The 57,671-nt window shown below is 33.0% G+C and carries 58 protein-coding genes, 1 tRNA gene, 1 riboswitch and 1 other annotated feature (2 of these 61 running past the window's edge); of the genes, 22 read left to right on the top strand and 37 right to left on the bottom strand.

What is annotated here, in order from left to right; all coding sequences use genetic code 11:
• Window positions 1-122, bottom strand: partial view of a LysM peptidoglycan-binding domain-containing M23 family metallopeptidase gene (locus Q2T46_RS08890; protein WP_311062223.1) — the start only. It extends 1,144 nt beyond the left edge of the window; the window shows 122 of its 1,266 coding nt (coding positions 1-122); it begins with the start codon at window positions 120-122; its stop codon lies beyond the left edge, outside the window.
• Between the two features lie 184 nt (window positions 123-306).
• Between Q2T46_RS08890 and Q2T46_RS08885 the strand changes: the two genes are divergently transcribed.
• Both Q2T46_RS08885 and Q2T46_RS08880 read left to right on the top strand, forming a co-directional pair.
• A complete protein-coding gene (locus Q2T46_RS08885; RefSeq protein WP_303263273.1) occupies window positions 307-1,278 on the top strand; it encodes a DnaD domain protein in 972 nt (323 codons plus the stop codon).
• On the top strand, window positions 1,271-2,251 hold the full coding sequence (locus tag Q2T46_RS08880; RefSeq protein WP_303263274.1) for an ATP-binding protein: 981 nt from the start codon (window positions 1,271-1,273) through the stop codon (window positions 2,249-2,251). Before Q2T46_RS08885 ends, Q2T46_RS08880 begins: the two co-directional genes overlap by 8 nt.
• On the opposite strand, the gene Q2T46_RS08875 is transcribed toward Q2T46_RS08880, so the two are convergent.
• Complete coding sequence (locus Q2T46_RS08875) at window positions 2,248-3,690, bottom strand: M1 family metallopeptidase (protein ID WP_303263275.1); 1,443 nt, start codon at window positions 3,688-3,690, stop codon at window positions 2,248-2,250. The two genes, Q2T46_RS08880 and Q2T46_RS08875, sit on opposite strands and share 4 nt — an antisense overlap.
• A 175-nt stretch (window positions 3,691-3,865) precedes the next feature.
• Here Q2T46_RS08875 and ytaF point away from each other — a divergent pair, with 175 nt between their 5' ends.
• The 3 genes from ytaF (at window position 3,866) to Q2T46_RS08860 (ending at window position 7,684) form a co-directional block, all read left to right on the top strand.
• Entirely contained in the window at window positions 3,866-4,480 is a 615-nt protein-coding gene (ytaF, locus tag Q2T46_RS08870) for a sporulation membrane protein YtaF (RefSeq protein ID WP_303263276.1), read from the top strand.
• Window positions 4,481-4,742: 262 nt separating this feature from the next.
• Entirely contained in the window at window positions 4,743-6,413 is a 1,671-nt protein-coding gene (locus Q2T46_RS08865) for a fibronectin type III domain-containing protein (RefSeq protein ID WP_303263277.1), read from the top strand.
• A gap of 94 nt (window positions 6,414-6,507) precedes the next feature.
• Window positions 6,508-6,563 (top strand) — a sequence feature (sodium ion sensor (DUF1646 type); this cis-regulatory element may regulate processes involved in with the transportation of sodium ions).
• Between the two features lie 71 nt (window positions 6,564-6,634).
• The gene (locus Q2T46_RS08860) at window positions 6,635-7,684 is read left to right on the top strand and encodes a DUF1646 family protein (protein WP_303263278.1); all 1,050 of its coding nucleotides are present in this window, start codon (window positions 6,635-6,637) and stop codon (window positions 7,682-7,684) included.
• A gap of 101 nt (window positions 7,685-7,785) precedes the next feature.
• Here Q2T46_RS08860 and Q2T46_RS08855 read toward each other — a convergent pair whose 3' ends face one another.
• From Q2T46_RS08855 to Q2T46_RS08845, 3 genes are all read right to left on the bottom strand, one after another.
• A complete protein-coding gene (locus Q2T46_RS08855) occupies window positions 7,786-8,457 on the bottom strand; it encodes a hypothetical protein (protein ID WP_303263280.1) in 672 nt (223 codons plus the stop codon).
• Between the two features lie 111 nt (window positions 8,458-8,568).
• Window positions 8,569-8,778, bottom strand: coding sequence for a DUF2892 domain-containing protein (locus Q2T46_RS08850; RefSeq protein WP_303263281.1), 210 nt, complete (start codon window positions 8,776-8,778; stop codon window positions 8,569-8,571).
• A 443-nt stretch (window positions 8,779-9,221) separates the two neighbouring features.
• Window positions 9,222-10,025, bottom strand: a complete 804-nt coding sequence (locus Q2T46_RS08845; protein WP_303263282.1) for an Rpn family recombination-promoting nuclease/putative transposase — start codon at window positions 10,023-10,025, stop codon at window positions 9,222-9,224.
• 263 nt (window positions 10,026-10,288) lie between these two features.
• On the opposite strand from Q2T46_RS08845, the gene Q2T46_RS08840 reads away from it, so the two are divergent.
• The 13 genes from Q2T46_RS08840 to Q2T46_RS08780 all read left to right on the top strand — a co-directional run bounded on the left by Q2T46_RS08840 (window position 10,289) and on the right by Q2T46_RS08780 (window position 25,001).
• Window positions 10,289-11,551: a hypothetical protein gene (locus tag Q2T46_RS08840; RefSeq protein ID WP_303263283.1), complete on the top strand. Its 1,263-nt coding sequence runs from the start codon at window positions 10,289-10,291 to the stop codon at window positions 11,549-11,551.
• A gap of 107 nt (window positions 11,552-11,658) precedes the next feature.
• Window positions 11,659-11,859, top strand: coding sequence for a helix-turn-helix domain-containing protein (locus Q2T46_RS08835; protein ID WP_045413510.1), 201 nt, complete (start codon window positions 11,659-11,661; stop codon window positions 11,857-11,859).
• Window positions 11,860-11,894: 35 nt separating this feature from the next.
• Window positions 11,895-12,542: a CHC2 zinc finger domain-containing protein gene (locus Q2T46_RS08830; RefSeq protein WP_303263285.1), complete on the top strand. Its 648-nt coding sequence runs from the start codon at window positions 11,895-11,897 to the stop codon at window positions 12,540-12,542.
• Complete coding sequence (locus tag Q2T46_RS08825) at window positions 12,521-14,416, top strand: DUF927 domain-containing protein (RefSeq protein ID WP_303263286.1); 1,896 nt, start codon at window positions 12,521-12,523, stop codon at window positions 14,414-14,416. The genes Q2T46_RS08830 and Q2T46_RS08825 overlap by 22 nt, the downstream gene beginning before the upstream one ends.
• A gap of 287 nt (window positions 14,417-14,703) precedes the next feature.
• On the top strand, window positions 14,704-14,970 hold the full coding sequence (locus Q2T46_RS08820) for a hypothetical protein (RefSeq protein ID WP_132776276.1): 267 nt from the start codon (window positions 14,704-14,706) through the stop codon (window positions 14,968-14,970).
• Between the two features lie 1,489 nt (window positions 14,971-16,459).
• Window positions 16,460-17,353, top strand: a complete 894-nt coding sequence (locus Q2T46_RS08815; RefSeq protein ID WP_303263290.1) for a site-specific integrase — start codon at window positions 16,460-16,462, stop codon at window positions 17,351-17,353.
• Between the two features lie 956 nt (window positions 17,354-18,309).
• Window positions 18,310-19,362 carry a radical SAM/SPASM domain-containing protein gene (locus Q2T46_RS08810; protein ID WP_303263291.1) on the top strand — a complete coding sequence of 351 codons (1,053 nt, stop codon included), beginning with the start codon at window positions 18,310-18,312 and terminating at the stop codon, window positions 19,360-19,362.
• 3 nt (window positions 19,363-19,365) lie between these two features.
• Window positions 19,366-19,638: a PqqD family peptide modification chaperone gene (locus tag Q2T46_RS08805; protein WP_303265783.1), complete on the top strand. Its 273-nt coding sequence runs from the start codon at window positions 19,366-19,368 to the stop codon at window positions 19,636-19,638.
• The gene (locus Q2T46_RS08800) at window positions 19,631-20,800 is read left to right on the top strand and encodes an MFS transporter (RefSeq protein ID WP_303263293.1); all 1,170 of its coding nucleotides are present in this window, start codon (window positions 19,631-19,633) and stop codon (window positions 20,798-20,800) included. The genes Q2T46_RS08805 and Q2T46_RS08800 overlap by 8 nt, the downstream gene beginning before the upstream one ends.
• A gap of 159 nt (window positions 20,801-20,959) precedes the next feature.
• The gene (locus tag Q2T46_RS08795; protein WP_303263295.1) at window positions 20,960-22,279 is read left to right on the top strand and encodes a tetratricopeptide repeat protein; all 1,320 of its coding nucleotides are present in this window, start codon (window positions 20,960-20,962) and stop codon (window positions 22,277-22,279) included.
• A 29-nt stretch (window positions 22,280-22,308) separates the two neighbouring features.
• On the top strand, window positions 22,309-22,539 hold the full coding sequence (locus Q2T46_RS08790; RefSeq protein WP_303263297.1) for a hypothetical protein: 231 nt from the start codon (window positions 22,309-22,311) through the stop codon (window positions 22,537-22,539).
• Between the two features lie 29 nt (window positions 22,540-22,568).
• Window positions 22,569-23,627: an MFS transporter gene (locus Q2T46_RS08785; protein ID WP_303263299.1), complete on the top strand. Its 1,059-nt coding sequence runs from the start codon at window positions 22,569-22,571 to the stop codon at window positions 23,625-23,627.
• Window positions 23,628-23,783: 156 nt separating this feature from the next.
• Complete coding sequence (locus Q2T46_RS08780; protein WP_303263300.1) at window positions 23,784-25,001, top strand: transposase; 1,218 nt, start codon at window positions 23,784-23,786, stop codon at window positions 24,999-25,001.
• 720 nt (window positions 25,002-25,721) lie between these two features.
• Here Q2T46_RS08780 and Q2T46_RS08775 read toward each other — a convergent pair.
• Window positions 25,722-25,886 (bottom strand): helix-turn-helix domain-containing protein, encoded by a 165-nt coding sequence (locus Q2T46_RS08775; RefSeq protein WP_303263301.1) that lies wholly within the window; start codon window positions 25,884-25,886, stop codon window positions 25,722-25,724.
• 150 nt (window positions 25,887-26,036) lie between these two features.
• On the opposite strand from Q2T46_RS08775, the gene xerC reads away from it, so the two are divergent.
• Window positions 26,037-27,233: a tyrosine recombinase XerC gene (gene xerC / locus Q2T46_RS08770; RefSeq protein ID WP_303263302.1), complete on the top strand. Its 1,197-nt coding sequence runs from the start codon at window positions 26,037-26,039 to the stop codon at window positions 27,231-27,233.
• A 68-nt stretch (window positions 27,234-27,301) separates the two neighbouring features.
• Here xerC and Q2T46_RS08765 read toward each other — a convergent pair.
• From Q2T46_RS08765 to Q2T46_RS08755, 3 genes are all read right to left on the bottom strand, one after another.
• A tRNA-Thr gene (locus tag Q2T46_RS08765) sits at window positions 27,302-27,377 on the bottom strand.
• A gap of 91 nt (window positions 27,378-27,468) precedes the next feature.
• The gene (locus Q2T46_RS08760) at window positions 27,469-28,755 is read right to left on the bottom strand and encodes an adenylosuccinate synthase (protein ID WP_303263303.1); all 1,287 of its coding nucleotides are present in this window, start codon (window positions 28,753-28,755) and stop codon (window positions 27,469-27,471) included.
• A gap of 17 nt (window positions 28,756-28,772) precedes the next feature.
• The gene (locus tag Q2T46_RS08755) at window positions 28,773-30,155 is read right to left on the bottom strand and encodes an NAD(P)/FAD-dependent oxidoreductase (RefSeq protein WP_303263305.1); all 1,383 of its coding nucleotides are present in this window, start codon (window positions 30,153-30,155) and stop codon (window positions 28,773-28,775) included.
• 325 nt (window positions 30,156-30,480) lie between these two features.
• Here Q2T46_RS08755 and Q2T46_RS08750 point away from each other — a divergent pair, with 325 nt between their 5' ends.
• Both Q2T46_RS08750 and Q2T46_RS08745 read left to right on the top strand, forming a co-directional pair.
• Window positions 30,481-31,248 carry a threonine/serine exporter ThrE family protein gene (locus Q2T46_RS08750; RefSeq protein WP_303263307.1) on the top strand — a complete coding sequence of 256 codons (768 nt, stop codon included), beginning with the start codon at window positions 30,481-30,483 and terminating at the stop codon, window positions 31,246-31,248.
• Complete coding sequence (locus Q2T46_RS08745; protein WP_303263308.1) at window positions 31,245-31,661, top strand: threonine/serine exporter family protein; 417 nt, start codon at window positions 31,245-31,247, stop codon at window positions 31,659-31,661. The genes Q2T46_RS08750 and Q2T46_RS08745 overlap by 4 nt, the downstream gene beginning before the upstream one ends.
• Here the strand turns inward: Q2T46_RS08745 and Q2T46_RS08740 are convergent.
• From Q2T46_RS08740 to Q2T46_RS08655, 18 genes are all read right to left on the bottom strand, one after another.
• Window positions 31,648-32,892 (bottom strand): methyl-accepting chemotaxis protein, encoded by a 1,245-nt coding sequence (locus Q2T46_RS08740; protein WP_303263309.1) that lies wholly within the window; start codon window positions 32,890-32,892, stop codon window positions 31,648-31,650. The genes Q2T46_RS08745 and Q2T46_RS08740 overlap by 14 nt on opposite strands.
• A gap of 57 nt (window positions 32,893-32,949) precedes the next feature.
• Window positions 32,950-33,120 carry a XapX domain-containing protein gene (locus tag Q2T46_RS08735; RefSeq protein ID WP_303263310.1) on the bottom strand — a complete coding sequence of 57 codons (171 nt, stop codon included), beginning with the start codon at window positions 33,118-33,120 and terminating at the stop codon, window positions 32,950-32,952.
• 86 nt (window positions 33,121-33,206) lie between these two features.
• A complete protein-coding gene (locus tag Q2T46_RS08730; RefSeq protein ID WP_303263311.1) occupies window positions 33,207-34,574 on the bottom strand; it encodes a HAMP domain-containing sensor histidine kinase in 1,368 nt (455 codons plus the stop codon).
• On the bottom strand, window positions 34,574-35,248 hold the full coding sequence (locus tag Q2T46_RS08725; RefSeq protein WP_303263312.1) for a response regulator transcription factor: 675 nt from the start codon (window positions 35,246-35,248) through the stop codon (window positions 34,574-34,576). The genes Q2T46_RS08730 and Q2T46_RS08725 overlap by 1 nt, the downstream gene beginning before the upstream one ends.
• Window positions 35,249-35,378: 130 nt before the next feature.
• A complete protein-coding gene (locus tag Q2T46_RS08720) occupies window positions 35,379-36,614 on the bottom strand; it encodes an Nramp family divalent metal transporter (RefSeq protein WP_303263313.1) in 1,236 nt (411 codons plus the stop codon).
• Window positions 36,615-36,620: 6 nt separating this feature from the next.
• Window positions 36,621-37,871: a magnesium transporter gene (locus tag Q2T46_RS08715; protein ID WP_303263314.1), complete on the bottom strand. Its 1,251-nt coding sequence runs from the start codon at window positions 37,869-37,871 to the stop codon at window positions 36,621-36,623.
• A 167-nt stretch (window positions 37,872-38,038) separates the two neighbouring features.
• A riboswitch (M-box (ykoK) riboswitch) is annotated at window positions 38,039-38,201 on the bottom strand.
• Between the two features lie 47 nt (window positions 38,202-38,248).
• The gene (locus Q2T46_RS08710) at window positions 38,249-38,926 is read right to left on the bottom strand and encodes a Crp/Fnr family transcriptional regulator (protein ID WP_303263316.1); all 678 of its coding nucleotides are present in this window, start codon (window positions 38,924-38,926) and stop codon (window positions 38,249-38,251) included.
• Between the two features lie 16 nt (window positions 38,927-38,942).
• Window positions 38,943-40,271 carry a replicative DNA helicase gene (gene dnaB / locus Q2T46_RS08705; protein ID WP_303263317.1) on the bottom strand — a complete coding sequence of 443 codons (1,329 nt, stop codon included), beginning with the start codon at window positions 40,269-40,271 and terminating at the stop codon, window positions 38,943-38,945.
• 71 nt (window positions 40,272-40,342) lie between these two features.
• Window positions 40,343-40,786, bottom strand: a complete 444-nt coding sequence (rplI, locus tag Q2T46_RS08700; RefSeq protein WP_303263318.1) for a 50S ribosomal protein L9 — start codon at window positions 40,784-40,786, stop codon at window positions 40,343-40,345.
• Window positions 40,786-42,753, bottom strand: coding sequence for a DHH family phosphoesterase (locus tag Q2T46_RS08695; RefSeq protein ID WP_303263319.1), 1,968 nt, complete (start codon window positions 42,751-42,753; stop codon window positions 40,786-40,788). The genes rplI and Q2T46_RS08695 overlap by 1 nt, the downstream gene beginning before the upstream one ends.
• A gap of 40 nt (window positions 42,754-42,793) precedes the next feature.
• Window positions 42,794-43,690, bottom strand: a complete 897-nt coding sequence (locus Q2T46_RS08690) for a YybS family protein (RefSeq protein WP_303263320.1) — start codon at window positions 43,688-43,690, stop codon at window positions 42,794-42,796.
• A 23-nt stretch (window positions 43,691-43,713) separates the two neighbouring features.
• Window positions 43,714-44,013 (bottom strand): MazG-like family protein, encoded by a 300-nt coding sequence (locus Q2T46_RS08685; RefSeq protein WP_303263321.1) that lies wholly within the window; start codon window positions 44,011-44,013, stop codon window positions 43,714-43,716.
• Window positions 44,014-44,072: 59 nt separating this feature from the next.
• On the bottom strand, window positions 44,073-44,348 hold the full coding sequence (gene rpsR / locus Q2T46_RS08680) for a 30S ribosomal protein S18 (protein WP_303263322.1): 276 nt from the start codon (window positions 44,346-44,348) through the stop codon (window positions 44,073-44,075).
• Between the two features lie 12 nt (window positions 44,349-44,360).
• A complete protein-coding gene (locus tag Q2T46_RS08675) occupies window positions 44,361-44,807 on the bottom strand; it encodes a single-stranded DNA-binding protein (RefSeq protein WP_192403686.1) in 447 nt (148 codons plus the stop codon).
• A 23-nt stretch (window positions 44,808-44,830) separates the two neighbouring features.
• Window positions 44,831-45,118, bottom strand: coding sequence for a 30S ribosomal protein S6 (gene rpsF, locus Q2T46_RS08670; protein ID WP_013299131.1), 288 nt, complete (start codon window positions 45,116-45,118; stop codon window positions 44,831-44,833).
• Window positions 45,119-45,183: 65 nt separating this feature from the next.
• Entirely contained in the window at window positions 45,184-45,390 is a 207-nt protein-coding gene (locus tag Q2T46_RS08665; protein WP_303263324.1) for a DUF951 domain-containing protein, read from the bottom strand.
• Entirely contained in the window at window positions 45,365-46,261 is an 897-nt protein-coding gene (gene mscS / locus Q2T46_RS08660) for a small-conductance mechanosensitive channel MscS (protein ID WP_311062221.1), read from the bottom strand. The genes Q2T46_RS08665 and mscS overlap by 26 nt, the downstream gene beginning before the upstream one ends.
• 14 nt (window positions 46,262-46,275) lie before the next feature.
• A complete protein-coding gene (locus Q2T46_RS08655; protein WP_015312717.1) occupies window positions 46,276-46,812 on the bottom strand; it encodes a CvpA family protein in 537 nt (178 codons plus the stop codon).
• Between the two features lie 136 nt (window positions 46,813-46,948).
• Here Q2T46_RS08655 and yyaC point away from each other — a divergent pair, with 136 nt between their 5' ends.
• A complete protein-coding gene (gene yyaC / locus Q2T46_RS08650) occupies window positions 46,949-47,503 on the top strand; it encodes a spore protease YyaC (RefSeq protein WP_013299135.1) in 555 nt (184 codons plus the stop codon).
• Between the two features lies 1 nt (window position 47,504).
• On the opposite strand, the gene cphA is transcribed toward yyaC, so the two are convergent.
• From cphA to rsmG, 10 genes are all read right to left on the bottom strand, one after another.
• A complete protein-coding gene (gene cphA, locus Q2T46_RS08645) occupies window positions 47,505-50,132 on the bottom strand; it encodes a cyanophycin synthetase (protein ID WP_303263329.1) in 2,628 nt (875 codons plus the stop codon).
• A complete protein-coding gene (locus Q2T46_RS08640) occupies window positions 50,132-50,953 on the bottom strand; it encodes a cyanophycinase (protein ID WP_303263330.1) in 822 nt (273 codons plus the stop codon). The genes cphA and Q2T46_RS08640 overlap by 1 nt, the downstream gene beginning before the upstream one ends.
• Before the next feature lie 195 nt (window positions 50,954-51,148).
• Window positions 51,149-51,652, bottom strand: a complete 504-nt coding sequence (locus Q2T46_RS08635; protein ID WP_303263331.1) for a DUF4446 family protein — start codon at window positions 51,650-51,652, stop codon at window positions 51,149-51,151.
• Between the two features lie 29 nt (window positions 51,653-51,681).
• A complete protein-coding gene (locus Q2T46_RS08630; protein ID WP_303263332.1) occupies window positions 51,682-52,830 on the bottom strand; it encodes an aminotransferase class V-fold PLP-dependent enzyme in 1,149 nt (382 codons plus the stop codon).
• 24 nt (window positions 52,831-52,854) lie between these two features.
• Window positions 52,855-54,153 (bottom strand): [FeFe] hydrogenase H-cluster radical SAM maturase HydE, encoded by a 1,299-nt coding sequence (gene hydE, locus Q2T46_RS08625; RefSeq protein ID WP_303263334.1) that lies wholly within the window; start codon window positions 54,151-54,153, stop codon window positions 52,855-52,857.
• 100 nt (window positions 54,154-54,253) lie between these two features.
• Window positions 54,254-55,105: a ParB/RepB/Spo0J family partition protein gene (locus Q2T46_RS08620; RefSeq protein ID WP_399386977.1), complete on the bottom strand. Its 852-nt coding sequence runs from the start codon at window positions 55,103-55,105 to the stop codon at window positions 54,254-54,256.
• Window positions 55,086-55,865: a ParA family protein gene (locus tag Q2T46_RS08615; protein WP_303263336.1), complete on the bottom strand. Its 780-nt coding sequence runs from the start codon at window positions 55,863-55,865 to the stop codon at window positions 55,086-55,088. Before Q2T46_RS08615 ends, Q2T46_RS08620 begins: the two co-directional genes overlap by 20 nt.
• An 89-nt stretch (window positions 55,866-55,954) precedes the next feature.
• Window positions 55,955-56,758, bottom strand: a complete 804-nt coding sequence (gene noc / locus Q2T46_RS08610) for a nucleoid occlusion protein (protein ID WP_303263337.1) — start codon at window positions 56,756-56,758, stop codon at window positions 55,955-55,957.
• A 122-nt stretch (window positions 56,759-56,880) separates the two neighbouring features.
• A complete protein-coding gene (locus Q2T46_RS08605) occupies window positions 56,881-57,327 on the bottom strand; it encodes an NUDIX domain-containing protein (RefSeq protein ID WP_303263339.1) in 447 nt (148 codons plus the stop codon).
• A 17-nt stretch (window positions 57,328-57,344) separates the two neighbouring features.
• A protein-coding gene (gene rsmG, locus Q2T46_RS08600) for a 16S rRNA (guanine(527)-N(7))-methyltransferase RsmG (RefSeq protein ID WP_303263341.1) crosses the window boundary here: on the bottom strand, window positions 57,345-57,671 show its 3' portion. 396 nt of this gene lie beyond the right edge of the window; the window shows 327 of its 723 coding nt (coding positions 397-723); the start codon falls outside the window, past its right edge; the stop codon is at window positions 57,345-57,347.

The following is a 57,671-nucleotide window of genomic DNA, read 5'->3' as shown; positions in this document are numbered from 1 at the left end:
ATACATTTAAATGCTACGGCAAACAGAATTACTAAAGCGAAAATAAATATGCATCTTCTTTTAATTGCGTTGTTTTTCATAGTGCCGCATCTAAAAGGATTTGATTTACCTTCGTTATCCATCATCTTCTCCTTTCATTTGCGCATAGAGCTGTTCTTACAAAAATGCCTTAATATTATCTGTATTTTTACAAATTTTATACATGCTAAGCTTAAAAAATATATAAATTTGTCGTAATATATATTATATTCTTTTAAATTGATGGTTATGACACATCGTGTTATAATTAAATTTGAGGTGGTGTACATGAGCAGATGTAGTTTTTCTAATGATTTTGATGATATGGGAAGCACCCCCGTTAGCAATTTCTTCATAAATCATTACATGTTGGAAGCACCAGGCGAGTACGTAAAAGTATATCTTTTAGGACTTAAGTACTCATATTACAACCAAAGCTTCTCTATAGAAGAAATGGCCGAAAAACTTTTTATGTCAGAAATCGACATAGATAAAGCTCTGAAATTTTGGGAAAAGTCTGGTGTAATCAGGCTTAGATATTCTGACAATGAATATTACATAGAATATCTTCCACTGGTTAAGAAAGTCGATAATAAGCACACATTGTGTATTGATGATACAGAAGTCAGGCAGATGTTTGAGACGGTTGAAAAGATGATAGGTAGACCACTTTCTCCTACAGAGATGAACACTTATCTTGGCTGGGTTGACGAATACGGATTTTCTCTGGAAATACTTACTATGCTTATAAGTTACTGTGTCTCAAAAAATAAGACATCTCTAAAGTACATGGAAAAGGTAGCCATCGCATGGCATGATGCAGGCCTTAAAACCGCTCTTGATGTTGAAGCATATTTAAAAGCAGAAAGCGAAAAGTGGATAAGGTACAAAAAAATCTTGCGGGCACTGGGCCTTAAGGATGACGACGTAATGGAAGCACATAAAGCCATGATGGACAGATGGATGGATGATCTGGGTTTTGACATTGACGTGATATTAAAAGCATGCAATGAATGTGTCTTAAAGATAAATGAGCCAAGTTTTCCATACATCAATCAAATACTCATTAACTGGTACAATGACGGCATAAGAACCATAAATGATTTTGATAAAGTAAAGAAAAAGCCCTATACTAAAAAAACTGCTCCTAACTATAAGGTTCCCAAGAATTATTTTAATGGATACTCACAAAGAACTTACGATGTAGACGAACTTGAGAAAAAACTATTAGCTCATTCAAGAGGTGAATTTGGTGAATAACTTGGTTCAAGAGGTTTTAAGGGAATATGAGATGCTGAGGGACAAGTCATTAAAAGAAGCCCTTATGAGGCGGCAAGAAGTGTACAAAAAAATTCCCCAGATATCAAATATAGATGAAGAGATAAAAGACATAGGCATAGAAATATCTAAATCCATATTTCTAAAGCCTCAAAAACATAAGGATCTTTTAGAAAACTTAAGAAGTAGGCTCAACACTTTAAAAAAGAAAAAAGCCGATTTATTAAGGTCAAATGGGTATCCTGAAACGTACATGGAACAAAAATTTGAATGTAATATCTGCAAAGATACAGGCTATGTCAATAACAAAAGATGCAAATGTTTTGAGCAAAAACTTATAAACTTATACTACAGGCAGTCCAGCATAGAAGATATTACAAAAATTGAAAATTTCAGTAATTTTGACTATTATCTATACTCTGATAAACCTTATAAAGGTAAGATGTCTCCGCGGGAAAACATGAAAAGTATAGTCGATGTTGCAAAAGATTTTATAGATAATTTTGATAATGAGAAGGAAAGTTTGTTTTTTTATGGTGACTCAGGACTTGGTAAGACGTTTCTCTCAAACTGTATAGCAAAAGAACTACTGGACAGAGGCAAAGTAGTCTTATACAGAACAGCCCCTGATTTAATAGAAGGCTTAAGGCTTAATAAGTTAAATTCTGACAATGATTCATATTTTGAATACACAGATTTGTTGAGAGAATGTGACTTACTTATAATAGATGACCTGGGGACTGAACCTATAACTCCTTTCAGCCTCCAGGAGATCTTCAGCATTGTAAATGCAAGGCTTTTAGCAAATAAAAAATTCATAATATCAACTAATCTACCGCTTTCTGAAGTTATGAATATATATCCTGAAAGATTGTGCTCAAGGATACTTGGCAATTTCAAACTTTTAAATTTTTACGGTGAAGACATAAGGATTAAAAGAAAAACTATAAATTAATCAAGCCATTCGGCAAAGAATCCTCCTGTATCCTTTCCAGTTACACTGTCCACTACGTCTATTAGGTTCTGCGTAGTGGCATTTTTATATTTATACTGGCTGTAATACTTATTTAGGACTTCTTTAAACTTCTCATCACCAATAATCCCCCTTAGTTCACTAAATACCATAGCACCTTTGTTGTAGACGATATTTGTATAATCATTCCAGTCTTTAAATTGTCCTAATGTCTTCACCATAGCATCATCTTTATTTGCCTTTGAAAACTTGTAAAATTCTCCTGAAATGATTGACTTAAACACCGCATCTGCTGTCGCTTTTCCGTAATACCTTTCGATATACATAATTGTTGTATATTCCGTAAGGCCTTCGTCAAGCCATGCTTCCTTTACTTCATTGTTTCCAACAGCTCCATACCACCACTGATGCGCAGTTTCATGCGCTATAACATACTCCAGATTAAACAGGTTATCCTTTGAATAAAGATCTTTTGAAATAAAAACTAAATTTGGGTATTCCATGCCGCCCATGTAAAAATCTGATTCAGCAACACTGTACTGCTTATACGGGTATTTGCCTATGTAGCTGTTATAAAATCTTATGGCATCTGATGCGTATTTCAATGCTTTCAATCCTACGTCTTCATCAAAATAATATGATTTAACTTTTATACCGTCAACGTATTCTTCAGCGACTTTAAACTTGGGACTCAACACAAGCGCAAAATCTCTTACATTAGGTGCATCTATCGTTAAAACATAATCATTTCCGTGGCTTTTCTCAGACTTTATCACACCTGTGGATGCCACCACTATATCATTTGGAACTGTAAGCCTTACGCTGTAATTTGAGACATCGCTATAAAATGGGTCTCCAAGTGTATAGTATGGATCATTGTTCCATCCATTTTGGTCGTACACTGATAATATTGGATAGAAATTTGTCACCTGAACGGTGTTTTTGCCGTAACCAAACCTGCCTTGAGATGGAGGAATCTGTACTTTAAAGTCAATAGTAAATTTAATCCTATCGCCTTTGTCTAATTTCTTAGGAAGAAGTATTTTTAAAATTTCACCTGTCTTTTTATCAATGCTGTATGTAGCCGGTACATCTTTATCAAATGTTATCTTGTTTATCTCAATATATCCAGGCTTAAATCCATTTGGATACGCCAATCCTATCTCTTCTTTCGTAAATGGAACATTATCTTTATCTTTAAATGCATTAGGATACAAATGAAGGTATATCTTATTTAATTTCACATCATCTGTATTTATAAAGTCCACTGTCTCCGTCCCAATTATCGTCTTATTTTCATCAATGTATTTGATGTCCATATTGTACGATGTAAGATTGCTACTTTTAAGCGGTGCAAAGTAAATTAAAAGAGCAATGACAATAACTAGGATCACCGACCAGATATACTTTTTACCTCTCATTAAACCAGCTCCCCCATATTTTTGTTCACTATATATTAATACAAATAATTAAATATTAGAACAAAATTTAAAACAAATATGTATAGAAAGTGTTGTTTTTAAACATCCTAAAACACATATTCAAAGGGCAAAACATATATTGAATATGAATCAAAACATCAAAGGGGGCTAAAGCATGCACTTCTTATATGCACTATTTATAGCATTAGCAAACAATGTAGACAATATAAGTGTCAGAATAGCTTACAGCATAAGAGGAATAAAGATTACAGCAATAAAAAACTTATGGATATCATTGATAACTTTTCTCATCTCATCCATTGCTGCTATATCTGGAAACTTAATATCAGGGATATTTAGTAAACAACTAAGTTCATTATTAAGCATGGTATTGCTTGCTTCAATCGGTCTGTGGATAATGCTTGAACCATATTTCAAGAAAAATAATACAGAAACTGATGAGATTCACAAGGATGGAAATAAAAATATATATATCATATTAAAAAGACCCGAAAAAGCAGATATTGATAATTCAAAGGATATAGATTTTAAAGAGGCTACAATGCTTGGAATCGCCCTCTCAATAAACAACATAGGTGGCGGTATCAGCGCCGGCATGATAGGGCTCAACTCATTTTTCATTGGATTCTTTTCAGCGTTGATTAGCTTTATAGCCTTGTGGATTGGAAACTATGTAACTGACTTTTTAAACAGGTGGAACTTCAATAGAAAAGCCACAGTTATAGCAGGCTTGATATTAATACTTATAGGTCTTAAACAGATTATCTAAGTTTGATGATTGCTTATCGATCTATGGTTCTTTTTAAACCTCACTTTGCTTCATTGCAAAGTATATTACAAATAGGGTAAATTTCTTTTACTCAAAGTTTCTTAAATGATAAAAAGGCATTCTTTCCCATGGATGCCTTTTATAATTATTTTTAACAATTACATAATATGCATTTAACATTCTTTACATGCCTATAACGTTAATTTAACAAAAAAGTATTATTATGTATCTGTACATAAAATTAAAGGAGAGGTGTCGGATCATGAAGAAGTTTTTATCATTCTTAACTGCATTAGCTTTGGGAGTCAGCATTTTCATATCACCAACTTCCATTTTCGCTGATTCAAAAACCGCCGGTGCAACTAATCTACCCGATCATATTACGCTTACATGGACACAAGACCCTACGACAACTCAGACAATTACTTGGAGGACAGATACGACGGTAAATTCAGGACAAGTTCAGTATGGAAAAGACCCATCATTAAAAGACGCAAAGACGATTGATGCGACAGTGCAAAAATTTTCATCAGATTTAGGCGATATGAACATTCACTCAGCAACTTTGACTGATTTAGAACCAGGAACTAAATACTACTACAGAGTCGGATATGGCAACAACTTTAGCAGCATATACAGTTTCACAACAGAAGCAAAAGATACAAATTCATTTAAATTTTTAATATTCGGTGACAGTCAAAGCGGTATCGCAACAGATCCGCAGTATGGTCCATGGAAGACCACAATTCAAAACGCATTTAATGCAAACAAAGATGCAAAATTTTTTATAAACGTGGGAGATTTGGTAGAAATTGGTCAAATGTATGCCCATTGGAATAACTGGTTTGATGCTGCAAAAAGTGTAATAGACACAATACCGGAGATGCCTGTTGAAGGAAACCACGAGACATACCAGTCAGCAAATTATAATTCAGCTAAACCAAAAGATTTTGTAAGTCTATTTCCAGTTCCGCAAAACGGTCCTGATGGTTTAAAAGGACAAGTTTACTCTTTTGATTACGGTAATGCTCATATAGTGATGCTTGACAGCCAAGAAGATGAAGAAGAAGGTGTTTCAGGTGATATCCTAGAATCACAAAAAGCATGGCTTGATAAAGATTTAAGCAGCACCAATAAAACATGGAAGATAGTTTTCTTTCATAAAACGCCTTACTACAATAAAGCAACTCGATCAAATGAACAGATAAAGGCAGTATTCCAACCTATAATTGACAAATACCATGTAGATGTAGTCTTCAATGGACATGACCACGGTTACTCACGAACATATCCAATCAAGAATGGCCAATATGTAAAAAGCCCTGCAGATGGAACTGTTTATATTGTGACAGGAAGAAGCGGCAATAAGTACTATCCTGATCTCTCACAGAAAGTATGGGATGCCTTTTTCTACGACCCACAAGACCAGCCAAACTACATTGTTGCTACCATTAATGGAAATACACTTACAATAAAAGCAGTAAAACAGGACGGAACACCTATCGACACGTATTCAATAACAAAAAACCCTGATGGAACGGAAACAGATTCACCTGTAACTGTCGTTCCAACAAAATACAATGCAACAATGCTAACTATATATGGCAATATGCTTCAGCAGCCATTTATGTCATCAAATCCAAAGCAAATAAATGGCAAATGGTATGTACCTGCAAGAGCGTTTATGCAATATTTAGGCAGCAATGTAGACTGGAATGCAAACGGCACAATCAATATAACATATGGGAAAACACAAGCAAATATAGCTATAGATAGCACTACAGCGCAATTAAACGGTAAAAATTTGACAATTCCAGATGCGGTAGTATCAGATAATGGTTTAACATGGATATCAGCAGACGACTTAAAAGCACTTTTTGGTTTTAACTATAAATACGATTCAAATACAAACATGCTTATGTTTGTAAAATAACTTATGATCTGAAAATCCAAATTTTATCGCTTATAAGTTGATTAATTAATATTTTTGTGATAGAATTTTTATTAGTTTAATAATTGATTTTTACGGTTGAGCAAGTTTTATAGCTTGCTTCAAGATTTCTGGCTTCCAGGGTGGGAAGCTCATCATTTGTGATGAGTTTTCTGCCTTTTTATTTTTTTAATGTACTTATAAAATAGAGAAAGGTGATTAATATGGTTAATGCTATCTTGTTTGCAATATTAATAGTAATATTGGCAGTACCTTTTTTTATAAAGTTTGTGGAAGACAATATTGAGTACTTCCTTTTTGTCATGGGAATTTTGGCAGTTACTGTATCTGGTACAATGTCATGGGAACTTGTATCACATATATTAAAAAATCATCTTTTGTACCTTATAACGGCTGCAGTCTTCATAAGCGGTCTTTTATTTGAGCTTTTTAAAGACAAAATCAAGAAAGCAGTAAAATCAGCGCTAAATCACATATCCTTAAAAATTTTTGTATTTGTACTAATCGTTGTTTTGGGACTTACATCTAGCATCATTACTGCAATAGTGGCTTCATTAGTGCTAGTTGAAATAGTTCACACATTGCCAATACGCCATAAAGACAAAATAGTTATAACTGTCATCGCGTGCTTTTCAATCGGTTTGGGAGCTGCTTTAACACCTATAGGAGAACCACTGTCAACTTTGGTAATTTCAACTTTAAAAGCAGACTTTTTCTACCTCTTAAGAACAATTGGCATCTACATTATTCCAAGTATCATTGTAATGGGGATTTTAGGAGCTTTTTACGTTAATAAATCAACAAATGATTTAAGCATTAAACAGGATGAAGAGTACTTTGAAGAAGAAAAAGAAATAAGAAAAATAGAAAGCTTTCGCTATATATTGATACGCTCTATTAAAATCTTCATTTTCTTACTGGCTTTAGAACTTTTAAGCGCAGGATTTAAGCCTCTTGTTGATAATTATATAATGCATATGGATGTTCGTATTTTATACTGGATAAATATGATTTCAGCAGTTTTAGATAATGCAACATTGGCTGCAGCAGAAATAAGTCCGGCAATGGATCCAGAGCATATCCGTGCAATTCTCATGGGACTTTTAATAAGCGGTGGCATGTTGATCCCCGGAAATATACCTAATATAATATCAGCAGGCAAGTTAGAAATAAAAAGCCGCGAATGGGCAAAAATAGGAATTCCTCTTTCCATGATAACTTTAATAGTATGTTATTTTATAGTTTTTATATAATTGAGATTACAAGCACATATGGATGCACATTAACTAATAAAATATTAAGGTATGCAAATTTATGGGCATACCTTAAACTTGCTGAATTTATCATATTATCATTAAGCATCTTTTTCACCAATGTTTATAACATTTAACTCTTTTAATTGAGGAAATTCAAATATATCCAGCGGTATTTCCTGTAAAAGTTTTATACTTCCATCGAAATCGTCACGAAGATTTAGGTGATGCTCAGCTAAAATGCTTTCAAGGGACATATTTTCCCACTCAGCCCATCTTACAAACCTTGAACGCTCTCTGATATACTGATTTTTAACTTCTTCGTCATCGACATTATTTATTACCTCATCGCAAATAAAAAAATTGCAGACATAATTGCGATAAACTGGCGGCAAAGTACACCCATATCCACTTTTAACAAACGGACAAGCTCTAAAAAATATTGTCTTATCTCTAATATCATCTTCTTCTGGTGCATTTTTCAAATACTCTTCATACCCATCTTTGTCAAAATACCCTTTCGCATGTATATAGTAATTATATACAACTGTTCCAGGATTATCGATTATCCTCTTTAATACTTGCAAACCTTCGGCCGATTTAACCATCCTGTGTATATCTATTAGTTCAAACTTTGGAAAATATGAACAACAGCCCCGCATTTTTATGCTGCAGTAGCTTACACCCATTTTACTAGTACAATGATAACATGATGTACATATATAACGAGCATAACCTAAAGACTCATATTGTTCCAAATAGATTTTATCCATTGTCTCACCTTTCGCTTTTGAATTATTATAATCTATTATAAAAAATAGAGGGTGAGGACTTACACTCACTCTCATATAAAAAACATTCTTTTAATATTTTAATTAATTGCTTTACTTTTCAGACTTATTATCTTTTTTAACTGTACTAATCCCGAAAATTTTATACAAAGGACAGTAGCCAAATGCAGCTGTAAGAATAGGTATTAGTCCAAGAAGTCCCCAATATCTGGCATTGCCTTTTAAGAAAAACAACAAGCATAACAAAATTATTCCAATTACGTATCTTATGATTTTGTCTACTGTGCCTATATTGGATTTCACACTAACACCTCCTTCAATTGAATTTAGATGATTTTTTATCATCCTAATTATAATTATAATCCAAATATTAGAAAAAACAAATAAAATTTTTGTCTTCTTTACAAAAAATGGGATATATAAAGACATGCATAAATAAACAATAGAGAAATGTTATAATAATTTCAAACGCAAAAAAAGTATCGACTCTTTATCGATACTCTGAAATCCTCTAAAATATGGAGCTGGCGAAAGGAATCGAACCTTCAACCTGCTGATTACAAGTCCCTCCAATGGTACCTTATCCTATATTTTTCAAAATAGCAAAAGTTTCTCTGAGACTTGATATATAAGGCTTTTAAGTGCTTTGTTAAAAAATTGAAATTGCTTAAAATAACTTAAGATTTTTTTAGTTCGCGTACATTTCGCATACATAAAAATGTATTTATTTCAAAAATCAATTTATCCTAATTCATCAATTTTTTTATCTCATCTTTTGACAACTCTGTAATTTCTGCTATTCTGTCAATATCCATACCTTCTTTTAACAACTTTTTAGCAATTGCAATTTTTTCTTCTTTTGCGCCCTTTTCTATTATCATTTTATACGTCTCAGATTCTTCAATTCTAAACATTTTTACCACCTCCAAAAAAACTTTCTCAATAACTTCTTTTTTAAAAACTATACCCGACAATATCTCTGCCTTAAACGCTATGTCTTTCTTTTTGTTTATATCTAATGGAATACCCTTTATAGCCTCAACACATCTTTCCAGATATTTTTCCCCTTCTTCTTTCCTTCTATTTTGGTCCATCAATGGAAGAAGTGAATATAAATCATAATAATCTGTATTTACAACATCAGTATATTTTATGTCACCGACATTTATTATTCTGTATTTATAGTCTAATGTGTTTTGTTCTCCAAAGTCGTAGTTTAAGCTATTTGCCATTTTCACATTGTCTTTGCCTATATAGACGACTATCTGATATGGTAGGAGATTGTGCTTTTCCATTATCTCAAGTGAATATCGCAGCATCCTGTAAGGCATTTTTCCGTCATTTTCTGATTGAAATTCTATGTGCACAGCGACATTTCCTTTGTCTGTTGTACATTTGAATATCATGTCGCTGTCTCTGCGTTCTACTCTTGCAAATTCTATATTTAGTTCATCGATTTTTGTGTATTGGAGACCTAAAAAATAACTCATTATGTCATCAACCATATCAGAAAAAATATTTTTCATCGTTATATCGTATTTCTGGCTCATACTTTTTCCTTCCATTTCTCTTCATCTTACCTTTATTATATCATATGGCTATTAAAAATACAGATCATTTTCATTTGCATATTCTTGTTTATCTTTCTTTCCTAATTGAAATTTCATACATATTTGATTTTACAAATATTTTTAGTTTATATATCCATTTACAAAAGTCTATATATTGTGTTTAGGAAAAATCAGATATCATTATATGGTATCATATATATATGATTATATACCAAAAACAAGTAAAAATGAGGTGAATTAGAATGGTAAAATCACTGTATACAACAAATAAAGCCAATAGCTATTATTCTTTTTATCAATACAATTTGATATTAAAATTTTTATATGCTATTGAAACCTTTGCACCTGAAGTAATAAATGATCTGCAATTAATACTAGATATCTACAAAAAAGATAGTGAAACACTTGATTTAGTTATTCCTGAAATTCATGATTTTAGAACAACTAACAGATATGAGTACCCAAAACTTGTAGATTTTTGGAAAACTTTCAAAACAAATATAAGTAGTATAAACTCGAAAAAAGCAACGCAACAAGATATAGAAAAAATTAAAAACTTTGAATATGCTTTAGAAACATGGAGAAACAAATATAATTTAAACAATGAAAATGGTTTTTACGAAGGATTGGCATTGATTGCAATAGTAATAACTGCAAAATATATGCTTAATGATAGTTTATATTATGAAAATGGATTCTTTTATGAGAAAAAAACTGATAAATTAATTTATTATTTACCTATGGCAGGCCGTATAGATATCCCTGAAATAGAAGATGCACCGGTCGAAATAAAAGAAAAAAGAAAAGATAAAAATTATATAAGTTTATCACTTTTTCTTGATGTCGATTCCGATCTTATTCGAAATGTAAAAAAAGATAAACACTGTCCTTATTTTGTTTTTGTGTTTACACCATTTTGTCCTTATAATCCCTATGAAAATAACTTAGACTACGAAAATGCTGAGGAGTTTGAAGATCTACTCTTCTCTGATTATATTAAATCTTGCATTTTAGATCCTTCCAATAGAAATAATTGGGTATTAAATTTAGATAGAAAATATATAAAAAATAAAGTATTGAAGAGAAAAGTATCTAAATTTCCTAAACTTTCAATAGCAGACATAAAAACATTGTCCACAGATGATGAAATTGAATTAATGCCTTGGTATGAACATAGTATTTTATATTGGAATCCTACCTTAGAAACGTGGGAAGATTTTAACAAAAGAATTGATGCTTTATTTAGCCGTTATAAGGAACTTTATAAAAAAAGAACAGAAGAATTTTTAAAACAAAATAATTTTGTCAAAGGTAAAGAAAAGCAAGAAGATGAACATTTTGAGTGGTTTGTTAGATACCAAATACAAGGTTGGTCGAAAGAAAAAATAGCTAAAGAATATTATGTTACAAGGCAAAATGTTAGTAATGCAATTAAAGAAATTGCTGATTTAGTAGGTTTAAAACCAAGACCAGCAAGTAAAGGAGGAAGACCTAAAAAGCGGTAAATTTTATAAAACATATAGAGTTTACCCGTAAATTGCAAATGTTTTAAGAATTTGCGTTTTTTAAACACCTTTTATGTTTTATTATAAGCATAGGAGGTGTTTATTTTATGGATAAAAAATTATTAAGACTTCCTGAAGTAGCAGAAATATTAGATTTAAAAGAAGACAGAGTATATGCTTTAGCCAGAGAAGGCATTTTGCCTGTAGTTCATGTAGGAAGACAATTAAGAGTTGATCCTGATAAACTGTTAGAATGGATTGACAATGGCGGAAAAGCTTTCGACGGCGGCTGGAAAAAATCGAGTTAAAATAGCCTTTATGTTAATTAAGGAAGGGATCTGCAATGGACAAAAATACCATAGAAAAATCTATGGCAAATAAAAAAAATAAATTGAACACCAGCTATAATATAAGCAATAATTTTGAATATGTCAAATCTAATATTTCCCTATTACAGGCTATAGAACTTTACGGTTTTATGCCTGTAAAAAAGGGATCACATTACTTCATAGTATGTCCATTTCATGCAGATAAGAATCCTTCCTTAGCAATCTATGAAGATGTCTATCATTGCTTTGGGTGCCAAACCCATGGCGATGTTATAGACTTTGTGGCAAGGTATTTTAACTTAACACCGTCAGAGGCATTAGAAAAGCTTGCACAGGATTTCGGCATAGATCTACCCAGTAAAAAGCAAAAAAAGAAATTTAAAAGGCAAGCTCTTAAAACGCAAAAAGATGACAAGCTATATAAAGAATATATTCGCAAATACAATGAAGTATATGACTACTTGTGTAACCTTAATCAGTTATACACAAAAATAAAGCAAGCTGTTGAAAAACCTGATGACATAAATATACCTGAATTTGTTGAAGCATGTCATATGCATGACTTAATACAGTACTGGATAGATTTACTCCTTGAAGGCAACATCGAAGACAAAATACATGTGATAAAGGAGGTGTTAGATTGGAAAATAAAGATGAAATAATTAAAGCAATAAAAGAGGCACATGCTGAGCCTTTATTCAATGAAGAAAGTGAACAAGAATATCATTCTCCATATGAAATAATCGAAAATATGATTTACCACGTTAAGATAACAAAAGATGGAGTTGTATACATGCCACTGTGTAATTTTGAAGCACACATTATTGAAGAAATCATTAAAGACGACGGTTTAGAAACAAAGACATACTTTAGAATTAAAGGTACAACCAAAAATGGCATTCCATTAAAAGATGTAATTGTACAATCAGATAAATTTGCAGGTTTAAACTGGGTCACTGCAAGCTGGGGAAATCGAGCCATAATATACGCAGGAAGCAGCGTAAAAGATCACTTAAGAACTGCAATACAAGTCTTAAGTGGCGATAATGTAAAAAGAAGAACGATATACACGCATTTAGGCTGGAGAAAAATAAACAATAAATGGATCTATCTATACAATGGTGGTGCAATAAGTCAATATGGAGAAGAAAACAACATAGAAGTAGAATTAGAAAGCTGTCTTAGAGATTATAGACTTGAATTACCGAAAGATGATGATGAATTAAAAGATTGTATCTCGAAATCATTGGAATTTTTAAATTTAGCTAAGCCGGAAATAACTTTCCCGTTTTTAGCCGGAATATATTTAGCACCATTAGGAGAAATGTTAAACATCGATATGAGTTTGTTTATAGCAGGCCCAACTGGTAGTCAAAAAAGTGAAATAACTGCCTTAGCGCAGTCACATTATGGTCGTAATTTCAACGGAAAGAATTTACCTACCAATTGGGAAAGCACAGAAAACTTCCTCGAAAAACTATCATTCCTGGCAAAAGATGCAGTACTTACTATAGACGATTTTGCACCGCATGGAAGTATTGGAGATATACAAAAATTAAACAAAAAGGCAGATTTTATCTTCCGAAATCAAGGTAATGGCTCAGGTAAGGGTCGAATGAACAGTGATATATCTTTAAGACCTTCATACAAATCAAAGACATTATTAATTTCCAGCGGTGAAGATGTACCAACTGGGCAGAGTCTAGTTGCAAGGCTTGTCGTTATAGAGATTAACCATGGTGATATTGATCTTGAAAAACTAAGCATCTTACAAGAATATGCAAGAAATGGCGTATTTGCAAAGGCCATGGGCGGTTATATCAAGTGGTTAAGCACAAGAATTGACTTGTACAAAAAAACATTGCCCAAAAAGAAAAACGCATTAAGAGACTCAATACGCAAAAGCAATATTGTATGCCACGATAGAACACCAGACAATATTTCGCATTTATTGGTAGGTTTAGAGGTATTCCTCATATTTGCTAAAGAAAAAGGAGTATTATCGGAAGATGAGGCAAAAGACATCTACGGAAATGGATTCAATGCATTACTGAAAATTGGTGAGCTGCAATCTCAATTTCTAAAATCAGAAGACTTAATCGATAGATTTTATTCTCTTTTAATTGCAGCTATAACAGCAGGAATGGCACATGTAAACAAAGCTGAAGATAATGGAATGCCAGAAAATCCAGAACAATGGGGCTGGGTTAAAGATGAAAAAGGTGTTTGGAAGGAAAAAGGCACTTTAATAGGTTGGATCTCAAAAGACTACCTTTTATTAGAAGGCGATATTGCTTACATGGCCATTTCTGAAATGGCTAAAAAACAAAATACTACACTGCCTGTAACACAAAGAACTTTATGGAAGAGAATGCAGCAGCGAGGAATGCTTATAACCGAAGAAGGCAGAAATACAGTAAGAGAATATATAAACGGAAAACAAAAAAGAGTCATAAAAATTTATCTAAATAAGGTATATTCCATAACTGGACTTACTGGACTTAGTGGTCTAGATACAGTTAAAAAGCGGCTTTAATCAAGTCCAGAAATTATATAAACCGGTCATATAACTGGACTTATATAATTAAGACCAGTTTTAAGACCACATTAAGGCAAAAGTGGACTTAAAAAACAGCTTAAAAACCAACAATTTCAAGCATTTAAGTCCAGTAAGTCCACTAAGTCCACTTTTGCAATAAGACCATAGTAGAAATTAAAATATAATGCTCAACATGTAAAATTAAAAAATATTATCATTCTCTATTCACTAAACAATAGCTAAATATGGTAAATCGTATCGCTGAAAGGAGGTGAAGAAATATTATGAATTACCACAACGAAGAAATGACTCGTGATGATTTTGATTCTTTAGCCGGACTTTTAATACAAAAAAATCGTGCTTTAATGAAAATTATTGATAATAACCAAGATGCCAAATATTATAAAAAAATTATCGACATAATCGACTCTTATATATACGAGATAATTGGCATTGAAGAAGAAAATATAAACAAATTAGTCGACGCCATTTTAGAATTACTTGTAAAAATTCAAAAAGAAGACGAAACAATGCAAAATGACGATAAATAAAATCTTTAGTTACTATTAATGATACCCTATGCTTTAAATCGCATAGGGTATTTAAATATTTATATTGAATTTTCTGAATATTTGTTATATAATAATATCGAATTATAAAGAAAACAAGCATAAAAATAAAATGCGCTATGCATCATTCTCTTTCCTCTGCGGTTGAAATATCCGGGCCTTCAGAAAGCATTTTGCGAGTATCAAAGGATTAACTTTCTGCCGCTAAAGTTGATTCCTTTGCATCTATCCGGATATTTCATAAAAGAGAATGGCAATGGAAGGTTGCTTGATTTTCTTGAAACTGCTTATATAAGCATAAATGACCTCATGTATTTACTGCAGCGGCAAAGCCCTATGGCTCACGGGCTTGGATAAGAGCAGGCGGAATTTTAAAGCATCAGTTATCCGGCATGATAAAATACACCACAGCAATCTCATAAGCTATATCGCAAAAATCACTGCCGAAGCAATCTCTATCATGCTATGCGGATAATGCATTAGAGAAGATAAAGCGGCTTACCGGCTTTATCTACGACATAATCTCAACTGGTAATGATGTTTTAACAAATGCTAATCTTACTTTATAGATATATAACTTACTCACGCAGCGACAATAGGAGAATATAAACGGCGAAGCTGGTTATATTCCTCAGTTAAGACATGCTTTTTAATCAAAAGACAATCGATATACTGGAAAAACTTAGGATGTGGATCGGACACCATGTCTGTTTGATGTTATAAAAGATAGAAAAACTGGTATAGAAAAACAGGATGCCGCGTCCTGTTTTCCAAATACACAACTGGAAAACTTTCGGAGGTGGAAGGGCGCCCGGCGTCTATCCACGTGAACCTGACGCAACGACATTTTATCGCCACGTTATACTGGAAAAATTTCAGAAATGGAAAGTTGCAAAAGTTGCAACTTTCCAAATACAGATAATGGAAATGTAAAAAATTTTCTCTAGAAGTATATTCCCATAACTGGACTTACTGGACTTAGTGGTCTAAACCCCGGCGAATAGCGGTTTCCATCAAGTCCATAAATTATATAAACTGGTCTTATAAGTCTTAAAACTGGACTTATAAGACCAATTTTAAGACCACATTAAGGCAAAAGTGGACTTAAAAAACAGGCTAAAAATCAACAATTTCAAGCATTTAAGTCCATTAAGTCCACTAAGTCCACTTCTGCAACAAGATTATAAAAGAAATCAATATACCGGAAAAATTTCGGTAATGGAAAGTGCTCAATTTGACCACTTTCCAAATACAGATAATGGAAATGTTTTTTCTTGATAACATTAGATTTCATTGATATTACGATATTTGAACGACGACAATCTTTTAAAATGATAACATAACCCTAATAATAAATAAAACTTGTTAACATTTTTAATTTAGAATTCAATTTAAGTACTGTTATATAGGCTTTCATCATTGTTATCAATACAAATATTTTCTGAACTTTAAATAGACAGGAGTGATTTTAATGAGCAGACAAGGAAGCATTTTTTATAGATTGCTTAACAGTTTAAAAGAACAGCAGTCATTTGGAAAAAGTAAATACGCTGTTAAAAAGAAGGCTAGAGAAGAAGCAATAAAGAATGGACTTCATGGACAAGATGTATTTAATGCTATGAATGAAGCAGTTTTTAATGCTGGTATCTTCTCTGTGCAGACTTATGCAACTTATCGTAATGAAGTTAAAAGATTTGCTGATTGGTGCAAATCTAAAGGTGTAAAGAACAAAGACTTTGACAAAACAAAGGATATGGTATCAGATTATTTAAGCGAAAAAATCTCATTGGGTCAATCAGCATGGTCTATAAAGGTTGCAAGAGCAGCTCTTAGAAAAGCATATAAAGATAATAGCCTCGCTAATGATATTAAAATGCCCGAAAGAAAACTAAAAGATATAACAAGATCAAGACTTGAAAGACCTGATGATAAAAAAATTAATTTGGATAACTATAAGGATTTAATAGATTTCTGTAAATCATCTGGCTTAAGAAGGCGTGAAGTATCAGCTATCACTGCAAATGATATTTATAAAAAAGATGATAGGCTATATGTCCATGTCAAAAACGGTAAAGGTGGTAAAACAAGAGAAGTTCCTATACTCAAAAATTATCAACCTAAAATTGAAAGCATATTAGAAAAAGCTAAAGATAGAGGAAATGAAAGGCTATTTACAAGGATTCCAGAGCATCTTGATATACACAGTATGAGACGTGAATACGCTCAAGACAGGTTTATAGAAATCAGAGGAAGAAAGTACAAAAAGCGTACAAGAGATAAAAGAGATAGAGAAGCTGTAAGAGAAGTAAGCAAAAACTTAGGTCACAACCGTGAAAATGTAACAGTATCACATTATTTGTCATAAAATAAATAAAGGTGGCGTGATCAACCACCTTTATTTTTAGGTAGAACCTATTCCCCTTTTGCTTTTGATATAGGTACTCACCTTTTAGCTTTAAAAACTAATCCTCTTTTTATTTTCGATTTCTACCTTCAATTATATTATGACACATAAAAAGTAAAATGTCAATAGAATTTTAAAAATATTTTGTCTATTTTATTAAATATATTTTCCTTTGCTTCAAGCTTCTGAAAAAATAGCACGTCTGCGAGGAATGAGCAGAGGTGCATCATAAGTTCGGATTTTTGATTTGAACAAAGCGAAAATGAAAAATCCGTACCATATTTTCAAATCTAATTTCTACTGTTCAACGTGGTAGAGTTGGAAATTATTAATTGAATTCTTTATTAAATAGTGCAATAAAAATAAAAAAAAATATTGCATTTAAATTTCGATATGATATAATAAAATAAATAATATGAAAAATTTGGTTTAAGGGGGAAACTAAAATGAATAAAAAAATGAAAATATTAATTATATCTACGTTAATGTTTGCGGTTTTGACACTTGTAATTAACGTAATTCCACTTGAAGATCCACCTGCCTTAACTTTGAATAGTTCGAGTGTTTGTAATGTCGTTTAATATGATAATGGTTTAACAATTTGACAATACTATTATAGTTGCAATACTAACACAGTTCATTTGATTTTTAGGTTATATTCTAAATTTAATTAATTTTTGAAATAATATTTACCATTAATGGTATATTCATATAAAATCGCGCGATTAAACTCAATGGAAGGAGGAAATTTTATGAAAAAATCACCTATTATTAGGCAAATGGTTGTTGGCTGTGACAATGTCCACTAAAATTTTTTGAGTTATATAACAAGCCTCAAACAATATGTAATTGAGGCTTGTTATATATATAAATTTAAACAGATTAACAGATTATATATTTTAGATAGAGGTGTTTTAATGAATAGAATTTTAAAAGCTCCTGAAATGGTAACTTGGGAAATAACAAGTAAATGCAACTTGAAATGCAAACATTGTTCTAATTCTTTAGGAACTGATAACATTTCTGATTTAACTTTAGAAAAATGCAAATTAATTATTAATAAATTATTTGAAGCTGGTGTGTTTAAAATTAGTATCGAAGGTGGTGAACCTTTTGTCAGAAATGATATTTTTCAAATTATATCATATTTAAATGAAAAAGGTTATATCCCTCGCATAACAACAAATGCTACGTTGATTACTGATAATATAGCCAAAGAGTTGTCCAAATATAATATTGGATTAGTGCAAATTAGTTTAGATGGACCAAATAAAATAGTTTATTCAGGAATAAGGAGATCAAGAGAAGCTTTTACAAAGGCTTTAAATGGGATTAATAACTTAAAAAAGTATAATATTAAAATATCGATTGCTATGGTGTTAATGAGAGAGAATATTGATTATATTTTAGATTTGTTAAACTTAGCAAAATCACTAAATGTTGATGCAGTAAGGTTTATTGATTTTATACCTGTTGGTAGAGGTAATAGATCTTTTTGCCCTACTTCACAACAGCTAAAAAAAGCTTACGAACTTATATTAGATTACGAAAGTAAAAATGGTGATTTAATGATTATAAAACCACAAAAGCTACTTTCAGTTTTATTAAAAAATGATAAAGAAAACAATAAAATTAGCTTATTACAATATATTAACCATGAAAATAAAGCAATATGTGAAGCTGGGAACGTGATTGCTCATATAAAATCTAATGGCGATGTTACCCCTTGTGTTTATTTTAGAGAGAAAAGCTTTATATGCGGCAATATTCTATGTCAAGATTTTTCAGATATTTGGATAAATTCAAATATGATGAACCAATTTAGGAAATTAGAATCCATTCAAGGTAAATGTAACAAATGTAAAATTTTTAATATGTGTATGGGCGGATGCAGAGCATATGCATATTATACTACAGGCTTTTTAAATGGATTTGATAATCGGTGTTGGAATATTGAGGAGGAGAATTAATTGATGTATAAAAAGAATAATTACGTTTTTATTAGAAAAGAAAATGATGAAGAGTATTTATTATATAATTCAAAAAGAAATGAAACGTTGTTAATGAATGACATTGGATATATTATTTTCGAGTTTGCATTAAAATATGAAAATTTAGACGAAATCATTTATAATGTTTGTAAAGTTACAGGAGACGATATAGATTCTGCAGAAGATACAATTAAAAATTTTATTGATAAACTTATTGGTAAAGAAATAATTATAAAGGTGGAAAAAGATGAGTAGAAATATTTTTCTTTTCATATCATCACAGGTAATTTCTGATATAGGGGATTGGATAGATAGAATTGCTGTTTTAACATTAGTATACAACATTAATAACTCATCTATAGATATGTCGTTTTTGTCTATTATGATGCTATTGCCCTCATTAATCTTTGGAGTATTTGCTGGAAAAATAGTTGATATTTATAATAAGAAGAAAATTCTAATTTTAGGAGATTTTTTTAGAGCTATCTTAGTTTTTTTAATACCTTTTTTTAAAGAATATGTTTTTATTATAATTTTTATTGTATCTAGTATTTCTATATTCTATGATACAGCTAAAAGTAGCATATTGCCGGAAATAGTTAAAAAAGACAGATTAAGACAAGTCAATAGTTTAAGCAGTTCATATAGTTCATTAATGATGGTATTAGGGCCTTCAATTAGTGGTTTTATTATTTCAAAATTTGATATTAAATATTGCTTTTATATTGATTCTTTGACTTTTCTATTATCTATGGTAATGATTTTCTTGATAAAATTATATAAAGATGAGTCCCAAAATGATGTAGAATTGGATCGAACAGAAAAGATTTCATTTATCGAAGGATTAAAGTATATAAAAGATAATTGTATAATTTTCAATACATTATCAATAAATATGATAGTTGGATTAGCCGCTGGCATGTTAAATGGATTACTAATCATGTATGTTTATAAATTTTTAAAAACAGATTCGCAGGGATATGGTGCAATTCTTACTTTTAAAGGGTTAGCAATGATACTGACTTCACTTGTTTTATATAAATATCTAAAAAATGTGTCAGTTGATGTTATTTTTAAGTTAGGATTGATAGGGTTAGGAATTTCTACTACTGTATTTCCATTAAATACATTCTTTGTTTTAGCAATTTTGATACAATTTTTTAATGGAATATTCAATGCATTATATTCCATTTCAAGGACTACAATTATACAGGAAAATTGTGATAATCAATACCTTGGGAGGACATTTAGCATGAATACAATGTTAATAAATATAACATCGATTATTTCATTAGCATTTGGGGGTATTGCAGCAAAATTTTTGGGCGTAAGGGCAGTACTGTTAATAGGTGGTTTTATAGTATTAATTAGCGGATTTGTAGCACGAAATAAAATACATTTAGAGTTAACATCTTGAAAAAGCAAAAGACTATCTATATATTCTAATGAAATAAAAAACGTAAATTCATTGAATGTTTTATCTTTTATACCAATAGTCTTTAGAAATCATTTATTGTATAATAGATATTAATTTAAGACTTAAGACAGTATATAAAAAAGAAAGTGGGAAATTTATATGGAATTTTCAACTCAAGGTGAAAGGCTAAAGAAAATCAGGGAAATGCTTAAGATGAAACAGAGAGAACTACAGGATAAAAATATTACAAGAGGCTTTATAAGCATGATTGAAAGTGGTAGAAGCACTATGAGCAAAGAAACAGCTTCTGCCATTGCGGAGAAATTTAATAAAAGAGCCAAAGAGATTGGCATAAATCTAAACATAGATGGTGAATACCTTTTAATGACGCCTGCTGAAGAAGCCGAATATTATTGTATCCAAAAATTAAAAGAGATTAACAATGAAGATGATTTAAGCAAAATAAATGAATTGCTTGAAATTGCAGAAAAATATGGGAGAAAACGAGTAAATGCACTTATTGACATTAAAATTGGCGACATAATGTATAATGCAAATAAATATATAGATGCAATACTAAACTACAACAAAGCTCTTGAACTATTGATGATGTATGGATTCAAGGAACAAATACCATACGTTTATAACATGTTAGGCGTTTGCAAGATGAATATAACCGATTATGCAGAAGCAATATTTTACTTTGATAAAGCCATGAGTTTTGCTGATGAAATAAACGATAAAAGCATAAGAAATAAAGCAATTTATAACACTTCATTATGTTATAAACACATTGGCAAATATGATGTCGCAATAGAATATGTTGAGAAATTTCTTAAAGATTGTAATAAATCCCATGAACTTATTAACTATATTTATGCAAGTTCTATAAAAGCTAATTGCTTTAGGGCGATGGGGTTTCTTGAAAAATCTTTAGACGTATATAAAAATTTACTAAACGATGTTAATGATGAAAATTCAATAGCAGGATTTATTTACAGCAATATTGGCAAAATTTATGCCGATCTAAATGATTATGAAAAGTCTTTAGAGTATTTTGATAAAGCAGAGAAAGTAAGGCGCAGCAAAGATAAAAAATCATTGTCCCATACACTTATTGAAAAAGCCAATGTGTTATTTAAAATGGGGGACACCAAAGAATCTATAAGTCTCATGGAAGAAAGCATTTCCATAGCTAATAAAAACAATGACATAGAATACATCATAATGGGAAATTACAGATTGGCTGATATTTATAAGCAATTAAACGATAGAGAAAAAGCAATAAACACATACAACAAAATATTGGAAGTTGCCAAAAATGTAGGCAGCATAAAAGAATTGCTAAAAGTCCATATAAAGCTATCAAAATTGTATTTAGAAGATGATAATGTAGACAAGTGTAGAAATCATTTGAGTGAGGCTGATAAAATTGCAGGATCAATGAGACTGTATTCGAATATTTTTATAAAGCGTTGACTTTATGGTATCATAAGAAAAGAGGTAATATGTTAAATTTAAAGATAAAAATAAATAAGCAATTTGTCTTTGTTTGGTTTGCTGAATTAATATCTATTCTTGGAAGTGGTTTAACAGACTTTGGACTAAGTGTATGGATATATGAGAAAACAGGCAAAGCTACGCCATTGGCTATTTCTATTCTTTTTTCAGTATTGCCTGCAATATTTCTTTCGCAGATTGCAGGTTTTGTTGCTGATAAGTTTAATACAAAAAAGTAGTTATATTCTTTAATACAGGAGCTGCTATTGTGTCTTTCGCTTTTATTTTCCTTTTAAGAAATAACTATTTTAACTTATTTGTTACTTACATCATTATTTTGTTGATTGCAGCATTTAATCTGTTTGAGAGTGCTGCTGTGCAATCATCAATCGTCTACATTGTAGACAAAGAAAATCCGAAAACAGCAAATGGCACGAATCAAGTAAGTGATTCATTAAATAATTTATTGACACCTGTAATTGCAGGCATTCTATATACATTTATAGGATTACAAGGAATCATTATAATTGATCTGGTGACATATGTCATCTCCATGGCTATTTGGATGTTCTTCCCTGCAAGAATATTTAATAAGGAATTTGAAAATGAAAAGATGAGAGAAAACAGATGGAGCTGGAATCAATTTATTAATAATTTGAATGATGGTTTTAAGTTTATTTTTGCAAGAAAAGGGCTTACATTATTGGTATTTCTCTTTGCAATTGCTAATTTCCTGAATAATCTTGCTGTTGTACTCATTACTCCTTTAATGCTTTCAATTGGAAACAGCACTCAGTTAGGTATTGTTCAGACATTTGGCGGAATTGGCATGTTTATTGGTAGTTTTATTGCCACATTACATAAAAGCGATACTTCCTACACAAAAACGATAAAGAGTTGTATTCTTAGTGCGTCAGTTTTCTTACTTTTAATAGGAATTAGGGCATCGTTTATTACCGTATCGCTTTACAGAATGCTATTTTTGCTATTTATTCCGATTTCAAATGTGGCTGCTGGGACACTTTGGCAGTTAAAAACGCCTAAGGAACTGCAAGGACGTGTTTATACAGCAAGATCCATGATTATTCGTTGCATTATGCCTGTGGCATATCTTATTGTAGGTCCTATTACAGATGTTGGATTCAAAAACATTCTTACTGTAGACAATAGATTCATTGATTTTATTAAGAATCTATTAGGTGTAAGTGCGCTGAATTATCGATTGGTATTTATTCTATCCGGAATCACATTGTTTATTGTTACATACTCATTTTTTAAAAATAAATCTCTATCGGATATAGACAAATTGCCAGATTATGCAAAATAAATCATCTTGTTGAATTAAATTTGATGATATGAGCGAATTTCATATTTTAAATAGCTTGATATTCTTAACTTTTTAAAAGATAAAAAAAGGAAGTTCACCCCAAATGTCGAATATATAAGTAGCAACCCAATTTTAACAAAAGAGGTGAACCTACTTATGTATATTCGACAAGAATGCTTATTTTCCTTCGACGAATTAATAAAATTTCAACCAGAGACAAAACTTGAAATGTTTTTTTCACAACTTGATTTCTCAAATGTCGTGCTTTCACTATCAAGATCTGAATATAAAAGAGGACCTAAAGGATATGATCCACTGCCTTTGCTTTATGCCTTAGTTGCTATGCAACTTGAGAAAATTCCCAATATAGCAAAGCTTGTAGATAGATTAAAATCAGACCCTGTATTTAGATATAACTGTGGCTTTAGTGTATTTGGTCCTACTCCATCTGCATCAACCTTTAGCAGATTTTTAAACCTAATATCAAAGTCGGAAGCTCTTGAGGAAGACTTTAAGCAATTAATACTTAAAGCTAAAGACCTCAACATAATTGATAGCACTAATATAGCTATTGATTCAACTAAATTGAACGCTTTTGAAAAACCAAAACCTAAATCCAAACTAAAGGATGATGGTAAATCTCCTAACTGGGGAAAGAAAAAAGATACTGATGGCAATGATATAAAATGGTTTGGATGGAAGCTACATATAATAGCCGACTGCAAAAGTGAACTTCCACTTGCCATAGAAATTACTCCTGCAAGCGTAAATGATAGTATTTTAGCAATACCCTTATTAAAGAAGCTAAAAGAGTTCTACGGCAATACATTTGATGTAAAACACTGTATTATGGATTCAGGCTATGATATAAAAGAAAATTACGATTATATTATGAACGAATTTCATGCACAACCAATCATAGCCTACAACAAAAGAGGAAGTTTTGCTCCACCAGAAGGATTAAATGAAAGGCTTCACCCAATTTGTTCTATGGGATATGAACTTGTATATTGGGGTAAGGACGGTGATTATCTAAAATTCAGATGTCCACATGTATTAGGAAAGATAGATTGTCCTCATGGTTCTTCTTGGTGCAGCAATTCAAACTATGGGTATTGCCTTAAAATCAATTACAAGAAAAATAACAGATATTTTAGCTTTCCAATAAGGAGTTCTGATGAGTGGCAAGAGATATATAACCTTAGAACTTCTATTGAAAGATGTAACAGCCGATTAAAAGACTATTTAAATACTGACAATCTGCGCTCAGCGGGTATTAAGAAAGCTAAAACCTTTGCTTTATTAAACTGTATTACACTTGTTGCAGGTACTATTGCTGTTAATGTTACTAAATCATTGCCAAAAGTAGCTTAATTAACTACCTGTGTTTAACCAGCTGTATAACCATGGGATGAAAATTATTTTATAAACTATTTTTGTTAAATTTTCAAAGTTCATAAGTTATCCACAGGCATTAATATGCTTAGCTTTGCTATTGCCTTTTTTGGTTCAAAAATTAAAAGCTTAATTGTGCAATTTCCTCATATAAAACTAATGATAGACCTTTTGGATAAAATACTATAAAAGACTGTTATGAAACTTGCCAATGATTTCTTAATTACATGCTAATGTAGAATTCAAAGAGTTGTGCGAAATAAAATATAAAAGTAGTAAACATATCAAAACAGTCCAAGATGTTGAGATGATTTCCTCATGTCAAACCTCTTTTACGAAAAATACTTCAAATAAATTAGACATAATACCAAGAATTGTTTGTTAAGAAATTCAAATAGTTGAAAAATAGATGATTAAGTAAAAGAAATAATTAAAAATACACCTATAGTAGATAGCAAAACAGACTTACTTGAACAGTAAGGATAAGCTACAATGTAGAACAAATCACAGAAAAAATATTGTAAACAGGTTGATAATAATATGATCCAATTTAAACTCGCAATAAAAAAGGGTATGTGTTTTATGGCATATACCCTTAAATATGTTATTTTACTGATGTACCCGAACAGATTCAAATATAGTCTTAGAGGCAATATGCCTGTCAAGATCATTGGCATAATATTTGGCATGGTATTTTTTTTAGCTTTTATTTTCAACAAATCTTTTTAATTCTGTTTCAGATATCCGCCATAAATCGCCTACTTTGATAGCTTTTAATTTTCCTTCACGTATCCACTTATAAACAGTCCTTATATTTATCTGCAATTTCTCCGCAACTTGCTGCGGTGTATAGTAATTATCCATAGTATCACCACCTATCACCATATTAGCATAGATTATATTACATTTCAATCTAATATTTGACAACTGAAATAAAATGATATATATTGTAATTAAGTTATATATAATGTATTATATGCTATTAAAAAAGAATTTTTTAAGGAGGTTTGGTATATGAGGCAGCGTGGAAGTATTAGAGAAATGGGCGAAGGAAGGTTTCGCATAGCAATATATTTAGGTGTTGATGCTAATGGAAAACGCAAATATTATTATGAAACAATACATTGCAGCAACAAGAAAGAGGCGCAAAAATATTTGACACAAAAATTGAACGAAATTGACAATGGTACTTTCATCAAACCTGCAAATATGACATTAAGAGAATACCTTGACGAATGGGAAGAAAACACTTTAAAATCACGTGTAAGACCCAAAACATACAAAAGCTATAAACAACTTATAGAACTCTATATTAAACCTCATTTAGGAAATTTTAAAATTAAAGATATAAACCCTTTACTAATAAAAAATATGTACGCAGCTATGATAACCAAAGGTCTTTCGCCAAGAACTGTCAGATATACACATACAGTTTTAAAAAATGCATTAAATCAGGCCATTAAATGGCAGATAATAAAAACTAATCCTTGTGACAATGTTGATCTACCAAAACAAGCACGGAAAGAAATGAAAGTATTAACACCAGAGCAAGCCAAAAAGTTTTTAGAAGCTTGTGCTTATAATAGATTTGGTGTATTGTTTGAACTACTTTTAACATCAGGAATGAGACCAGAAGAAGCACTTGGCCTTAAATGGGAAGATGTAGATTTCAAAAATAATCGTATCCACATCAAAAGAGTCTTAACAAGGACAAAAGAAGGATGGAATCTTGAAGAACCAAAAACATCAAAAAGTAGAAGAACCATACCTCTCCCAAAAGAAGTAATGAAAAGCCTCAAAGAACATAAGAGAAATCAGGCTGAAGAAAAACTCAGAGCAAAAGAAACTTTAAATTATGATAAAGACAAGGAAAAATTTAAAGTAGAAGAATTGAAAGAAAAATTACATGATACACAAATATATGTAGATTATGGATTTGTATTTGCCGCGCAAAACGGTAGTCCACTAGAAGAAAGAAATGTATCACGATATTTTAAAGATCTTCTCAAAAAAGAAAATTTGCCTGATATAAGATTATATGACTTAAGGCATACATGTGCTACCCTATTATTAGCAGCAGGTGAAAATCCAAAAGTAGTTAGTGAAAGATTAGGTCATGCTAGTATTACACTAACACTTGATACCTATTCTCATGTACTACCAGACATGCAGAAACAGGCAACAGATAAACTTGAAGAAATGTTATTTTAATTTCGCATACATTTCGCATACAAAAAGGGTATCGATAAAATCTCGATGCCCTGAAATCCTCTAAAATATGGAGCTGGCGAAAGGAATCGAACCTTCAACCTGCTGATTACAAGTCAGCTGCTCTGCCGATTGAGCTACGCCAGCATCTTTTTATCGCCCTGACAGTTATATATTATACCGGGTAAGTTTCACTCTGTCAACACTTTTTTGAGAAATTTTTATAGGGAACTGATGGCTATTTCATCAGTTCCTCTCTGATTATTGTCTTTTCTCTTCCTGGACCTACAGATATTATTGAAGCATTTATTCCTGTCAGTTCTTCTATTCTTTCTACATATTTCTTGGCGTTTTGAGGCAAATCTTCAAATTTTTTAACATTAGTTATGTCTTCGGTCCATCCATCTAATTCCTCATAGACAGGCTCACACATAGCAAGGTCTTTTAAACTAGCCGGAAAATTATTTATTATTTTCCCATTATATCTATATCCTGTACATATTTTAATCTTTTTAAGTCCTGTCAGTGTATCAAGTTTAGTCAGTGCAAATGTTCTTATGCCGGATACTCTTACAGCGTAATTGACTATGACAATGTCAAGCCAACCACATCTTCTGGGCCTTCCTGTCGTTGTGCCGTACTCATGTCCTTTCTCCCTTAAAAAATCTCCTTCTTCATTAAAGAGCTCTGTGGGAAATGGCCCCTTTCCGACTCTTGTCGTATACGCTTTAACAACTCCTACCACATCATTAATCATTGTAGGGCCTATACCCGCACCCACAGTTACACCACCTGATATTGGATGTGATGCTGTAACATAAGGATAAGTCCCTAAATCGATATCAAGTAGAGTTCCCTGTGCGCCTTCAAATAATACCTTCTTCTCTTCTTTTATTAAATCATACAATAATGAAGTAGTGTCTACGATGTATGGTTTAAGTATTTTGGCGTATTCAAGATATTCTTCATATATCTCTTCAAAGCTCATTTCAGGCAAGCCGTATATCTTTGTGAATATCTCATTCTTCTTTTTGACATTTATCATCAGTTTTTCCCTAAATACTTCTTCATCTACAAGGTCGCAAGCCCTTATTCCAATCCTTTCTGATTTATCCATATAGCATGGTCCAATGCCTCTCTTTGTTGTGCCTATATCGTTCTCGCCTTTAGACAACTCTTCCAATTCATCAAGTCTAACATGATATGGAAGAACTATATGTGCCCTATCGCTTATTTTTAAATTTTCTACGCTAACCCCCTGGCTTTTCAATGTATTTATCTCCTCAATCAGTGAAGCAGGATCTAGTACAACGCCATTTCCAATTATGCAGATTTTATCAGGATATAAAATCCCAGATGGTATTAAATGCAATTTATATTGAATACCATCTTTCTCAACGGTATGTCCCGCATTGTTACCACCTTGATATCTTACGACAACATCGGCCTTTTCAGCAAGATAATCAGTTATCTTTCCCTTTCCTTCATCGCCCCATTGTGAGCCTACTATGACAAGTGTTGACATTATTTTTGCTCCTTTCTTTACTTAACTCTATTTAAAATTTCTCTCGCAACAACGACACCTGACACAGATGCTTGTGCTAGCCCCCTTGTAATACCTGCACCATCGCCGGCTGCAAAGAGATTTTCGATTTGCGTTTCAAACTTATTTGTAAGTTTTACTCTAGATGAATAGAACTTAACTTCTACCCCATACAAAAGGGTGTGCTTGGAATAAATGCCAGGTGATACTTTGTCAAGAGCCTCAAGCATTTCAACGATGGATTGGAGAAATCTATAAGGTAGTACAAGGCTTAAATCACCTGGTGTGGCATCTTTAAGAGTAGGCTCTACAAGGCCACGTTTAAGCCTCTCTGGAGTTGACCTTCTACCTGACAAAAGATCCCCAAGCCTCTGCACAATTACGCCGTCCCCCAGCATATTTGCCAGTGATGCAATGTACTTTCCATACGCAATTGGCTCTTTAAACGGCTCTGTAAATTCTTTGCTTACAAGTATTGCAAAATTTGTGTTATCTGTCTTTATATCTTTGTAACTGTGTCCGTTAACCGTCTTAAGGCCTTCGTTATTTTCAACGACTACTTTACCATAAGGATTCATACAAAAAGTCCTGACTCTGTCATCAAATGATTTTGAATAATAAATGAATTTCGACTCATAAACAACGTCTGTTATGTCTTCCATGACGACAGCAGGAATCTCTACTCTGACACCAACATCGACCGCATTATTTTTCGTCTCAAGAGACAACCTCTCTGATTCTCTTTTAAACCAGTCAGCACCTTCCCTTCCCGGCACCACTACTACAAATTTAGCCAAGTACTTCTCGCCATCCTCCGTCACAACACCGCAGGCTTTGCCGTCTTCTGTCAGTATCTCCTTAACCATTTTTTTAGTCTTTATCTCTATTTTATCCATTAAAAAATCTTCTATATTTTTTATTATGTCGTAACACTTTTCCGTGCCTAAATGCTTTATAATTGCAGGAATAAGCTTTAAATCTGCTGCTGCAGCTCTTCTTTCTATATCCCTTATTTTTTCTCTATCAGTTCCGTGTACTTCTCTAGTTCCGCCAAATTTCACATAAACACTGTCTACGTAATTTATCAGCTCATCCAATTGCGACTTTGGAATATATTCATCTAAAACACCACCATAGTCAGATGTCAAAGTCAGTTTTCCATCGCTAAAAGCACCTGCTCCACCTATTCCACAAGTGATGGAACACGGTTTGCAGTTTGCACACTTTGATTCATACTGGTTTATGGGACATACTCTTCCTCTTATATCTCTTCCTTTTTCTAGAAGCAATATGTTAAGTCCACTATTTTCTTTCACCAATTCCAGGGATGCAAATAGTCCTGCCGGACCACCACCAACTATTATTACATCGTATGATTTCATATGAAACACTCCTTTTAGATAAGATAACAACATCCCCTTAAGTATATTATCAGATATTCTCAATTTAATCAACTAAAATCACGAATAATAATCAATATTTTTTACATAAAGTTCGTTTTTTCGCCAGTATTCTGCCTTTTTTGAAACCAATTTTTAATTTTTTAATGTAAGTTTTATTTCGTTAATGAGATAAAGTCAATAAAATCATACCTTATATAATACTGTTGCCTTTTTAAATTCCTATATCATCAATGTCGTTTTTTTATGCCCAAAAATAATATATAATAATCTTGTAAATTTTATAATCTGAAAGGAATGTGGTTAATTGTATCACGAAGATCTTTTGAAATTTGCTGTTACAGCAGGCCAAACGGTATTGGAAAATGGCGGAGAAACATACAGAAGTGAAGACACAATAACAAGAATGTTGGAAAACAAAGTGGAGAGAATCGAGACGTTCGTAACACCTACAGGCATTTTTGCATCTATTGAAAATGATGGGAAGATTCAGACTACAATAACAAGAGTAAAACAAAGAGATAGCGATTTGAATAAAGTAGCTCTTGTCAATGATTTATCAAGAAGGTTTAGCAAGGAAAAATTAGACACACTGGATTTTGACAAATACGTAGAGGAATTAAGGGAAATAAGATCAAAAGGTAAATACAATTATGTGTTGAGAATATTTTTTGCAGGTGTTGCAGCATCATCGTCAGGTATGTTACTAGGAAGTACGCTTAAAGACTTCTTGCCTACATTTGTAACTGCCACACTTTTGCAGATATTTGTAACGTATTTTGAAAATTTGCATCTTTCGACATTTATAATCAATATCATCGGTGGAGCTTTTGCAGCATTGCTTGGGATAATCTTTTCGCATTTTTCTGTAGGTACATTAAATGGCATCATAATAGGATCTATCGTGACACTCCTTCCCGGCGTGGCCATAACAAACGCTGTAAGAGATGCCATATGGGGTGATCTAGTATCAGCTGTCTCTAGGGGTGTTGAAGCAGGAATGTCTGCTATAAGCATCGCCGCCGGAGTAGGATTTATCCTTAATATATGGTATGTAATTGGAGGTAAACTATGATACTGCAGATTTTATACGGTTTTTTCGCAACAGCCGGTTTTGCATTTCTCTTTAATGTGCCATTTGATGCTATAGTTGTATCAGGACTATCTGGCGCAATTGGATGGGCCGGATACCTTTTGTCCATGAAAATATATCCATCTATTGTTGCAGCTTCTTTTATAGCATCCCTTTTCATTGGTATAATGGGAGAAGTTTTCGCTCAAAAAAAGAAGTACCCTACAACTATATTCGTCATACCCGGCATCATCCCGCTAGTACCAGGAGCATATTCATACAAGACGGTACTTGCCATAATTCAAGGCAATAATAAACAGGCCTTTGATTTAGGCCTGCAAACCATCGGCATCGCTTTAGCAATAGCTGCCGGACTGATGTTCGTAATTTCTTTTTCAAGAATTAGGAAACGATAATCTTTGATAGCTCTTTGTCAAGCTCTCTAACAATGCTCAACAAACTCTCTAAATCGTCTTTAATATCGTGTATAAATTTAGATTGTTCTTCAGTTGATGCAGATACTTCTTCTGTAGATGCCGCAGTTTCCTCCGAAACTGCCGATATATTCTCAATGGAAGATATGATCTCATTTTTGTACTCTGTAAGTCCTACAACAGCATCATTCAATACCCGCGTGCTATTAATTATCGTATCTATAGACGATTTAATATCATTAAACGCTTGTGCAGTCGTCTCCACCTGAGCTGATTGTTCATCAGCGATTTGTTTAACTACATTAGCCTGTTCGACAGTCGCATCAGTTTTCTGTTTAATATTGCCTATAATCTTTGCAATCTCTGACGCTGCTTCTCTCGATTGCTCAGCTAAGTTTCTCACTTCTTCTGCAACAACTGCAAACCCTTTTCCTGCTTCACCTGCCCTCGCAGCTTCAATCGCAGCATTTAAGGCTAGAAGGTTTGTCTGATCAGATATTCCTGTAATAACCTCTATGATCTTCTCTATCTGTCTTGAATTTGACTGCAATTCATTAATCTCCGCAACAACGCTGTCAATTGACTCTTTAGTTTCGGCTGTCTTGTCCTTAAGGGATTTTATTGTTTCTATGCCGTTTTGACTTATCCTATTAGCGTTATTTGTTGATTCTTCTACGGCTTTGAAGTAGTTTGCAGATTCATCGATATTCTGCCCCATCTTCTGAGCCATTTCCGCCGCATTGGAAGCATCCTTTGCTTGTTCTGAAGAGCCTTGAGCTATCTCTTCCACTGCTTTTGATATCTGGCTGAAAGTCGTATTTGCCTCTTCTATAGAGCTTGAAAAATTGCTTACTGTATTCTCTGTGTTTTTAGCGAATTCAGTCACATTTTTAATTATGTTTCTTACTCTGTCAACCATCTCATTGTAGCTTTCTATCAAAGAACCCAACTCGTCATTGCGGCCCCTTTTTACATTGGCATTAAAATTTCCCTCTGAAAGCTTTTTAAAACCTTCTTTAAGCCGCGATATAGGCTTTGTAATCGATAATGATATGTATATTGAAAATAATATTGACAATAAAAACGAAACAACCGCTACAATAACAAATGCGCCTTTATGTGTGTCATCCACAACATATTGATATGTCCCAGCAAGAGGAACAAGTACTACAACTATAAAGGAAAGCATCAATCTCCAAAATATACTTTTCATTCATATACCCCCTAACTTTTATATATTCTCCCTATTTTAACAACAAAATATATATAGCTACCTGCCTAAAAGTTTAGTTATATACATAAATAGTTGGCCGCCCAAGTAAATACCTACTATTCCTGCTATACCCGGGAGAACATTTGGTGCAGGCAGCGGCAGCTCCAAAAATGAAAATATAAGTCCAACCAATAAACCTGTAAATAAAGCAAAAACTGTAGCCTTCAAATTAACACCTCACTTATCTTTATCGTCATCAAGACTATAAACTTTAGAACTTTTATATTATACCACAAAAAATAATTTTTTATGGCTTATGCAATTCTAAGCTTTATTAAAAAACAAACACCTCCATCTGTGTTAAATGCTTCAATTGTTCCTCCGTGCCATTCTATTATTGCCTTAGTAATAGCAAGGCCAAGGCCTGTTTCACCCTCATCTCCTTTAAAAAACCTTTCAAACATATTGTTTAATTCCTCATCTGTAAATTTCCTCCCATCATTTTTAATCTTTATTTCTACATGGTCTCTGTGATTATGTGTTTCTACATCTATTGCCGTTTTAGCATACCTTACACCATTGCTTAATATATTCATAAAAGCCTGAATCAATTTCCTTCTATCGCATTTTACGACTGCATCATTACCATTGTAGTTTATTTTAATTTTTTTCTTATTTAATTGAGGCATTATTTTCTCTATACATTCGTCAAAAATATCTTTGAGATGTTCTTTGTGCATTTTAAGACCCTCTTGATGTGTCTCAAGTTTCGTCAGATACATCAAGTCATTTACGATATCTCTAAGCCTTATGCTTTCATCTATTATTATGTCTAGAGACTTTGGTATATCATCGCTTTCAATAACGCCATCCTTTATACCTTCTGCATAGCCCTGTATCAACATAAGGGGTGTCTTTAGTTCATGGGAAGCATTTTGCAAAAATCGCCTTTGAGATGTATAGTAATTCCTGAGTTCCACAGACATGTCGTTAAAAGCATCTGCTAAAAGCTTTATTTCTCCATCAGATTTTATTTCTACCTTTTCGCCAAACTTCTTATTTTTAATCTTCTCAACCATTTCTGTTAGTTTTGCAATTGGCGCGGAGATAGATTTCGAAAGCAAATAACCTATTATGAGTGATATTATGCCAGAGACTAAGAATCCTTTTAAAAGGACTCCTACTATTTGAAGAGAAGCAATCTTTATACCCTTTACAAGTGTATACATAACTATAGAACCTATTACTTTTCCGCTTATATTGCTTATTATGGGAAATACAGCAGCTACTACATCTATGTTGCCTATCTTTATGCTATTGTAAGAACCTTCCTTTGTTATCTTATCAAGTATTGCGTATTCTATCCTATTGCCTCCACCAAATGGATTTTGTCTTGATGAATATACAATATTTCCATCCAGATCAACCACCAATAGTTCTCCGTCGAGAATTCTGCCACCAACTCTGAATTGAGGCATGTACCTTATAGATTGCAGTGCTTCAGGCGTACTTATCCTTCCATTGTACAATCTCTGTATAACAGATCCCTGCCTTATGAGATTTTGCCTTGCTTCATTTATTAAAAAGTTCCTTATCATTAAATTAAAAAATACACCGATTATAGAGAATGAAATGAATATAAGCAATATATAAGAAATTATCAACTTAAATCTTATAGACATCACGATTCCACCTTATAACCATATCCCCAAATGGTAGAAATATTAAACTCACAACCATAACTTTGCAACTTTTTCCTTACCCTCTTTACCATGTCGTCAACTGCCCTGGTCTCAGTAAACGAATCATATTTCCAGACTTTCTCCAAAAGCTGTTCTCTTGTAAATGCCTTATTTGCATTTTTAGCTAAAAATTGTATTAGCTCAAACTCCATAGAAGTAAAACTCATTTCTTCTCCATTGTAAAGCACTTTCCTTTCATCTGGAACTATAACTATATCTTTTATTTTTATCTCGTTGCTTCTTTTGGGCATTTTCACCCTTCTAAATACAGATTTCATCCTTGCTATAAGCTCTCTAGGAGAAAAAGGCTTTGCAATGTAATCATCAGATCCTAATTCTAAACCTAATATTTTATCTAAATCTTCATCTCTTGCAGAAACAATTATTATTGGCACATCGCTTATCTTTCTTATCTCCTTGCAAAGTTCATAACCGTCCATTCCAGGCATCATTATGTCTAAGATAAGCATATCAGGCTTGTCTTTATTGAAATTTTCCAAAACGTCTTCAGCATTGTCAAATGCTTTTACATTATACCCTTCTTTTTCGACGTATTTAACCATTAAATCCCTTATATTCTTATCATCATCAATAATGTATATAAGCTCAGACATAGTACCACCTCATCTATAATTTAACATTTTAAAACCGCAAAAACAACACTTATATACTGTAATACATATTTTAAACATTTTGACATAAAAAATAAAAGACGGGTATACCGCCTTTAAACATACTTTAATTTTATACAAATGAAAACACCATAAGAATTGCGGTTAGTGAAATCAATACAATTGTAGTTCCCCAACCAATAACATTTTTTGCAGGACTGTTTACGTATTTACCCATTATTTCTTTATTATTTACAAGTAGCATCATAGATATTAAAACTACCGGCAATAAAATGCCGTTCAATACCTGTGTCCATATTGTTATGGTAATAAGTGGTGCATGAGGAATCAATATTATGGCAACAGCTATGACAATTATAGCCGTAAAGAGTGTATAAAATTCTGGAGCTTCATCAAGCCTTTTGTCTATACCTGCTTCAAACCCAAATGCCTCACAGATGTAAAATGCCGTTGCCACTGGAAGTATTGCAGCAGAAAAAATCGACGCAATAAAAAGCCCAAATGCAAATACACCTGAAGCCAACTCACCAGCCAGCGGCCTTAAAGCCATAGCTGCATCCTTTGCCTCGTTTATCTTTATTCCGTTAACATGAAGTGTGGATGCACAAGCTACTATTATGAAAAATGCTACAGCTACTGTTGCGATACAGCCTATCACAACGTCCCAAATAGTGTACCTATAATCCTCTATTTTTACGCCTTTTTCTATAACAGATGACTGCATGTAAAATTGCATCCAAGGGGCTATTGTAGTACCGACGATACCTATTACCATGCTTAAATAATCAGTTTTAAATGACATCGTAGGTTTTATTATGGATTGACCTATAGCTTTCCAATCCGGATGTGCCAAAAGGGCTGAAACTATATAAGATAGCAAAAATACGCTAAATATCAAAAACACCTTTTCTGCTATCGTATAATTCCCTTTGACAATTAGAAGCCAAACTGCAATAGCTGCTAAAGGTACCATTATATACTTGCTAATGCCGAAAATCTCCATACTGCCCGCTACACCGGCAAACTCTGTTGCAGTGTTGCCAATATCCGCAATGAGGAGTCCAAGAAAAATAAAAAATGTAACTTTTACACCAAAATTTTCTCTTATGAGATCTGCCAAGCCTTTTCCTGTTACAACACCCATTCTAGCATTCATCTCTTGAATCACTATTAAGACAATAAATGATGGTATCAATGTCCAAAGCAATTTATATCCGTAAATGGCACCTGCCACAGAATACGTCGTTATGCCACCTGCATCATTATCTACACTTCCAGTTATAATGCCTGGGCCTAAAATAGACAGAAATATCAATAAATTTGTAAGAAATGTCTTCCTCTTTGTCACTTCACACTACCTCCTTGCGTACGTCTTTCCGCTCTTCATCAGTTCATATATAATATCGTTTATAAGTACTGTTCCTAAAAGCTTCATATCATCATCAACGACAGGTATTGCCACCAAGTTGTACTTAGTCACAGTTTTTATAAGCGACTTAATAGAGTCTGTATCTCTGGTATAAATTATATCTTTATTCATAATATCATTTAACAGAGTGTTTGGCTCCGAAATGACTAAATCCCTTAATGTTACAGCTCCTAAAAGTTTATTTGTTTTATCGACTATATAAAGATAATATATAATGTCTTCATCAGGTTTTAAAAGCCTCAGCTCACGTATTGCCTCTTCAACGGAAAGAGTATTCTCAAATGCCACAAAATCAGTCGTCATCAAGCTTCCAACAACATACTCGGGATACTCCATCAGCTCTCTAACTTCTAATGAGGCATTGTTTTCCATTTCATTTAACAGTTCTTCAACTTTTTCTTCATTCAGATCATCAAGTATATCTGCTACTTCATCTGCAGGCATTTCTTCCAAAATATCTGCAGCTTTAGACACAGGTAGCTCGTTTAATATGCTTCTTTGAGTATCTGTCTCCATCTCTTCCAGCACATCTGCTGCTCTTCCATGCTCGAGGCTTGAAAATATATCTATACCGGTTTTTAAATCAAGATCTTCGATTATGTCCGCAAGGTCTGAAGGGTGAAGTGTTGCCAATTTATGATAAGTCTTTGATAACATTATATTTTCATTTGAACGAGAAACTGTTTCTATATCCTCCCAAAGTATGAATTTGCTGGATATAGTTTTGCCAAATCTCTTTAATATCCTTTTTAACGGCTTTGCAAGTCCAAGCCTTCTTAAAATTCCTTCAATTCCTATGTCAACAGCAATCGCAAACAAGTCCTTATCCAAAAATGCAAGCCTTATGTCATTTACCCTTACAACTTTTCTTCCATTTACGTCTATAATCTGCTTGTCAAGTACATTTTTAGACAAGTACAAGACATTACCTACGCTCTCTATTTCTACTGGATTATTGCACACAAGTTCATACTGCCCAAACTTTTTTGTTATCTTCATATTCTCCCATTTGTATGTCTTAGTGCCCAATCTCGTTTTTACTATCATGGATATAGCTACAGGATGCTGAATAGCCGTTGAAACGCCGATGTCTTTTAACCTTCCTAAGATTTCACCATTTTTTAAAAATATCTTATTTCCTAAGATTCTGCTTAAATAAAGGCTTAAAATAGGCATCTCATTACCTCCTTTTCACCGGGAGGAGTTTAAGGTAAGATAGACTCCTCCCTCATATTCTTTTTTGAATTTTTAAATTTTATTCGCTTATTATAAGGGCCAGAGTCCATCATTACCACCTGCCTTTTAAAAAATTTAAGCCTTTTACAATAAAGTAAAAGGCTCTCTTCTCAACACACTCGTTGGGTTTTAGCACTATGCGGCATAGGTTTCACCAGCTGAATTAGATTAAACCTTGTTACGGTAGAATCTGTTGACCCATTGGCATCTCTCGATGTTTCCGGGCATCAGCATGTATCCGCATAGGAGCCTCACTTAACGAACTTTATTTAATTGCACATAAATTATAACATACAATCTTTATGTATACAACAAATTTATGACAAATTTTTTAACGCATTTACATCTTTTATTATTATAGCATGCCTATCCAGTTTTATAACTCCTTCTTTGTCTAACTGACTTAAAATTCTTGTCATATTTTCTCGAGACGTCCCTACCATGTTGGCAAGGTCTTGTCTGCTTAAGTTTAATTCTATAGCAATTCCTTCTTTATTTTTCACACCTTTTTCTCTTGCAAATGTCAAAAGTATAGAAACAGTCCTACCTAAAGAATCCTTCAATGCCAGGTTTTCAATTATAACTGCAACGTTCTGTAGTCTTTTTGCCATAAGTTTTATTATACCAAGGGCTATTTCGTTATTCTTTAATATGAGATTTTCAATATCTTTGTTTTTTAAGATGATAACTATTGAGTCTTCTATCGCTTCCGCTGTAGCTGGGTATTTCCCACCTATAAATAGAAGGGATTCAGCAAATATATCTCCATTTTCCATGATTTTAATAATATGCTCTTTGCCTTGTTGTGACGTTTTTGAAATCTTAACTTTACCTGTTTTTACAAAGTAGATAGCATCTCCTTCATCACCTTCAAAAAAAATAATGCTACCTTTTTTGTACTCTTTTTTACAGGCAATTTTATTCAATTCTTTTAATGAATTTTCGCTAAGAGTATTGAAATAGGGTATCTTCCTAAGATAATCATATTCACACATAAAAATACCTTCTTACCTATTCTGTCCTATATTTTTCAATACTTACAAATTTCGTATATTGTCCCATCCACAATAGCTCAATCGTACCTGTTGGCCCATTTCTGTGTTTTGCAATGATTAGCTCTGCTATATTTTTCTTTTCGGAGTCTTTGTTGTAATAATCATCTCTGTAGAGAAACATCACTATGTCAGCATCCTGTTCTATTGCACCTGATTCTCTTAAATCGCTTAAAATTGGCCTATGGTCTGATCTTGCCTCAGGTGCACGGGATAGCTGCGATAATGTTATGATGGGAACCTGTAATTCCCTTGCAAGCCCTTTTAAAGACCTTGATATCTCTGAAACTTCTTGCTGACGGCTTTCCGAATTTCCTCTTCCTTGCATAAGCTGTAAGTAATCTATAAGCACCAATGATAAACCTTTCTCCAGCTTTAGTCTTCTACACTTTGCCCTTATGTCCATCACAGATATGCCAGGTGTATCATCAATGTATATTGGTGCTGTGGAAAGAGGTGCCATTGCAGCAGCAAGTCTTGGCCAATCATCATCATCTAAATTGCCAGTCCTTAATTTCTGGCTATCGATATTTGCTGTAGAACATATAAGTCTATTTACAAGCTGCTCTTTTGACATCTCAAGGCTAAATATTGCAACAGGTTCTTTAAGAGCCAGCGCCGCATTTTCTGCAATGTTTAAAGCAAATGATGTTTTACCCATTGAAGGCCTCGCTGCCAAAAGTATAAAGTCTGATGGCTGAAAACCAGATGTCTTCAAGTCCAGATCCGGAAAACCCGACGGTACACCAGTCATATGCCCTTTATTTTTATAGAGATTCTCTATATTATAAAATGTATCCATCAAGACGTCTTTTATGGGATAAAAATTTTCAGTGTTCCTTCCTTGCGCTATATCAAATATCTTTTGTTCTGCCGCATCCAATACATCATGGATATCGCCGCCGCTATATCCCATTTCCATTATTTCAGATGAAGCTTGGATAAGGCGCCTTAATGTAGCCTTTTCCCTAATCATCTTTGCATAATACGATACATTTGCAGTAGTAACAATACTGGATGATAAATTTGTTATATAGTCAAGTCCCCCAACAGCCTCCAAAAGGTTTTGCCTTCTCAACTCATCAACGACAGTAACTAAATCAACCGGTATGTTTTTTTCAAACATATCCATAATGATTGTAAAAAGCTTTTTGTTTGATTCTTTATAAAAATCATCTGCTTTAATTATCTCAGATGCATCGATTATGGCATCCCTTGATAAAAGCATTGCACCTAAAACAGCTTGCTCTGCCTCTATATTTTGAGGAGGGATCTTATTCCACTCCATCTCATACCCCCCTTAAAGCAACCAAAACCATGTGAATTTTTACCTCCAAGACCTGCATCAACAAAAAAATTTTATTCGCCTACAACCTCTACTTTTATTTTTGCCTGTATGCCTGGGTACAATTTTACATCTACATTAAATGTACCTGTCGTTTTTATTGCATCAGCAAGATTTATTTTCTTTTTGTCTATATTGTATCCTCTTTTATTTAACTCATCTTGTATATCCTTAGACGTTATAGAACCAAACAGTTTACCATTTTCCCCTGTCTTTACTTTAAGCTTAATTGTCTCCTGTGAAAGCTTTTTTGCTATCTCTTGTGCTGCTTCCACCTCTTTCTGCCTTTTTTTCTCCTCTGCCTTCTTCTTTTCATTAAGCACATTTATATTGGACTTCGTGGCATCTATAGCAAGCCCACGTGGCAAAAGATAATTCCTGCCATAACCATCGCTTACATTTACTATATCTCCTGCTTTACCTATGCCCTTTACATCTTTTTGCAAAATCACTTTCATTACAATTCACCTTCCTTAAAGTATTCATCAATAGCTTTCTTCAAATCATCTATTACATTTTGAAGCGGTTTTTTAACCTGCGCACCTGCAACAGTTAAATGTCCACCGCCTCCAAGTTTTTCAAGTATTACCTGAACATTTATATCTCCTATAGATCTTCCGCTGATAGCCACGTCGTCATGCCTTTTAAATACGACAAAAGATGCCTGAACACCTTTTATGTTTAAAAGCTCGTCTGCAGCTTGAGCAGCAATCACATTGTCAGTCTCTTCAGGACTTACAGCAATTGCTATTCCTTCTTTTGTTATTTCCGCATTTTTAACTATCGTAGATTTTATTATATACGATTTTAAATCATTTTGAAATAGCATCTTGACAGATATGGTATCGGCTCCTTTCCTCCTCAAATAAGATGCTGCTTCAAACGTCCTTACACCTGTCCTAAATGTAAAATTTTTTGTATCAACCGTTATTCCAGCAAGTAAAGCTTCCGCCTCTATAGGTTTTAAGTCTACTTTATCTTTAATATACTGGGATATCTCCGTCACAAGCTCACACGTAGAAGATGCGTACGGCTCAAGGTAAACAAGCAATGCCTTGTCTATAAACTCCTTTCCCCTTCTATGGTGATCTATAACTATTATCCTCTCTACAAGATTTACCAATTCAGGATACGTTAAATAACTTGGTCTGTGAGCATCTACTACTATAAGCAATGTTTTCTGATTAACGACACTTTTTACATTGCTTACATCTATAAATGGATTTGCATATTCCTCGTCTCTTTCTATCTTTTCTAAGAGGGTTTCTATTGCTGGATTCGATTTATCTAAAATTATCTTAGCTTCTTTTCCAAGTGATACAGCACACCTGTACATACCAATTGCTGCACCTAAAGAATCAAAATCCATAAAATTATGTCCCATCACCAAAACATTAGAAGACTCCTCAATAAGCTCTCTTATTGCATGTGATACAACTCTAGCTTTGACTTTTGTCCTTTTTTCAACAGCTTGTGTTTTACCACCGTAAATCAAAATTTTTTCACCCTTTTTTACAACGGCTTGGTCTCCGCCTCTGCCTAAAGCTAAATCAATTGCAGATGTTGCATACTCATTCAATTTGCTGAACTCAGGTGAATCAGCGCCAACACCTATACTCAATGTTATAGGAATTTTGTTGCCCACATTTATATCTCTTATGAAGTCAAGTATTTCAAATCGATTTTCTTCTAGATTATTAAGATCGCTCTCTTGTGTAACAAAGATGTACCTATCATTAGCATATTTAATTATATATGCATTCATAGACTGTGCCCAAATATTAAGTCTTCGTTCAATCTCTGCCGCAATAACAGGCCTATTTAAATCATCTGCAGACTGAAGTGCTTCTTCATAATTGTCTACAAGTATGTAGCCTAAAACTGGTTGAGAATTTATAAGTTTCTTTGATATTTCCATGTAATCAGTTTCGTCAAAAATGAAAATATTATAATAAGTATGATTGTCTTTAGACTTTTTCCTTTTAGGTTGAGACAATATGCTCATCATGTAATAGTATTTATTGCCTATTTTAAAATGATACTTATCATCTTTTTTTGATTTAGCATATTTTAAAATAACATTATTTATGTCTTTCTTATCTTCAAAATTTTGAGCAAAACATGAATTATACCATACTATATTTCCCTCATCGCTCATTAAAGCGACTGGTATAGGCAAAAGTGATAATACATTGCCAGATGCCTTATCAACACTAAAAAAAAGTCTTTCAATGTACTTATCAAATTCTGTCCGCTTCTTTTTTTCTCCTTTGTACTCTAAGTACAAAATGTATATCAGCAATACCATTGATGCAAAACCTATATAAATATTATAATATAAAACTGTAATCGTCAGAACCGCTGATAAAATTACATTAAGTAAACTTACAGAGGATATCAATTTGTAAAATTTTTTATCAAACATATCCACATCCCCTTAGATCAAATGCAAAGGCGATAACTTTCTAAGTAAATTTCCTTAAATTCATGCTTGTGTCGATAACACCCAATAACGCCATTAAAGAAAAAGTCACAGGAAATATAAATAAAATTATCAAGATGACATTGCTAAGTCCAGAATTCATGTTGAATTTCTTAGTCATATAATATTTAACGTAAGAAAAGCCGCTTATAGTAAATCCAATAGACAGAAGAAGCAAAAGATTAGACGCCACTATACTGGAATTTACAAAATACTGATATAAAAGGGCACCGATAAATATCCAACCCGTCACGTACGGCATCCTCCAAAACATAAATGGAGGCAATCTTTTTACTTTCTGATCTTTCATCATTATCCTGGACAAAAGCATATAGTTTGCCACAACAACTATAGCAATCATTATGACAAAAATTGAAGGCAGCAAAACCTTAATAGTGTCTATCATATAATTTATCATGCTTCTAACCGCAGCTTCATTGGGGGTATTTTTATAAAATGCTAAAACCTCATTTCCAATTTGTGCATAATCATTTAAAATACTATTTATTACATTTATACCAAATATTTTAAGAATATACAATAGCCCAACAAATCCAACTAAAGATATCACTCCAGTCTCTATTACAACATCACGAGGTGTATTTCCTTTTTTTATGAGATAACCCATTATAATTCCGATGACACTTATAACTGCAACTATTGATGCAGTAATAATATCTGTAAATAAAAATGTAGCTATAAAAACTAAAATAGTGGATAAAATCCCATATAATAAATCGCTTCTAATAGATACAATGCTTATAGGCACTGGTACAAAAAAAAGTATGAAAAAAAGCGGTGGTACGTATGCACCAACTAAAACAATTATAACCGCCATAGCCGCCATAATAGCTGCATTTGCAATGTTTTTGCTATCCATCTCTGCGCCTCCATGTATAAATCTTACCTCTTTTTAAGATAGGCAATAAGATCTTTATAATTCTCCGAACCCTCTCCATCGATTTCTGCCAAAATAGATCTCATGCGCTTTAAGATTTCCTCGTCAATTTCTCTAAAATCATATCCTAATTTATTTCCCAACAAATACCCAGTAATTATCACATGGCATATATTATCAATCAGCTCTAGTGATATATCATCATTATTAAAATTCTTGAATATAGATGCCGTTCTATCTAAAAGCTCTACTTTTAAATTTTCTAAGCTTTTGATATTCTTCGTTATATCAAAATTATTATCCATAATATCCCACCTTATACACATGAAAAACAAGAGAGGGCTGCGCCCTCTCTATTATATCATTATTCGACTGTATATGGTAGTAGTGCAATTTGTCTTGCTCTTTTTATGGCAACTGTAAGCTGTCTTTGGTGTATTGCACAATTCCCAGTTATCCTTCTAGGCAATATCTTGCCTCTTTCGGTTATATACTTACGCAACTTACCAACTTCTTTATAATCTATATAATCTATCTTGTCGGCACAAAAAGCACAGACACGCTTTTTTGCTTTTCTGTTTTTTCTCTTTTGAGCAGAATTTTCTTTAACATTGCTACTATTGTTATTGTTGCCTGACATACTCAACCCTCCTTAGAATGGAAGATCATCTTCTGACTCTACCGGACTAAATCCATCAAAATCGCCGCCATCCACATCGATATCAAAACTATGAATATCTTTACCTAAATCAATCATAGGATCATTGCCACTGCTTTTGTTGGAATCCAAAAACTTAACTTCATCCGCAACAACTTCTGTAATCCAGTGGCGATTGCCGCTGTTGTCATCCCATGAACGAGTCTGGATACTTCCGGCGACAGCAACTAATCTTCCCTTTTTAAGATTATTTCCACAAATCTCTGCAAGTTTTCGCCATGTAACGATGGGTATAAAATCTGCCAACCTGTCACCATTTTGCTGAGTATAGTTCCTGTTAACAGCAAGTGTAAAAGTTGTTACAGGAATCATATTTGATGACGCATATTTTAGGACAGGATCTTTTGTTAAACGGCCTATCAATACAACTTTATTTAACATTATTTAACCCACCTATCAATGAATTATTTATCAACTTTAACGATAAGATATCTCAATATACCGTCTGTTATTTTGTAAACTCTCTCAAGTTCGTGTGGGACATCTACATCACTGTTAAAGTTCATCAAAACATAATACCCTTCACTCTTCTTATCGATTTCATAAGCAAGCTTCCTTCTGCCCCACTCATCGACATTTGTAATTTCTCCACCTTTTTCTGTTATGAGATTTTTGAACTTCTCAATTAAAGCAGGTCTTGCTTCATCATTGACATCTGGAGAAATTATAAATATTGTTTCATACGATCTCATTATTTCACCTCCTTACGGACTTTACGGCCCTATTGGGCAAGGCGGCAATCCATATTGTTATTTTATCATTGTTCATTTGGTTTTTCAACAGTTTTTATTATTTTTTTCATTCCTTTCTCAAATTTAGGTCTTGGCATCAACACCATTCTGCCACACTTTAAACATTTTATCCTTATGTCCATACCTACTCTAAGTACCTCCCATTCATCTCCTCCACACGGATGGAGTTTTTTCATCTTGACAACATCACCCACGTTGATCTCTTTCGGCATCACTATCACCTTTCTTGTTAATCTCTTTTAATACAACATCCATGTGCGGATATGGAAACTCTACACTATTATCGTCAAATTCCTGCTTTATTCTATATCTTAAATCCCTTTCTACAGCCCACTGCTGCATTGGCTTCGTCATAGCTACTATTGTAATTTCAACTGTAGAATCTTTAAAGTTAGTTATGCCAAGTACTGAAGGTCCTTCCAATATATCATCTCTATCTTTTTTTACCGCATTGCATATTTCATTTAATATCTTTAAAGCTTTGTCTACATCCTCTTCATAAGATATACCAATAGTTACGAGAGCTCTCATAGCACCTTTAGAATGGTTTGTTACAGACGTAATTTCGCCATTTGGAATGATGTTAAGATCACCTGAAAAGTCCCTAATTTTTGTAACTCTAAGTCCGATTTCCTCCACAGTCCCTGAAAAATTGTTTATAGTAATATAGTCACCCACTCCAAATTGATCTTCGAATATTATAAAAAAGCCTGTTATGACATCTTTCACAAGGCTTTGTGCTCCAAATCCAACTGCGAGGCTGCCTATACCGGCTACAGCCAGTATTGAACCCATTTTTAATCCTAATATCTCCAGTATAGAGTAAATTGCAACAAAGTATATGACATACCTTAAAATATTTTTTGTAAGAGAAGAAAGTGTTTTTACCTTCCTTTCTGAAAATTGAATCTTGGACCTTTCCTGCATTACATAGAATCTATCTATCAAAAGGTATCCTAATTTCTTGGCAATATACGCTATTATAACGACTTTTAAAATATCAAAAGTCGTTCCTAATATCTTTATATCGTAAAGTTTCAGTATTTGATTATACAAATTAAGCAGATATTCCAAATTAAACATCCTTTCACTTTAAATTACAGCAAAAACATTTTAAGGACATCATTGTTGTTCAAAAATAGCTTTGCAAACTGAGATTTGTCTATATACGTCCAGTAACTTAGGGGTAACATATTGTTTATGGCTTTAAACAAGCTGAATATGAAAAAAACAAACACAAATCCTTCTACCATGCCTAAAAGCCCACCGCCTATCTTGTTAAAGATCCTTATAAACGGATAATTCAATAATTTGTTGAGTATCACTGCAAAGATTTTTAAAAATAATGTAAAGAACAAAAATGTCAAAACTATACTAATTAAATCTACAAACGACTTTATAGATGTAACATTAAAGATTACATTTTTTAAAGAGCCTGCCAATTTCATTGCAAAATCCAACAATTTTACATTTCTCATTATATACTGTGATACAATTGGATAAAACTTCACAGTCAAAATCCATGATATTACAATATTTGCTAATCCGTAAAGTGTCATAATAAAACCTTTTATAAAGCCAGAGTACATAAAATATGCAATTACCAAAACTATTATAATATCAACAATATTCATAAAAACCACCTTAAAACACCTAATATTATAATACACATTTATGTGCCTGTTTTCAACCAATACTTATTTACAGTGTATTAATAGAATGAAACTTGTGAAAAATAATTATAGAAATATGCTTTAAGGAGATGGCATAATGAAATTAATCAACATAAATGATAAAACATGTTACAGTGATTTTAGTTTAGAATTTTCAAGATGTTTTAATAAATTGTTTAACTTTAAAGATGACTTTGTCGTTGTCTGTATTGGTACAGACAGGTCCACTGGTGACAGTCTTGGACCAATTGTTGGATATAAACTAAAAAATTTCTTTTCTGACAGAATCGGTATATATGGAACATTAAGCGAACCTGTCCATGCGAAAAATCTAAATGAGACTTTATACAATATTAAAAAAGTACATAAAAATCCTTTTATTATAGCTGTAGATGCATGTCTGGGTTCATTAAATCATGTAGGCTGTATATCTATAGGTGAAGGTGCTATAAAACCTGGTGCTGGTGTTTCAAAAGATTTGACTCCTATAGGAAATATGTATGTGACAGGTATAGTAAATATTTCTGGATTTATGGAATTTATGGTACTACAGAACACAAGGCTCAATGTTGTAATGAAGATGGCAGATATAATAACATATGGCATAACGAAATCTATAATAGAATTGGAAAATCGCAAAGAAAGGGCATAATTTAAGCCCTTTCTTTGCTTTCATCTATATCAAACTGACTTATTTTTATAAAATTGTTTATGGCATCTACTACAGGCGCATATTTTTCATAGAATATCACAATCAAATCTCCCGGCTGTGCTTCGTACATAGCGGTTTTTAACGCATCTACTTCTTTTAAAATCACATTTACATCTTCTTTGCCGACTCCACCCTTTAGTACGCCTATCTCCAGAAGTTTTGCTATTTCACCTGGCTTTCGTCCTCTTAAATCTAAATCCTCTTTTATATAAACTTTATCAAATCCTTCTCCGCAGATTTCACCTATCTTCAATGTGCTTGAATCGCTTCTGTCACCCGGAACCCCTATAACCCCTATCAAACGATTAGGATTCAACTTTCGAGCTGATTCTATTACCTTTCTTATGCCATCTATATTATGGCCATAATCCACAAGGACTCGGAAACTTCCTACATTGAAAATATTAAATCTACCTGGATTGTGATTCTCATCGCAATAGAATGATTTGATTCCTTTTGAAATTACATTCACTGGAATCTTGATGCCGTACGATGCAGCAATTGCTGCCATTGCATTTTCTACATTGTACAAGACTTTACCGTTTAGCGTAGCTGGAATCTCATCAATTTTTGCAACAGGTACTATTTCACCATTTGCAATTACTATCGTATCATTTTTTACGTATACAGAAATACCGCCTTCTTCTAAATGCCTTTTTATAGTAATGTTATTCTCATGCATCGAAAAGTATATGATTTTTCCCTTTGCTCTTTTGGAAATATACGGTGTCATAGGATCATCAGCATTTAAGACTGAGTACCCATCTTTTTTTACTGCTTCCACCACTAAAGATTTTACAAATGCAAGATCTTCTAATGTTTCAATACCATCTATGCCAAGGTGGTCTTCTGAAATATTTGTAATTATGCCTACATCAGCCAAATCGTATCCTAAACCTTCCCTTACAATGCCACCTCTTGCTGTTTCCAACACAGCCGCATCAATATTTTTATCAGCAAGGCATGTCCTGGCACTTTTAGGTCCTGAATTATCCCCTTTATATATGCATACATCATCAACATAAATCCCATCTGTAGACGTCATTCCAACCGTATAACCATACGTCCTCAATATTTGAGATATCATTCTCACTGTCGTCGTTTTCCCATTGGTACCAGTAACCGATATAATTGGTATTGTGGCTTTGCTCCCTTTTGGATAAAGCATATTTATAATCGCTCTTGCGACATCTCTTGATTTGCCCTTAGACGGGTAGTGATGCATCCTTATGCCTGGGGCCGCATTAACCTCAATTATAGCACCATTGCTCCTGTTTAAAGGCATAGAGATATTTTCCATTGTAATATCAATTCCCGCAATATCCAGGCCAATGGCCTTTGCTGCTCTCACCGCTATTTCTATATTGTCAGGATGTATTTCTTTCGTCCTATCAATTGCTGTACCTCCAGTACTTAAGTTTGCGCTTTCGCGAAAATATACGTATACACCTTTTGGAGGAATATCATCAATTTGGTATCCTTGCTTTTTTAACACAAATTGTGAAATATTGTCTATGTTTATTTTTGTAAGAGGTTTTTCATGTCCAACACCTCTTAGAGGGTTCCTGTTTTCAATCTCTACTAGCTCCCTAATTGTATGTATTCCATCGCTTAAGACTCTAGCAGGTACTCTTTCCGATACTGCAACAACTCTATCACCAATCACAAGAACTCTATAATTTTTTCCCTTGATATGTCTTTCAACTATAACTAAATCACTTATGTTTTTTGCATTTCTATAAGCGACGATCAACTCCTCTTTATTTAATAGATTTAAAAAAACGCCTTTTCCTTGATTGCCGTTAAATGGCTTAACTACAACTGGGTAGCCAATTTCCTCAGCTATGGCTATTGCATCATTTTCATTATACGCGACATCCCCTTCAGGTACTGGTAGCCCATACTCTTTAATCATGTTTTTGGTCAGAATCTTATCACAGGCTATATCTACAGCAATGCAGCTAGTATTTTGGGTTATAGTACCTTCTATCATCTTTTGATAGCGTCCATAACCTAGTCTCAATATGCTGCCATTTCCAACCCTTGTTACAGGAATTGACGCTTCTTCTGCAGCTTTCTTTATAGCCATAGTACTGGGTCCCAGCTCAACTTCCACAACAACTTTCCTTATTTGCTCTAATTCCTTCTCAAAATTGAAATCCTCTCCACTTATAAATTTATTAACCATCTCAACCGCTAATTTAGCTGATCTTATTGCACATTCCTCTAATTCATATTCAAATATTACGTTGTAAAGGTGTCCTTCAATCAATCTAGCTTTCCCATATTTCACATCATACCCAAGTATATTTTGAATTTCCAATATTATATGCTCTGTAACATGTGGAAGATATGTACCTTCATCAAGTCTCTTTAAAAAACCACCTTCATAACCGTACGAACAACAATGTTTGTTTAAACTAGGAATTGTTTTTATAAGCCTTTCATTAAATCCCGGTATATCTTTTGTTGGTATATCATAATCACCTGTATCCACAATCATCTTTACAACAGGTCTATGGCAGTATATGTTTCTACCACGATATACCCTTATATCTTTTATAACCATTATATATCCTCCTTGTTATATTTAAAAGGCTCTCTTAGCATAATATCAAAACCATACCCTGATGGGAGTATATGTAGTGTCACATGTGTTAATGATAATATCTCATCAGGGCTAGACTCTGACACATTGGTATTTTTCAATGTCCTACCGTCGATTACAGTTACTGCATTTGAGCCAATAACTCTAAATTTATTTCCATCGACTACTATAGCGGTATCTTCATCAATTCCTGCTCCAAGATTCTCTGGGTTTTCAGCTATCGCAGTAAGCAGCCTTCCAATTCTCCCTCTTTGTGCAAAATGCTGGTCTATTATCACGTTATTTAAAAGTCCCAATCCTGGTGCCATGTTTATTGTACATTTCCTTGGGGACTCCTCATCATTGCCACCTATTATCATCGTTGTAGACATAACAGATGCTCCTGCACTTGTTCCAACTATTAAAATACCTTTCTGTTTATTTAATTCATTTAAAAGTTTGTCAATACCACTTCCTCCAAGTATACTGGTAATCCTCAGCTGATCTCCCCCTGTAAAGAAAATACATGTACTGTTTCTTAGCCTTTCTTCAACAATTTCGTTTTTTGCATCATCTCTCGAATCTATATTTACAGTTTCGACAGTTCCCGCTCCTAACCTCTTAAAGATTTCTACATAATTTTTACCTACATCTTCTGGCTTTTCTGTTGCAGTAGTCATTATGACTATTCTGCTATTTTCACCACCAGATAGTTTTATCACTTCTTTTAAGATTATGCATTTGTCTTTTTTATCTTCTGCACCACCTATGATTAAAAGCTTTCCTCTGTTTATTTCATCCATCTATACGCCTCCAGGTCGGTTCTTATTGTGTGAAATCAAAAATCAAAAAAACTTCAGACATATATAGTATGGCTGAAGTTTTTTGACAATATACTTTTTATTTAATTTGTACATATTTTTGCAGAATTCTCTTTACATGCAATACAATGTTGTTAGAAAGCAGAACTTCCCCTTCAACACACATTGCTATTTATATTACCTCTGACCCTTCCTTGCTTTATCTATTGCCTGAATTTCCTCTGCAGACAAAGGATAATTTGACTGTGCTTTAACTATTGGCTTTGCAAATGTAGCCGTTTCATTTCTACCGTATATTCCTGACAAGACTATTCCATTGTCTTCACTGTCTAAAAGAGCTATTGAAAAGCTCAAGTCAGATCCCACATCATTAAATGCATTATACCTTACAATACCAACTTTCTTTATAGAAGCTTTCATTTCACTATCTATCATGCTTAACTCTTTCCTAAACCTTTCAAGCTTTTCGTTAAATTCTTCATTTTTACTTATGTTCTTTGTTAAAAGCTCAATTACATCTCCAGTTTCCAATTCTTTTATAAGCTTCTTATACTGTTTCTTTAATTTTGTGTATTTAGAATTAATTATAATAACTACTATGAAATCAAACAACCCAAGAACAATGGCAAATAAAATAAATAAACTCATGTTTTTATTAAATATCATTATCAGTTCTTGCATACTTTCTCCTCCGAATTTCATAAATTTCCTTAACTCAGCGCTTGTTTTGCTATGGTGTACAATGCATCTACAGCTTTATCTACTTCATCTTCTGTATTAAAATACCCTATTCCAAATCTGACTGTACCTGTCTTTAACGTACCTATCGTCTGATGAGCCAGTGATGAGCAATGAAGACCAGATCTTGTAGCTATATCAAATGCTTTATCCAGAATGTAGCTGACTTCCCCGGAATCTATATCTTTGATATTTATAGATATAACTCCAACTCTCCTTTCTTCATCGCTATTTCCATACAATACAAGGTTTGGTATATCTTTTACACCGTCAATAAACCTTTTTGTCAGCTTTCTCTCATGTTTTAATATATTTTCTACACCTATACTTCTAATATATCTCACACCTTCTTTTAGACCTGCAATACCAGGTGTGTTTGGCGTTCCACTCTCAAGCATATCTGGCATCATATCAGGTTGATGGATATTTTCTGAATTGCTACCTGTTCCACCTTCCTTTATCGTTTTAAGTTTTATCGTATCCCTTACATAAAGTCCACCTGTGCCTTGTGGACCAAAGAGAGATTTATGCCCGGGAAATGCCAATAAATCAATATTATCCTTTTCTACATCAATAGGATAACTTCCAGCAGTTTGTGCAGCATCAACCAGGAAATATATGCCCATTTCCCGGGCAATACTGCCTATTTCCCTTATAGGCATCAATGTGCCAGTCACATTCGATGCGTGTATCATAGCAATCAATTTCGTATTTTTCTTAATAGCTTTTCTTACATCGTCAACATCAATATTTCCCTTCTGATCGCATTTCACTATTGTCAAATCAATATAGTTGCTGTCTCTTAAAGCTATCAGTGGTCTTATCATTGAGTTGTGCTCCATGCTTGATGTTATAACATGATCGCCTTCATTTAAAATGCCTTTTAATGCGATATTTAAAGAATCTGTAGTATTAAGCGTAAAAATTACTCTCATAGGGTCATTTATATTAAAAAGCTGGCACAACTCCTGCCTTGCCTCTAATATATGCTTTCCAGACTCTATTGCTAATCTATGACTGCCTCTCCCTGGATTTCCGCAATACCTCATTACCCTGTCAATCTCATCGTAAACTGATTCTGGCTTAGGATATGATGTAGCCGCATTATCAAAATAAATCAACGCCAGCCCTCCCATCATTTAATTTTATTTACTATCTTTAATGTAATCTAAGTTAATGTAAGGAGGCATTTTCCTTCCTGCTTTAATAACTGCTCTATATGCCGTCTGTAAATCTACCATATTTTTATTACTGTATATCTTATACCTGCTTCTGTACTTAGAAGGTGTAGAAATCAACATAATTGTATTTGCACCTGCCATTAAAGCCTTAACTTGTGCATCTTTATCAACTGTTGCTAATGCTGTTGTAGCAGGTATAAAAACATTTTTTAAAACAAGTCTCGTTGCTGCTACCGTCTTTAACGTCATCTCAACATCTCCATGTGGATATGTCTCTAATGGTGTACCTGTAGCCGGTACAAACGGGCCAATACCTACCATGTGGATTCCCATATCTTTAAAAAACAATATATCTTTCGCTATATCTCTTGCTGTTTGTCCAGGAAGTCCTATAATATTGCCATTACCATTTACATATCCGTTCTCCCTTAGCCACTCAGAACATTTAACGCGATAATCAAAATCATCATCAGGATGTATATTTTTAAATATTTCCCTGTTTGTAGTTTCTATTTTCAGTAAAAAATTATTTGCACCAGCTTCCCTAAAATGCTTGTACTCTTCTTGGTTTCTTTCACCAATGCTTAGCGTTATGCGCATATTAGTCTCTTTCTTAATTTTCTTGATAATTTCAATTATCTTATCTTCTGTATACCATGGATCTTCACCTGATTGAAGAATAACTGTCCTTATCCCCATCTTTTTTAATTCTTTTGCAGTTTGGACTATCTCATCTATGTCCATCCTATATCGCTCAACAGATAAATTATCTCTCCTTAATCCACAATAAAAGCAATTTTTTCTGCAAATATTTGAAAATTCTATTGCTGCCCTTATGTCGACAATATCGCCGACAACTGACTTTCGCATCTCGTCCGCAGCTTTAAATATAGAACTTAAGTTCTTATCACCACTGGAGCTTAGTATGACAACTATGTCATCTTCTGTTAGCTCTATTCCATTTTCTATTTTCTTTAAGACAGTTATTAAATCATTATTTAAGTCTTTATTAATTTTATCAATAAGCCCTTCAAGTTTACGTATTTTATAAGGGTATATCCCTTTCAATGATATAGAATTATCTTTAAGGAGTTTTTCTGCTACATCAACATTATATGCATTAATTTTTATTGCGGTACTGCACACAGAACCATACTCTGATGGTGCAGGAATCAATTCAGTCTTAATATCATTTTGCTTTAATATTTTATCCGCATTCAGCATATGCTGCGTCGAATTACAAATTATTATATAGTGTTCCATATATTTTCACCTGTGAGTTTTATTCATATATCTATATTTTATATTTATTTAGCCATAGTTACAATAGAAAATGCATTTGTTTTTACAAATGCATTTTCTATCATCTATTTATTATAAGATCTGTAAGCCTGGATAAATCCTCTTCACCGTAATATTCGATCATTATCTTTCCTTTATTTTTACCTGGTATTATCTTTACCTTAGTTCCGAAAAATCTGCAAAAATTATCTTCTATCTCTTTAATATATATATTATTAATCTGTCTTTTTTTTCTTTTCGGTGATGCCACTTCTTTTATCAAATTTTCTGTTTCTCTAACATTTAAATTCTTATCAACAATTTTATTTGCAATTATATTCTGCTTGTCTGCATCTTGCAAAGCTAATATGACTTTTGCATGACCTGTAGTTATTTTCCCTTCCATCAGCATATTTTGAACATTTTCATCTAGATTAAGCAATCTAATACTATTAGCAATTGCCGACCTGCTTTTGCCAACTCTCTTTGATATTTCTTCCTGTGTTAAGTTAAACTGTTCCATCAGTGACTTGTATGCTTTTGCTTCGTCAATTGGATTGAGGTCTTCTCTCTGGAGATTTTCTATAAGGGCTATTTCCATCACTTTCTGGTCATCAAAATCTTTAACTATAGCTGGTATTTCTTTTAGTCCTGCTAGTTTAGCTGCTCTCCATCTTCTTTCCCCTGCTACAATTTGGTATCCGAAATTGATTTTTCTAACAATAATAGGTTGTATAACACCGTGTTCTTTTATAGAATCAGATAACTCTTTTAAAGATTCATCATCAAAATGTTTCCTTGGCTGGAATTGATTTGGCTCTATGTCTGAAATTTTTATATTTTCTACGCCTTTTGTATTTTCTTCATCAATATCAGGTATAAGAGCTTGTAAACCTCTACCAAGCCCTCTTTTATTATTCAATTGCCTCACCATTCCTTTCAATCATCTCTTTTGCCAATTCTTCATATGCTTCAGCACCTTTTGAATGGGGGTCATAAAGAGAAATAGGTTTCCCAAAGCTTGGTGCTTCACCTAATCGTATATTTCTCGGTATTATAGTGCCGTAGACTTTTCCCTTGAAGTATTTCTTAACTTCATCAACAACCTGTATCGATAAGTTTGTCCTAGCATTAAACATGGTTAATACAACACCTTCAATTTCAAGGCTGTGATTAATGTTTTTCTTTATTAAGTTTATTGTATTCATTAACTGTGTTAAACCTTCCAAAGCATAATATTCACACTGTATCGGCACTAATACTGAATCTGCTGCCGTTAATGCATTGATTGTTAAAAGTCCCAACGATGGAGGACAATCAATCAAAATATAATCATAATCATCTTTAATATCTTTGAGAGAATTTTTAAGCCTGAATTCCCTTGATAGCATGGGAACAAGTTCTATCTCTGCTCCTGCCAATTGAATGCTGGATGGTACAATAGAAATGCCATTCATCTCATTAAGCGTTATAAGAGCTTCTTTTATGTTTCTTTCTTCAATTAAAATATTATATGTAGTGCAATCAAGCGATGAATTATCTATTCCAAAGCCACTGGTCATATTGCTTTGAGGGTCCATATCAACACATAATACCTTTTTCCCACTGGCAGATAAAGAATAACCTAAATTTATTGTTGTCGTTGTTTTGCCAACTCCACCTTTTTGATTTGCTATAGCTATTATTTTTCCCAATTTATCACCCCGCTATTTTTATCATATTTTTATTATAACATTGTTCCATGTGGAACAAAAGTAAAATAACAACACGGGGTGATTAAATACTATTTTTTAGGAATTCTTATCTTAAATTCTATATAATCATCTTCATTCTGCTCTGTGTATTCCGCATCAACACCAGATTTTTTCATTATTGAAATTGCCTGTTTAATAGTATTTACAAAAATTCTTATGTCCTTATAAAATTTCATCATTTTCTTTTTTTCTTGTTTCTTATCTTCTTCCATTGTAATCTTATTTATCATGTCCTGCACAATTTTTTCAGTCTCTTTAACATTACATTTCTTCTTAATTATTATGTCAATTGCTTTATTTTGAAGTTCTTCATCTGGAAGCCTTAAAAGTGCTCTTGCGTGTCTCTCTGTCAGGTTATTTTCAATCAATTTTGCTTTAATGCTATCATTTAATTTTAAAAGCCTCAACTTGTTAGCTATTGTAGATTGGCTTTTTCCAAGCATAGCAGCTAATTTTTCTTGTGTGAGATTATGGTCGTTTATCAAATTGTTATACCCTTCTGCTTCCTCTAAAAAATTTAGATCTTTTCTTTGAAGATTTTCAATCAAAGCAATAACTGCAGAGTCTTCGTCATAGGCTTCAAAAACTATGGCAGGTATCGTCTTAAGTCCCGCAAGTTTTGAAGCCCTCAACCGCCTCTCACCTGAAATAAGCTCGTAAGAATTGCCATTTACTACTCTTACACTTATTGGCTGTATCACTCCATAAGCTTTTATTGAATCACAAAGCTCCTGCAGATTGGCAGTGTCAAAAATTTTACGAGGCTGATATGGATTAGGTCTAATAAGGTCTATCGGCAAGTATTTAATCTCTTGTTGCTTTATCGAAACCATAAAAAACACCTCTTTAAAAACAATCAGATTATTACTTATATATATTCTACAATAAAATCAAAATTCCTCCTAATATACCATTATTATCCTGTTATTTTTTATCATTGAGATAAAAAGCCATTTTACCTATAAATCTCAGGTATTCTTATGCGTAGAGAATCGATGGTTCCATCTTTAATCATTTCTTTAAGTCCTTCAGGATATATATCATATTTGTCAAATTCAGAAATGTCTATCCACTTAACGTCCTTTATCACTTGTTTGTCTTCAGGCATATCCGGGTCAAAACCCAACCGCAAATCTCCACCAACAATTGAACATCTAAAATACGTTGCATAGTAAATGCTGTATTCCTCAAGATAGCATACACTATCTGCAATAATATCATAACCTGTTTCTTCTTTGCATTCTCTTATCAGTGCATCAACACAAGACTCATTCTCCTCCACTCGTCCACCAGGAAAAACCCATCCAATCTCATTTTCCACCTGATGTTTAACAAGTAAAACTTTATTGTCATTAATAATTACAGCTCTTGATACTAATAAACACGCTCTTAGATTACTCATAAAAATTATCCTTTCACTTAGAGTGGCATTTTTTCAATTAATTTTGGTTTTCTAGGATATTTCATATCTGTAGTGCCAAGTTTTCTTATCAAAAGCAGCTTATGAACAATATCCGTATAAGGCAATGTTACTTCAAAAATATTTTCTATCTGACTCTTTAAAGCATTTAAAGCATTATTAGACATTACTATCTCTTCATCTACATTTGAACCTTTAAAAGCAATTAAATATCCATCAACTTTAACAAAAGGAATGCAATACTCAAGCAATATATTTAATTGTGCAACAGCTCTTGACAATGATATATCGAACTTTTCTCTTAAAGAATTATCCTTTCCTAAGTC

The sequence above is a fragment of the Thermoanaerobacterium sp. CMT5567-10 genome (assembly GCF_030534315.2).
Lineage (GTDB): Bacteria > Bacillota > Thermoanaerobacteria > Thermoanaerobacterales > Thermoanaerobacteraceae > Thermoanaerobacterium.
Note: the sequence above shows the minus strand (reverse complement) of the source record. Positions and strands in the feature narration are given on the sequence as shown.

Excerpts from the sequence above, each read along its gene's own strand:
- Q2T46_RS08885 (WP_303263273.1), top strand. The coding sequence starts at position 307 with ATGAGCAGATGTAGTTTTTCTAATGATTTTGATGATATGGGAAGCACC.
- Q2T46_RS08760 (WP_303263303.1), bottom strand. The coding sequence starts at position 28,755 with ATGTCAACACTTGTCATAGTAGGCTCACAATGGGGCGATGAAGGAAAG.
- Q2T46_RS08820 (WP_132776276.1), top strand. The coding sequence starts at position 14,704 with ATGAATTACCACAACGAAGAAATGACTCGTGATGATTTTGATTCTTTA.
- Q2T46_RS08725 (WP_303263312.1), bottom strand. The coding sequence starts at position 35,248 with ATGTCTGAGCTTATATACATTATTGATGATGATAAGAATATAAGGGAT.
- Q2T46_RS08860 (WP_303263278.1), top strand. The coding sequence starts at position 6,635 with ATGGTTAATGCTATCTTGTTTGCAATATTAATAGTAATATTGGCAGTA.
- Q2T46_RS08840 (WP_303263283.1), top strand. The coding sequence starts at position 10,289 with ATGGTAAAATCACTGTATACAACAAATAAAGCCAATAGCTATTATTCT.
- Q2T46_RS08875 (WP_303263275.1), bottom strand. The coding sequence starts at position 3,690 with ATGAGAGGTAAAAAGTATATCTGGTCGGTGATCCTAGTTATTGTCATT.
- Q2T46_RS08740 (WP_303263309.1), bottom strand. The coding sequence starts at position 32,892 with ATGAAAAGTATATTTTGGAGATTGATGCTTTCCTTTATAGTTGTAGTA.
- Q2T46_RS08835 (WP_045413510.1), top strand. The coding sequence starts at position 11,659 with ATGGATAAAAAATTATTAAGACTTCCTGAAGTAGCAGAAATATTAGAT.
- mscS (WP_311062221.1), bottom strand. The coding sequence starts at position 46,261 with ATGTTTAATTTGGAATATCTGCTTAATTTGTATAATCAAATACTGAAA.
- Q2T46_RS08790 (WP_303263297.1), top strand. The coding sequence starts at position 22,309 with ATGTTAAATTTAAAGATAAAAATAAATAAGCAATTTGTCTTTGTTTGG.
- ytaF (WP_303263276.1), top strand. The coding sequence starts at position 3,866 with ATGCACTTCTTATATGCACTATTTATAGCATTAGCAAACAATGTAGAC.
- Q2T46_RS08855 (WP_303263280.1), bottom strand. The coding sequence starts at position 8,457 with ATGGATAAAATCTATTTGGAACAATATGAGTCTTTAGGTTATGCTCGT.
- Q2T46_RS08795 (WP_303263295.1), top strand. The coding sequence starts at position 20,960 with ATGGAATTTTCAACTCAAGGTGAAAGGCTAAAGAAAATCAGGGAAATG.
- Q2T46_RS08830 (WP_303263285.1), top strand. The coding sequence starts at position 11,895 with ATGGACAAAAATACCATAGAAAAATCTATGGCAAATAAAAAAAATAAA.
- rpsF (WP_013299131.1), bottom strand. The coding sequence starts at position 45,118 with ATGAGATCGTATGAAACAATATTTATAATTTCTCCAGATGTCAATGAT.
- Q2T46_RS08810 (WP_303263291.1), top strand. The coding sequence starts at position 18,310 with ATGAATAGAATTTTAAAAGCTCCTGAAATGGTAACTTGGGAAATAACA.
- yyaC (WP_013299135.1), top strand. The coding sequence starts at position 46,949 with ATGAAATTAATCAACATAAATGATAAAACATGTTACAGTGATTTTAGT.
- Q2T46_RS08815 (WP_303263290.1), top strand. The coding sequence starts at position 16,460 with ATGAGCAGACAAGGAAGCATTTTTTATAGATTGCTTAACAGTTTAAAA.
- Q2T46_RS08665 (WP_303263324.1), bottom strand. The coding sequence starts at position 45,390 with ATGCCGAAAGAGATCAACGTGGGTGATGTTGTCAAGATGAAAAAACTC.
- Q2T46_RS08800 (WP_303263293.1), top strand. The coding sequence starts at position 19,631 with ATGAGTAGAAATATTTTTCTTTTCATATCATCACAGGTAATTTCTGAT.
- Q2T46_RS08635 (WP_303263331.1), bottom strand. The coding sequence starts at position 51,652 with ATGCAAGAACTGATAATGATATTTAATAAAAACATGAGTTTATTTATT.
- cphA (WP_303263329.1), bottom strand. The coding sequence starts at position 50,132 with ATGGTTATAAAAGATATAAGGGTATATCGTGGTAGAAACATATACTGC.
- Q2T46_RS08675 (WP_192403686.1), bottom strand. The coding sequence starts at position 44,807 with ATGTTAAATAAAGTTGTATTGATAGGCCGTTTAACAAAAGATCCTGTC.
- dnaB (WP_303263317.1), bottom strand. The coding sequence starts at position 40,271 with ATGGAGTGGAATAAGATCCCTCCTCAAAATATAGAGGCAGAGCAAGCT.
- Q2T46_RS08845 (WP_303263282.1), bottom strand. The coding sequence starts at position 10,025 with ATGAGCCAGAAATACGATATAACGATGAAAAATATTTTTTCTGATATG.
- Q2T46_RS08715 (WP_303263314.1), bottom strand. The coding sequence starts at position 37,871 with ATGCCTATTTTAAGCCTTTATTTAAGCAGAATCTTAGGAAATAAGATA.
- noc (WP_303263337.1), bottom strand. The coding sequence starts at position 56,758 with ATGGTTTCGATAAAGCAACAAGAGATTAAATACTTGCCGATAGACCTT.
- Q2T46_RS08755 (WP_303263305.1), bottom strand. The coding sequence starts at position 30,155 with ATGAAATCATACGATGTAATAATAGTTGGTGGTGGTCCGGCAGGACTA.
- xerC (WP_303263302.1), top strand. The coding sequence starts at position 26,037 with ATGAGGCAGCGTGGAAGTATTAGAGAAATGGGCGAAGGAAGGTTTCGC.
- Q2T46_RS08685 (WP_303263321.1), bottom strand. The coding sequence starts at position 44,013 with ATGGATAATAATTTTGATATAACGAAGAATATCAAAAGCTTAGAAAAT.
- Q2T46_RS08605 (WP_303263339.1), bottom strand. The coding sequence starts at position 57,327 with ATGAGTAATCTAAGAGCGTGTTTATTAGTATCAAGAGCTGTAATTATT.
- rpsR (WP_303263322.1), bottom strand. The coding sequence starts at position 44,348 with ATGTCAGGCAACAATAACAATAGTAGCAATGTTAAAGAAAATTCTGCT.
- Q2T46_RS08655 (WP_015312717.1), bottom strand. The coding sequence starts at position 46,812 with ATGAATATTGTTGATATTATAATAGTTTTGGTAATTGCATATTTTATG.
- Q2T46_RS08695 (WP_303263319.1), bottom strand. The coding sequence starts at position 42,753 with ATGTTTGATAAAAAATTTTACAAATTGATATCCTCTGTAAGTTTACTT.
- Q2T46_RS08730 (WP_303263311.1), bottom strand. The coding sequence starts at position 34,574 with ATGTCTATAAGATTTAAGTTGATAATTTCTTATATATTGCTTATATTC.
- Q2T46_RS08805 (WP_303265783.1), top strand. The coding sequence starts at position 19,366 with ATGTATAAAAAGAATAATTACGTTTTTATTAGAAAAGAAAATGATGAA.
- Q2T46_RS08690 (WP_303263320.1), bottom strand. The coding sequence starts at position 43,690 with ATGGATAGCAAAAACATTGCAAATGCAGCTATTATGGCGGCTATGGCG.
- hydE (WP_303263334.1), bottom strand. The coding sequence starts at position 54,153 with ATGGAACACTATATAATAATTTGTAATTCGACGCAGCATATGCTGAAT.
- Q2T46_RS08710 (WP_303263316.1), bottom strand. The coding sequence starts at position 38,926 with ATGTGTGAATATGATTATCTTAGGAAGATACCCTATTTCAATACTCTT.
- Q2T46_RS08865 (WP_303263277.1), top strand. The coding sequence starts at position 4,743 with ATGAAGAAGTTTTTATCATTCTTAACTGCATTAGCTTTGGGAGTCAGC.
- Q2T46_RS08775 (WP_303263301.1), bottom strand. The coding sequence starts at position 25,886 with ATGGATAATTACTATACACCGCAGCAAGTTGCGGAGAAATTGCAGATA.
- rplI (WP_303263318.1), bottom strand. The coding sequence starts at position 40,786 with ATGAAAGTGATTTTGCAAAAAGATGTAAAGGGCATAGGTAAAGCAGGA.
- Q2T46_RS08640 (WP_303263330.1), bottom strand. The coding sequence starts at position 50,953 with ATGGATGAAATAAACAGAGGAAAGCTTTTAATCATAGGTGGTGCAGAA.
- Q2T46_RS08745 (WP_303263308.1), top strand. The coding sequence starts at position 31,245 with ATGATACTGCAGATTTTATACGGTTTTTTCGCAACAGCCGGTTTTGCA.
- Q2T46_RS08780 (WP_303263300.1), top strand. The coding sequence starts at position 23,784 with ATGTATATTCGACAAGAATGCTTATTTTCCTTCGACGAATTAATAAAA.
- Q2T46_RS08620 (WP_399386977.1), bottom strand. The coding sequence starts at position 55,105 with ATGGTGAGGCAATTGAATAATAAAAGAGGGCTTGGTAGAGGTTTACAA.